The organism is Streptomyces himastatinicus ATCC 53653 (assembly GCF_000158915.1).
Classification (GTDB): domain Bacteria; phylum Actinomycetota; class Actinomycetes; order Streptomycetales; family Streptomycetaceae; genus Streptomyces; species Streptomyces himastatinicus.
On record NZ_GG657754.1, the window covers coordinates 6,883,391 to 6,931,610 of the forward strand.

Sequence of the window (48,220 nt, forward strand, 5' to 3'; positions counted from 1 at the left end):
GCCGCAGTTCGCCGTGCGCTCCGGGGCCGCGTACGCACCCCGCCTGGCCCGCGTGGCGGCCCTGGACGAGGCGGCTGTGCCCGGCCTCGACCCGGCGGGCACGGTGCTGGTCACCGGCGCGTCCGGCACCCTGGGCGGGCTGCTGGCCCGCCACCTGGTGACCGAGCGCGGCGCCGGGCGGCTGCTGCTGACCAGCCGCCGCGGCGCCGAGGCGGCGGGAGCCGCCGAGCTGGCGGCCGAACTCACCGAGCTCGGCGCCCAGGTCACCTGGGCGGCCTGCGACGCGGCCGACCGGGACGTGCTCGCCGCGACTCTGGCCGACATCCCCGCCGAACACCCGCTCACCGCCGTGATCCACGCGGCGGGCGTGCTCGACGACGGGACGATCGAATCCCTCACCCCCGAGCGCGTCGAGCGGGTGCTGCGGCCGAAGGTCGACGCGGCGTGGAACCTCCACGAGCTGACCCGCGGCCATGACCACCTCGCCGAGTTCGTGCTGTTCTCCTCGGCGGCCGGTGTCTTCGGCAACCCGGGGCAGGGCAACTACGCGGCGGCCAACACCTTCCTGGACGCCCTCGCCCAGCACCGGCGCAGCCAGGGTCTGCCCGCCGTCTCCCTCGCCTGGGGCCTGTGGGACGACGAGGACGGCATGGCGTCCACCCTCGCCACCGCCGACCGGCAGCGGATGAACCGCGGCAGCATGAACGCGCTCGGCAACGCCGAGGGCCTGGCGCTGTTCGACGTGGCCGGGCTCGCGGGACACGGGGTGCTGATCCCCGCCGCTCTGGACATCGCCGCACTGCGCGCCCAGTCGACGGCCGGGGTCGCGCCCCTGCTGCGCGGGCTGATCCGTACCCCGGTGCGGCGCGCCGCCGCGGCCGGTGGCGGCGGGGCGGACGACGCGACGAGCCTCGCCGACCGGCTCGCGGGCATGTCCGCGGCCGAACGGGACCGCTTCCTGCTCAACCTGGTGTGCGCCCAGGTGGCGACCGTGCTCGGGTACGGCAGCGCGGCGGCCATCGAACCGGCCGCGGCCTTCAAGGAGCTGGGCTTCGACTCGCTCACCGCCGTCGAACTCCGCAACCGGCTCGGTGCGGCCACCGGCCTCCGGCTCCCGGCCACGCTGATCTTCGACTACCCGACGCCCGACGCCCTCGCCGACCATCTGCGCGCGGAACTTCCGCACGGGGACGGCGGCGGCCCGTCGGTGTTCGGCGAACTCGACCGGCTGGAAGCCGCTCTGGCGGGAGCCGCCGACGACAGCGTCACCCGCTCCAGGATCACGATGCGCCTCCAGGCCCTGCTGGCGAAGTGGAACGACGCGCAGGACGCGGCGGCCGACGGCGACACCGACGACAACGACCTCGAATCAGCGACCGACGATGAGCTTTTCGACCTGCTCGACGACGAACTCGGCTCCTCCTGAAAGGGAGCGACTGGAACTCATGAGCACCACCTCCCCCTTCGCAAGGAGCCGACGCAATGGTGAATAACGAGGACAAGCTTCGCGACTACCTCAAGCGGGCCACCGCCGACCTGCGTCAGGCCCGCCGTCAGCTGCGCGAGGTCGAAGAGCGGCACCAGGAGCCCATCGCGATCGTCGCGATGAGCTGCCGCTACCCGGGCGGCGTCCGCACCCCCGAGGAGCTGTGGCGGCTCGTCGCGGGCGGCGAGGACGCCATCTCCGGCTTCCCCACCGACCGCGGCTGGGACATCGAGTCGCTGTACGACGCCGACCCCGACCAGGCGGGCTCCAGCTATGTGAGCGAGGGCGGATTCCTCTACGACGCGGGCGGCTTCGACCCCGCGCTCTTCGGCATCTCGCCGCGTGAGGCCATGGCGATGGACCCGCAGCAGCGGCTGCTGCTGGAGTCGTCGTGGGAGGCGTTCGAGCGCGCGGGCCTCGACCCGACCGGGCTGCGCGGCAGCCGGACCGGTGTGTTCGCGGGCGTCATGTACCACGACTACACCTCGCGGCTCGACTCCGTGCCCGAGGGCGTCGAAGGCTTCCTCGGCACCGGAAGCTCCGGCAGCATCGCCTCCGGCCGCGTGTCGTACACCTTCGGGCTGGAGGGCCCGGCGGTCACGGTCGACACGGCCTGTTCGTCGTCGCTGGTGACCCTGCACATGGCGGTGCAGGCGCTGCGCAACGGCGAATGCTCGCTGGCGCTCGCGGGCGGTGTGACCGTGATGGCCACGCCGTCGACGTTCACCGAGTTCAGCCGTCAGCGCGGGCTCGCCGCCGACGGCCGCTGCAAGCCGTTCGCCGCCGCCGCCGACGGCACCGGCTGGGGCGAGGGCGTCGGCATGCTGCTCGTGGAGCGGCTGTCGGACGCGCGGCGCAACGGCCACCCGGTGCTCGCCATCGTGCGCGGCTCGGCCGTCAACCAGGACGGCGCGTCCAACGGCCTCACCGCGCCCAACGGCCCGTCCCAGCAGCGCGTCATCCACCAGGCGCTCACCAACGGCCGCCTCGGCGCGGCCGACGTAGACGCCGTCGAGGCGCACGGCACCGGTACGACGCTGGGCGACCCGATCGAGGCGCAGGCGCTGCTCGCCACCTACGGCCAGGACCGGCCCGAGAACCAGCCGCTGCTGCTGGGCTCCATCAAGTCCAACATCGGCCACACCCAGGCCGCGGCCGGTGTCGCCGGAATCATCAAGATGGTCATGGCCATCCGCCATGGGGTCCTGCCCAAGACGCTGCACGTGGACGACCCCACCCCGCACGTCGACTGGTCGGCGGGCGCGGTGTCGCTGCTCACCGAGGCCACACCGTGGCCGCAGACCGACCGGCCGCGCCGCGCCGCGGTGTCCTCGTTCGGCTTCAGTGGCACCAACGCGCACACCATCATCGAGCAGGCCCCCGCCGAGGAGGACGCGGAGACGCCCGCCGAAGAACCCCCGTCGCGGCGGCTGGACGTGGTGCCGTGGGCGGTGTCCGGCAAGAGCGCGGCGGCGCTGCGCGCGCAGGCGGAGCGACTGCTGACCCAGTTGGAGTCCGACCCCGCGCTGAGCCCGGTCGACGTGGGCCTGTCGCTCGCCACGACGCGAGCACAGCTGGACCACCGTGCCGTGGTGCGGGGCCGTGACCGCGACGAACTGCTCGCCGGGCTCGGCGCGCTGGCCGGTGGCGGCATGGCGTCGAACGTGGCGCAAGGGTCCGCCGTCGGCGGCCGCACGGCGTTCGTGTTTCCGGGGCAGGGCTCGCAGTGGGCGGGCATGGCGGTGGGGTTGATGGACGCCTCGCCGGTGTTCGCCGCCCGCATCGAGGAGTGCGCGGCAGCACTGACGGAGTTCACCGACTGGTCGTTGGTGGAGGTGCTGCGGGGCGCCGAGGGCGCGCCGTCGCTGGAGCGCGTCGATGTGGTCCAGCCGGTGCTGTTCTCGGTGATGGTGTCGCTGGCCGAGCTGTGGCGCTCGTTCGGCGTCGCACCGGCCGCTGTCGTGGGCCACTCGCAGGGTGAGATCGCGGCGGCCTGTGTGGCGGGGATCCTGTCGCTGAAGGACGCGGCCCGTGTGGTGGCGTTGCGCAGTCAGGCGATCGGCCGGGTGCTGGCGGGCAAGGGCGGCATGGTGTCCGTGGCGCTGCCCGTAACCCAGGTACGGGAGCGGATCGCGGCGTGGGGTGAGGAGCGCATCTCGGTGGCGGCCGTCAACGGTCCGTCGGCCGTGGTCGTGTCCGGTGAGCCGACCGCGCTGGATGAGCTGCTGGCCTCGTGCGAGGCGGATGATGTGCGGGCGCGCCGGGTGCCGGTGGACTACGCCTCGCACTCCGCGCAGGTCGAGCTGCTGCGCGACGAGCTGCTGAAGCTGCTCGCTCCCGTACAGCCGCAGCCCGCCCAGGTGCCGTTCCTGTCGACGGTGACGGGGGAGTGGGTCGAGGGTCCGGAGCTGGACGCCGAGTACTGGTTCACCAACCTCCGTCGCACGGTCGAGCTGGAGAGTGCCGTCCGCCGTCTGCTGGACGAGGGCTTCGGCGTGTTCATCGAGTCCAGCGCCCATCCGGTGCTGGCGATGGGCGTGCAGGACACCGCCGAGGACGCGGGCATGGACGCGGCCGCGATCGGTTCGCTGCGCCGCGACGAGGGCGGTCTGGAGCGCTTCTGGGCGTCCCTCGGCGAGGCATGGACCCGTGGCGTCCAGGTCGACTGGGACGCGGTGTTCGACGGTACGGGCGCGACCCGCGTCGGGCTGCCCACGTACGCCTTCCAGCACCAGCACTACTGGCTCGAGTCGGGTACGACGCCCACCGCCGCCGACCCCGTCGAGGCCCGTTTCTGGGACGCCGTCGACCGCGAGGATTGGCAGGCGCTGGCCACCGAACTGGCCGTCGACGGCGATGAGCAGGTCAGCGCGCTGCTGCCCGCCCTCGCATCGTGGCGCAAACAGGCCCGCGAGCAGTCCACGGTGGACGGCTGGCGCTACCGCGTGACGTGGAAGCCCCTCGCCGATGCGCACCAGGCGCGGCTGTCCGGGGCGTGGCTGCTGGTGGTTCCGGAGACCGCCGCCGAGGGCGAGTGGGCGACCGGTGCGGCCCGTACGCTCGCCGAACGCGGCGCGGACGTACGGCAGATCGTGGTGGACCCCGCTACCGAAGGCCGTGAGCAGCTGACCGAGCGGTTGCGCGCCGCACTCACCGAGACCGACGGCATCCCGTTCGCCGGTGTGCTGTCGCTGCTGGCGCTGGAGGGCCGTCCGCATCCGCTGCACGGCTCCGTCCCGGCCGGGGTGGCGGCGCAGTTCGCGCTGGTGCAGGCGCTGGGCGACGCGGAGATCGGCGCGCCGCTGTGGTCCGCCACGCGCGGCGCGGTGTCCGTCGGCCGCGCCGATGCCCTGGACGCGCCCGAGCAGGCGCTGATCTGGGGCCTGGGCCGGGTGGCCGCGCTGGAGCACGGCGAGCGCTGGGGCGGTCTGGTCGACCTCCCCGGGACGGCCGATGAGCTGGCGCTGTCCCGGCTGGTCACGGCACTCGCGGGGGCGGAGGACGAGGATCAGCTTGCGATCCGCGCCACCGGGCTCCTCGTACGCCGCCTGGTGCGCGCCCCGCTGAGCGGCACCCCCGCCGTACGGTCCTGGAGCCCGTCCGGTACGACGCTGGTCACGGGCGGTACGGGGGCGCTGGGTGCCCATGTGGCGCGCTGGCTGGCGCGTAACGGTGCCTCGCACCTGGTGCTCACCAGCCGCCGCGGCCTGGAGGCGCCCGGTGCGGCCGAGCTGCGCGACGAACTGACCGCGCTCGGCGCCCAGGTCACCGTCGCCGCATGCGACGTGGCCGAACGCTCCCAGATCGAGGAGCTGCTCGCCGCCGTCCCCGCCGACCGTCCGCTGACCGCCGTCGTGCACACCGCCGCCGTGCTGGACGACGGAGTGATCGAGGGACTGACCCCGGAGCAGATCGACCGGGTGCTGAAGGTGAAGGTCGACGCCACCCGGCATCTGCACGAGCTGACCCGCGATCTGGATCTGTCCGCGTTCGTACTGTTCTCGTCCTTCGCGGCCACCTTCGGCGCGCCCGGCCAGGGCAACTACGCACCGGGCAACGCGTTCCTCGACGCGTTCGCCGAGTGGCGGCGCGCCCAGGGCCTGCCCGCCACCTCGCTGGCCTGGGGGCCGTGGGGCGAGGGCGGGATGGCCGAGGGCGGCGTGGGCGACCGGATGCGCCGCCACGGCGTCATCGAGATGGCGCCCGGCGCGGCCGTCACCGCGCTCCAGCACGCCCTGGACCGTGACGAGTCGGTGCTGACCGTCGTCGACATGGAGTGGAAGCGCTTCGTCCTCGCCTTCACCTCCGGCCGCTCCCGTCCGCTGCTGCACGATCTGCCCGAGGCGCGGGACGTCATCGCGGACATGAGCGGCGACGCCGAGGCGGAGGGCGCCGAGGGCGCCGCGCTGGTGCGGCAGCTCGCCGGGGCGTCGGAGGCCGAGCAGGAGCGGCTGGTGCTGGAGCTGGTACGGACCGCCGTGGCGGCCGTATTGGGCTACGCGGGCGCCGACGACGTCGAGCCGGGCCGGGCGTTCAAGGACCTCGGCTTCGACTCGCTGACCGCCGTCGAACTCCGCAACCGCCTCGGCGCCGCCAGCGGGCTCAAGCTGCCGCCGACCCTCATCTTCGACTACCCGACCCCGACGGTGCTCGCGCGCCAGCTGCGCACCGAACTGTCCGGCGGGCAGCAGGTGGCCGTGGCCACGCGGCCGGTCGCGGCGGCGTCCGCCGATGACGAGCCGATCGCCATCGTCGCCATGAGCTGCCGCTTCCCGGGCGGCGTACGCACCCCCGAGGAGTTGTGGCAGCTGCTGGACACCGGTGGCGACGCGCTGTCGGAGTTCCCCGGCGACCGCGGCTGGGACATCGACTCCCTCTACAACCCGGACCCGGACGCGCAGGGCACCAGCTACACCCGCGAGGGCGGATTCCTCACAGGGGCCGCCGAGTTCGACCCGGCGTTCTTCGGGATCTCGCCGCGCGAGGCCATGGCGATGGACCCGCAGCAGCGGCTGCTGCTGGAGACCTCCTGGGAGGCGTTCGAGCGCGCGGGCATCGACCCGGCCACGCTGCACGGCAGCCAGTCCGGTGTCTTCGTCGGCACCAACGGCTCCGACTACTCGATCCTCATGCGCAACACCACCGAGGGCTACGAGGGCCACCTCGCCACCGGCAGCGCCGCGAGCGTTGTCTCCGGCCGGCTCTCGTACACCTTCGGGCTGGAGGGCCCGGCGGTCACCGTCGACACCGCGTGCTCGGCATCACTGGTGGCGCTGCACCTGGCCGTGCAGGCGCTGCGCAACGGCGAATGCTCGCTGGCGCTCGCGGGCGGTGTGACCGTCATGGCGACGCCCGGCACGTTCATCGAGTTCAGCCGCCAGCGCGGACTGTCCTCCGACGGCCGCAGCAAGGTGTTCTCGTCGGACGCCGACGGCTTCAGCCCGGCCGAGGGCGTGGGCATGCTGCTGGTGGAGCGGCTGTCGGACGCCCGCGAGAAGGGCCACCCGGTCCTCGCGGTCGTACGCGGCTCCGCCATCAACCAGGACGGTGCGAGCAACGGCCTCACCGCCCCCAACGGCCCGTCGCAGCAGCGCGTCATCCGGCAGGCCCTCGCCAACGCCCGCCTGGCCACCGGCGAGGTCGACGTGGTCGAGGCGCACGGTACGGGGACGACGCTGGGCGACCCGATCGAGGCGCAGGCGCTGCTCGCCACGTACGGCCAGGACCGGCCCGAGGGGCAGCCGCTGCTGCTGGGCTCCATCAAGTCCAACATCGGCCACGCCCAGGCGGCCGCCGGTGTCGCGGGCGTGATGAAGACGGTCCTCGCCATGCGCTACGGCGTCGTCCCCGAGTCGCTGCACATCGCCGAACCGACCCCGCACGTGGACTGGTCGGCGGGCGACATCGAGCTGCTGATCGAGGCCCGGCCCTGGCCGGAGACCGGCCACCCGCGCCGCGCCGCCGTGTCGTCGTTCGGCTTCAGCGGCACCAACGCCCACGCCATCCTCGAACAGGCCCCCGTCGAGGAGCGGGAGCCGCAGCCGGAGAACGGACAGAACGGTGTGCTGCCGTGGGTGCTGTCCGGTAAGAGCGAGGCCGCGCTGCGCGCCCAGGCCGCCAAGCTGCTGGCCCACCTCGACACCGCCCCCGCGCTCCGCCCGGCCGACGTCGGCCACTCGCTGGCCACCACCCGCGCCGCCTTCGACCGGCGAGCGGTGCTCGTGGGCTCGGACCGGGATGACTTTGCTCGCGGTTTGGACGCCCTCGCTAGGGGGCAGGTCCTGCCCAACCTGGTGCAGGGGGCCTCAATCGGGGGCAAGGCCGCATTCGTGTTCCCCGGACAGGGGTCACAATGGGTAGGCATGGCTGTGGGGCTGTTGGATGCTTCACCGGTGTTCTCTGCCCGTATTGATGAGTGTGCCGACGCGCTCGCTGAATTCACCGACTGGTCGTTGGTGGATGTGCTGCGAGGTGCGGAGGACGCGCCGTCACTGGAGCGGGTGGACGTCGTTCAGCCGGTGCTGTTCTCGGTGATGGTGTCCCTGGCCGAGCTGTGGCGTTCGCTGGGCGTGCGGCCATCTGCCGTGGTCGGCCACTCGCAGGGCGAGATTGCCGCCGCGTGCGTGGCGGGGATTCTGAGCCTTCAGGACGCGGCCCGTGTGGTGGCGTTGCGCAGCCAGGCGATCGGCCGGGTGCTGGCGGGCAAGGGCGGCATGGTGTCCGTGGCGCTGCCGGTGTCGGACGTACGGGAGCGGATCGCGGCGTGGGGTGAGGAGCGCATCTCGGTGGCGGCCGTCAACGGCCCGTCGGCCGTGGTGGTCTCCGGAGAACCGACCGCGCTGGACGAGCTGGTGGCGTCCTGCGAGGCGGACGAGGTCCGGGCCCGCCGCGTCCCGGTGGATTACGCCTCGCACTCCGCGCAGGTGGAGTTGCTGCGCGATGAGCTGCTGAAGCTCCTCGCCCCCGTCCAGCCGCAGACCACTCAGGTGCCGTTCCTCTCCACCGTGACGGGGGAGTGGGTCGAGGGTTCCGAGCTGGATGCCGAGTACTGGTTCACCAACCTGCGCCACACTGTCGAGCTGGAGAGCGCCATCCGCCGCCTGCTCGACGAGGGCATGAGCGTGTTCATCGAGTCCAGCGCCCATCCGGTGCTGGCCATGGGTGTGCAGGAGACGGCCGAGGACGCGGGCCGCGAGGCAGCCGCCATCGGTTCGCTGCGCCGCGACGAAGGCGGTCTCGACCGCTTCTGGGCATCCCTCGGCGAGGCATGGACCCGCGGCGTCGACGTCGACTGGGACGCGGTGTTCGACGGTACGGGTGCCTCGCGCGTCGAGCTGCCCACGTACGCCTTCCAGCACCAGCACCTCTGGCCGCAGGCCGCCGAAGCCGCCGCCGACGCCCCGGCGTCGCAGTCCGACGCCGTCGACGCCCGCTTCTGGGAGGCCGTCGAGCGCGAGGACCTGGAGTCGCTCGCCGACACGCTCGCGTGTGACGACGACACCGAGCGGTCCTCGCTCGGCGCCGTGCTGCCCGCTCTCGCGTCGTGGCGCAAGCAGGCCCGCGAGCAGTCCACCGTGGACGGCTGGCGCTACCGCGTGACCTGGACGTCCAGGACCGAGGCGCAGGCGCCGCGGCTGTCCGGGACGTGGCTGCTGGCCGTGCCCGAGTCCGCCGTCACCGACGACTGGACGCTCGGTGTGGTCCGTACGCTCGCCGAACGCGGCGCGGACGTACGGCAGATCACCCCGTCCGCCGTGGAGGCCGACCGCGCGACGCTGACCCGCCTGGTGCGCGAGGAACTGGCCGACGCCGGAACCGTCTCCGGTGTGCTGTCGCTGCTCGCCTTCGACGAGCGCACCGCGCCCGGCACGGACGGCGTCGGCGCCGGGCTGACCGGCACCGTCGCGCTGATCCAGGCGCTGGGCGACGCCGGGGTGGAGGCGCCGCTGTGGTGCGCCACCCGTGGCGCGGTGTCCGTGAGCGCCACGGACCGGCCGGAGGCGCCCGAGCAGGCCCTCGTCTGGGGGCTCGGCCGGACCGCCGCGCTGGAGTACCCGGAGCGCTGGGGCGGTCTGGTCGACCTCCCGGGCGCGGCCGACGAGCGGGCGCTGTCCCGGCTCGCCGGGGTGCTCGCCGGGGCCGACGGCGAAGACCAGCTCGCGGTGCGCACAGCGGGTGTGTTCGCCCGCAGGCTCGCCCGCTCCCCGCTGGCCGGGGCGCCCGCCATGCGGTCCTGGAGCCCGTCCGGTACGACGCTGGTCACGGGCGGTACGGGGGCGCTGGGTGCCCATGTGGCGCGCTGGCTGGCGCGTAACGGCGCCTCGCACCTGGTGCTCACCAGCCGTCGTGGCCTGGAGGCGCCCGGCGCGGCCGAGCTGCGCGACGAACTGACCGCGCTCGGCGCCCAGGTGACCGTCGCCGCGTGCGACGTGGCCGACCGTAAGGCCGTCGAGGCGCTGCTCGCCGCGATCCCGGCCGACCAGCCGCTCACCGCCGTCATGCACGCCGCGGGCGTCCTCGACGACGGTGTGCTGGACGCGCTCACGCCTGAGCGGTTCGCGACCGTCCTCGGCCCGAAGGCCGACGCGGCGCGCCATCTGCACGAGCTGACCCGGGACCTGGAGCTGTCAGCGTTCGTGCTGTTCTCCGGCATCGCGGGCACCCTCGGCGACGCCGGGCAGGGCAACTACGCGGCGGCCAACGCCTACCTCGACGCGCTGGCTGAGCAGCGCCGCGCCGACGGGCTGCCCGCCACCTCCGTGGCCTGGGGCCGCTGGGGCGAGACGGGGCTCGCCGCGGGCGGTGCCATCGGCGAGCGGCTGGACCGCGGCGGTGTCCCGGCCATGGACCCGCACGCGGCGATCATGGCGCTCCAGCAGGCGCTGGACCACGCCGACACGGTGCTGGCCGTCGCCGACATCCAGTGGGAACGCTTCGCCCAGGGCTACACGGCGGTCCGCCCCAGCCCGCTCATCGGCGATCTGCCGGAGGTGCGGCGGCTGCGGGAGACCGGCGTCCCGGGCGGCGACCCGTCCGCGACCGCTGACGGCTCCCCGGCCGACGCGCTGCGGCAGCGGCTGGCCGGGATCTCCCGTGCCGAACAGTCCCTGGTGGTCCTGGAAGTCGTACGCACCAACGCGGCCGCGGCGCTCGGCCACCCGACGACCGACGAGGTCGGCGCGGGGCGGGCGTTCAAGGAGCTGGGCTTCGACTCGCTGATCGCGCTCGAGCTGCGCAACCGGCTGGGCGTCGCCACCGGGCAGAAGCTGCCCGCCACGCTGGTCTTCGACTATCCGACCCCGTCGGCGCTGGCCGAGTTCCTGTGCGGCGAGCTCGTCGGCAACGGCGGCGCGGCGGCCGCGCCCGGACTCGCGGAGCTGGACGCACTGGAGTCCGCGCTGTCCGTCCTCGACCCGCAGAGCGAGGCGCGGGACGACATCGCGGCCCGGCTGCGGGACCTCGCGGCGAAGTGGGCGGAGCCCCGTACGGCCGGTACCGAGACGGCCGACGGCGGTGCCGACACCGTGACGGAGAAGCTGCAACAGGCGACGCAGGATGAGGTCTTCGACTTCATCGAGAAAGAACTCGGAATCTAAGGATCGATGGGTCCGCGGGCGCAAGGTTTGTGACGAGAAGCATGGGTGAGACTCCAATGGCGGATCAGGACAAGATCCTCGACTACCTCAAGCGGGTAACTGCCGATCTGCACCAGACGCGGCAGCGTCTTCGCGAGGTCGAGTCGCAGGAGCCTGAGCCGATCGCGATCGTCGGCATGAGCTGCCGCTTCCCCGGAGGCGTCACGTCTCCGGAGGAGCTGTGGCAGCTCGTGGCCGGTGGCGGCGACGCCATCACGGACTTCCCCACGGACCGCGGCTGGGACGTGTCGTCGCTCTTCGACGCCGACCCCGACCAGCAGGGCACCAGCTACACCGACAAGGGCGGATTCCTGGAGGGCGCCGGCGAGTTCGACGCCGGGTTCTTCGGGATCAGCCCGCGCGAAACCCTCGGCATGGACCCCCAGCAGCGGCTGCTGCTGGAGACCTCCTGGGAGGCGTTCGAGCGGGCCGGGATCGACCCGGCCACGCTGCGCGGCAGCAAGGCCGGTGTCTTCATCGGCACCAACGGCCAGGACTACCCGGAGCTGATGCACCGGCTGCCGCAGGGCGTCGAGCAGTATCTGCTGACCGGCAACGCGGCGAGCGTCATCTCCGGCCGCATCTCCTACACCTTCGGTCTGGAGGGCCCGGCGCTCACCGTCGACACGGCGTGCTCGGCGTCGCTGGTGGCGCTGCACCTGGCCGTGCAGGCGCTGCGCAACGGCGAATGCTCGCTGGCGCTGACCGGTGGTGTCACGGTCATGAACAGCCCGCGCGCGTTCATCAACTTCAGCCGTCAGCGCGGCCTCGCCCCCGACGGCCGCTGCAAGGCATTCGCGGACGGTGCGGACGGCACCGGCTGGGGCGAGGGCGTCGGCATGCTGCTCGTCGAGCGGCTGTCGGACGCCCGCAAGAACGGCCACCAGGTGCTGGCCATCGTCCGCGGTTCCGCCATCAACCAGGACGGTGCGTCCAACGGTCTGACGGCGCCCAACGGCCCGTCCCAGCAGCGCGTCATCCGGCAGGCGCTCACCGATGGCCGCCTCACCCCGGCCCAGGTCGACGCCGTGGAGGCGCACGGCACCGGTACGTCGCTCGGCGACCCCATCGAGGCGCAGGCGCTGCTCGCCACGTACGGGCAGCACCGGGCCGAGGGCCGCCCGCTGTGGCTCGGCTCCGTCAAGTCCAACTTCGGGCACACCCAGGCCGCGGCCGGTGTCGCCGGAATCATCAAGATGGTCAAGGCCATCGAGCACGGGGTGCTGCCCAGGACGCTGCACGTCGACGCGCCCTCCGGCGATGTCGACTGGTCGGCGGGCGCGGTGTCCCTGCTCACCGAGAACACGCCGTGGCCGGAGACCGGCCAGCCGCGCCGCGCGGGCATCTCCTCGTTCGGTGTCAGCGGTACGAACGCCCACACCGTCATCGAGCAGGCGCCCGCCGAGGACCGTGAGGCGGAGGCGGCCAGCGGTGAGTGGTCCGGGCTCGGCGGGCAGCTGCCGCTGCTGGTGTCCGGGCAGAGCGCTCAGGCGCTGCGCGCCCAGGCCGCCCGGCTCGCCGCCCACGTACGGGACGAACCGGGCCTCGGCCTGGCCGACCTCGCCCACTCCCTGGCCACCACCCGCGCCGCGCTGGACCACCGGGCCGTGGTCATCGCGGGCGACGGCGGCCGGGACGATCTGCTGCGCGGACTGGCCGCGCTCGCCGAGGACGGCCCCGCGGGCGGGGTCGTCCAGGGCGAGGTCGGTGAGGGCAAGGTCGCGTTCCTGTTCACCGGGCAGGGCAGCCAGCGCACCGGCATGGGTCGCGAGCTGTACGCGGCCGTCCCGGCCTTCGCGAAGGCGCTGGACGAGGTGTGCGCCGAACTCGACGGCCACCTCGAACTGCCGCTGCGCGATGTGATGTTCGGTGACGACGCCTCGGTGCTGGATCAGACGGCGTACACCCAGCCCGCCCTGTTCGCCCTCGAAGTGGCGCTTTTCCGGCTGCTGGAAACGTGGGGCGTGAAGCCCGACTTCCTCGTCGGCCACTCCATCGGCGAACTGGCCGCCGCCCATGTGGCGGGCGTGCTGTCGCTCGCCGACGCCTCCCGACTGGTCGCCGCGCGCGGCCGACTGATGCAGGAACTGCCGGGCGGCGGCGCGATGATCGCCGTCCAGGCGTCCGAGGACGAGGTGGCGCCGCTGCTCACCGAGCGCGTCTCCATCGCCGCCCTCAACGGACCGACCTCCGTGGTCATCGCGGGCGACGAGGACGCCGCTCGCGAGATCGCCGCGTCGTTCGAGGCGCAGGGCCGTAAGACCAAGCGGCTCACCGTCAGCCACGCCTTCCACTCGCCGCACATGGACGGGATGCTGGAGGCGTTCTGCGAGGTCGCGCAGGGCGTCACCTACGCGCCGCCGGTCATCCCCGTCATCTCCAACCTCACCGGCGCGTCCGTCTCCGCCGATGAGATCTGCTCGCCCGACTACTGGGTCCGGCACGTCCGCGAGGCCGTCCGCTTCACCGACGGTGTGCGGCGGCTCGAAGAGTACGGCGTCGGCACCTTCGTGGAGCTGGGCCCCGACGGTGTGCTCACCGCCATGGCGCAGGACTGCGTCACCGCCGGCGGCGCCGCCTTCGTCCCCGTCCTGCGCGGCGACCGCCCCGAGGCCACCGCCCTGACCGACGCGCTCGCCCGCGCCCATGTGCACGGCGTGGCCGTCGACTGGGCCGCGGTCTTCGCGGGCTCCGGCGCCCGACGCGTCGAACTGCCCACGTACGCCTTCCAGCGCGAGCTGTACTGGCCCGAGCCCGCCGGACCCTGGACCGGCGATGTCACCGCCGCCGGGCTCGGCTCGGCGGACCACCCGCTGCTCGGTGCCGCCGTCTCGCTCGCCGACGCCGCCGGATTCCTGTTCACCGGCAGGCTCTCCCTCCAGACCCACCCATGGCTCGCCGACCACGCCGTCATGGACACCGTGCTGCTGCCCGGCACCGCCTTCGTCGAGCTGGCGATCCGCGCCGGTGACCACGTCGGCGCCGATGTGCTGGAGGAGCTGACCCTCGAAGCGCCGCTCGTCCTGCCCCCGCAGGGCGGGGTGCAGGTGCAGGTGTCCGTGGGCGCGCCGGACGACACCGGCCGCCGCTCGCTGACCCTGCACTCGCGGCTCGAAGAGGCCGCGGACGGCACCTGGGGCGAGGGCGAGTGGACCCGCCACGCCACCGGTGTGCTCGCCACCGGCGCCACCACGCCCGATGACACGCTCACCACCTGGCCGCCGGCCGATGCCACCGAGGTTCCCGTCGACGGCCTGTACGAGTGGCTCACCGAGAGCGGCTTCGCGTACGGCCCGGTGTTCCAGGGCCTCAAGGCCGCCTGGCAGCACGGCGACCACGTGTACGCCGAGGTACGCCTGCCCGACAGCGCCCGCGCCGAGGCCGACCTGTTCGGGCTGCACCCGGCGCTGCTGGACGCCGCCCTGCACGCCGTCGGCATCGGCTCCCTGCTGGAGGACACCGAACACGGCCGCCTCCCGTTCTCCTGGAGCGGCGTCCGGCTGCACGCCGTCGGCGCCTCCGCGCTGCGCGTCCGGCTCTCGCCCGCGGGCCAGGACACCGTGGCCGTGCTGGTGACCGACGAGAGCGGCGCGCCCGTCGCCTCGGTCGACGCCCTGCTGCTGCGCCCGGTCTCGCCCGAGCAGGTGCACTCCGCGCGCGGCGCCTTCTACGACGCGCTGTTCCGCGTCGAGTGGACCCCCGCCCCGGTGCCCTCCGCCACCACCGTCGTGGCCGGGCAGTGGGCGCTGCTGGGCGACGACACCCCCGCCTTGGCCGCCGCGCTGCCCACCGCCGCCGGATACGCCGACCTGGCCGCGCTCGGCGAGGCCGTGACCGGCGGCGCCCCGGTGCCGCAGGCCGTCGTGGCGCCGTTCTTCCCGGCCGATACGGACCTTCCTGTCGAGGCCGCCGTACGCGACGCCCTGCACCGCGCGCTGGACCTGGCCCAACGCTGGCTCGCCGACGACCGCTTCGAGGGCTCCCGGCTGGTCATCGCCACCCGCGGCGCCGTCGCCACCGCCGCGGACGCCGACACCGAGGACCTGGCGCACGCCCCGCTGTGGGGCCTGCTGCGCTCCGCGCAGTCCGAGAACCCGGACCGCTTCACCCTCGTCGACATCGACGGCGACGACGCCTCGTACCGCGCCCTCGCCCCCGCCCTCGCCACCGGCGAAGCGCAGCTCGCGGTCCGCGCCGGGACGGTCGTCGTACCGCGCCTGGCGAAGGTCGCCTCCGACGCCGCGCACACCGTGCCCGCCCTCGACCCCGAGGGCACCGCCCTGGTCACCGGCGCCACCGGCACCCTGGGCGGCCTTGTCGCCCGCCACCTGGTCACCGAGCACGGCGTACGCCACCTGCTGCTGCTCAGCAGGCGCGGCGCCGACGCGCACGGCGCCGCCGAGCTCGTCGCCGAACTGCGCGCGTCCGGCGCCGAGGTCACCCTCGCCGCCTGCGACGTGGCCGACCGCGCCGCGCTGGCCGAGGTGCTGGCCGCCGTCCCGGCCGCCCACCCGCTGACCGCCGTGGTGCACACGGCCGGTGTGCTGGACGACGGTGTCATCGGGTCGCTCACCGCCGAGCGCGTCGACCGCGTCCTGCCGCCCAAGGTGGACGCGGCGCTGAACCTGCACGAGCTGACCCGCGACCTGGACCTGTCCGCGTTCGTCCTGTTCTCCGCCGCCGCCGGAACGCTCGGCGGCCCCGGCCAGGCCAACTACGCGGCCGCCAACGCCTTCCTGGACGCCCTCGCCCAGCGCCGCCGCGCCCAGGGACTCCCCGCGACCGCCCTCGCCTGGGGCCTGTGGGCCGAACGCAGCGGCATGACCGGCGACCTGGACGACACCGACATCCAGCGCATCACCCGCGCCGGAGTCGCCGCCCTCTCCTCCGACGAGGGCCTCGCCCTGCTGGACACCGCGCTCGCCGTCGGCGACCCCGCGTTCGTCCCCATGCACCTGGACCTGGCGCCGCTGCGCCACGCCGACGCCACCATGGTTCCTGCGCTGCTGCGCGGCCTGGTGCGGGGCGGTACGGCCCGCCGCACCGCCGAGTCGGGCGCCGCAGCGTCCGGCGGGCTCACCGAACGGCTCCTCGGGCTGTCCGTCCCCGAACGCGACCGGCTGCTGCTGGAGGTCGTCTGCGGCCAGGTCGCCGCCGTCCTCGGCTACGCGGGCCCGGAGGCGGTCGGCTCGGGTCGTGCCTTCAAGGAGCTGGGCTTCGACTCGCTCACCGCCGTCGAGCTGCGCAACCGCCTCGGCGCCGTCACGGGCGTACGGCTCCCCGCCACCCTCGTCTTCGACTACCCCACGCCCACCGCGCTCGCCGGGTTCCTGCGCACCGAAATCCTCGGCGACCAGGCCGACGAGGGCGCCGCGGCCCCGGTGGCGACCACCGCCGTCGCCGACGACGAGCCGATCGCCATCGTCGGCATGAGCTGCCGCTACCCGGGCGGCGTCAGCAGCCCCGAGGAGCTGTGGCAGCTCGTCATGGGCGCCACCGACGCCATCTCCGGCTTCCCCACCGACCGCGGCTGGCAGCTGGACGGCATCCTGGGCGACGACCAGGGGCAGGCGGGCACCAGCGCCACCATCGAGGGCGGATTCCTCTACGAGGCGGGCGAGTTCGACCCGGACTTCTTCGGTATCAACCCGCGCGAAGCCCTCGCCATGGACCCCCACCAGCGGCTGCTGCTGGAGTCCTCCTGGGAGGCGTTCGAGCGCGCGGGCATCGACCCGGCGGCCGTACGCGGCAGCAAGACCGGTGTCTTCACCGGCGTCATGTACCACGACTACCTCTCCCGGCTGACCGCCCTCCCGGAGGGCCTCGAGGGCTACCTCGGCACCGGTACGGCGGGCAGTGTCGCCTCGGGCCGCGTCGCGTACACCTTCGGTCTCGAAGGCCCGGCCGTCACCATCGACACGGCGTGCTCGTCGTCGCTGGTGGCGCTGCACTTCGCGGCGCAGGCGCTGCGCAGCGGCGAGTGCACCATGGCGCTCGCGGGCGGTGTCACCGTCATGTCCACCCCGGACACCTTCATCGACTTCAGCCGCCAGGGCGGCCTGTCCGCCAGCGGCCGCTGCAAGTCCTTCGCCTCCGGCGCGGACGGCACGGGCTGGGCCGAGGGCGTCGGAATGCTGCTGGTGGAGCGGCTGTCGGATGCCCGTAAGAACGGCCACCAGGTGCTGGCCGTGGTGCGGGGCACGGCGGTCAACCAGGACGGTGCGAGCAACGGCCTGACGGCGCCGAACGGCCCGTCGCAGCAGCGCGTCATCCGCGCGGCCCTGGCCGGTGCGGGCCTCTCCGCCGCCGAGGTGGACGCCGTGGAGGCGCACGGTACGGGGACCACGCTGGGCGACCCGATCGAGGCGCAGGCGCTGCTGGCCACGTACGGCAAGGAGAAGACCGCAGAACAGCCGCTGTACCTCGGCTCCATCAAGTCGAACATCGGCCACACGCAGGCGGCCGCGGGTGTGGCGGGCATCATCAAGATGGTGCTGGCGATGCGGCACGGTGTGCTTCCGCAGTCGCTGCACATCGACGAGCCGTCGCCGCACGTGGACTGGGAGGCGGGCGCGGTGTCGCTGCTCGCCGAAGCGCGGGAGTGGCCGGAGACGGACCGTCCGCGCCGCGCGGGCATCTCCTCCTTCGGCGTCAGCGGCACCAACGCCCACGCCATCATCGAGCAGGCGCCCGAGCCGGAGCCCCAGCCCGCGACGGATGCCGCGCCCCGTGCGGCCGGGGTGCTGCCCTGGGCGCTGTCCGGCAAGTCCGCCGACGCGCTGCGCGACCAGGCCGGGCGCCTGCTCGCCCACCTGGAGGAGCGGCCCGGGCTGCCGCTGACCGACCTCGGCTACTCGCTCGCCACCACGCGCGCCGCGCTGGACCACCGTGCGGTGGTGGTCGGCGACGACCGCGCCGCGCTGGTCGCGGGCCTGGAGGCACTGGCGCGCGGCGAGTCCGCTGCGGGGCTGGTCGAGGGCTCGGTGGGCGAGGGCAAGGTGGCGTTCCTGTTCACGGGGCAGGGGAGCCAGCGGCTGGGGATGGGTCGTGAGCTGTATGCGGCGTACCCGGTGTTCGCGGAGGTGCTGGATGAGGTGTGCGACGCGCTGGATGCGCACCTCGAACGGCCACTGAAGACGGTCCTGTTCGGGGACGACGCGGCGGTACTGGATCAGACCGGTTACACCCAGCCCGCGCTGTTCGCGGTCGAGGTGGCGCTGTTCCGGCTGGTCGAAGCCTGGGGTCTGCGTGCGGACTTCCTCTCCGGCCACTCCATCGGCGAGCTGGCCGCTGCCCATGTGGCGGGTGCGCTCTCCCTCGCGGATGCCGCCAAGCTGGTGGCCGCGCGTGGGCGTCTGATGCAGGAGCTGCCTGCCGGTGGCGCGATGATCGCCATCCAGGCGTCCGAGGACGAGGTGGCGCCGCTCCTCACCGAGCGCGTGAGCATTGCCGCCCTCAACGGCCCGATGTCCGTGGTGATCGCGGGTGACGAGGATGCCGCACAGGAAATCGCTGCCTCCTTCGACGCGCAGGGTCGTAAGACCAAGCGGCTCACCGTGAGCCATGCCTTCCACTCGCCCCGTATGGACGGGATGCTGGAGGCGTTCCGCGAGGTCGCGCAGGGGCTTTCGTACGAGGCGCCGCGCATCCCGATCGTCTCCAACCTCACCGGTCAGCTGGTCTCCGCCGAGGAGATCACGACGCCGGACTTCTGGGTGCGTCACGTCCGCGAGGCGGTCCGCTTCCTCGACGGCATCCGCACCCTCGAAGCGCAGGGCGTCACGACGTACCTCGAACTGGGCCCGGACGGTGTGCTGTCCGCCATGGGGCAGGACTGCCTGACCGAGAGCGATGCCGCCTTCGCGCCCGTCCTCCGCAAGGACCGCTCCGAGGCCGCCACCCTCACCGCCGCCCTCGCCCGGCTGCACGTCCGTGGCGTGACGCCGGACTGGGCGGCGTACTTCGCGGGGACCGGTGCGTCCCGCGTCGACCTGCCCACGTACGCCTTCCAGCACCGCCGCTTCTGGCTGACGTCCCCGGCGGGCTTCGTGGGCGACGTGGAGTCGGCGGGGCTGGGCCGGGCGGACCATCCGCTGCTGGGCGCGGCGGTGCCGCTGGCCGACTCCGATGGCTTCCTGCTCACGGGCAGGCTCTCCCTCGAAAGCCACCCGTGGCTGGCCGACCACGCCGTGATGGGCACGGTCCTGCTGCCCGGCACCGCCTTCGTCGAGCTGGCGATCCGCGCCGGTGACCAGGTGGGCTGCGACCGGCTGGACGAGCTGACCATCGAGGCGCCGCTGATCCTCCCCGAGCGTGGCGCGGTGCAGCTCCAGATCATGGTCGGGGCCCCGCAGGCCGCCGGACACCGCACGCTGGAGCTGTACTCGCGGGCCCAGGACGCGCCCGCCGAGGTGCCCTGGATCCGGCACGCCAGCGGTGTGCTGGTGGCGGGCGCCCCGCAGCCGTCGTTCGATCTGACGGCATGGCCGCCGCCGGGCGCCGAGCCCGCCGAGATCGACGGGCTCTACGAGCACCTGGCGCAAGGCGGTTTCGCGTACGGCCCGGTGTTCCAGGGGCTTGAGGCGGCGTGGCTGCGTGGCGACGAGGTGTTCGCCGAGGTCCGGCTGCCCGAGGACGCGGAGGCCGACGCCAAGGCGTTCGGGCTGCACCCGGCGCTGCTGGACGCCGCGCTGCACAGCACGTTCGCCCGTCCCGACGGCGATGAGCAGGGCAGGCTGCCGTTCTCTTGGGGCGGGGTGTCGCTGCACGCGGTGGGCGCCGGTGCGCTCCGGGTGCGGCTGACCCCGGCCGGAGCGGACGCGGTGTCGCTGGAGCTTGCCGACGGGACCGGTGCCCCGGTGGCCTCGGTGGAGCAGCTGGCGCTGCGCCCAATCGCGGCCGGGCAGCTCGCGGGCGCCCGCCCAGCCGCGTACCACGAGTCGCTGTACCGGCTGGACTGGGCCACCGTGCCCGTGGCCGCAGAAGGCACCGCGAGGTGAGCGGTCCTCGGCGGCGGCGCGCCCGCCGCGCTGACTTCCGGTGCGGCCGTCCACGCCGATCTGCCCGCGCTGGGCGAGGCCGGGACCGCGCCCGAGTACGTTCTCGCGTACCTCGACCCGAGTGGCGCCGACGGCGATGTGACGGGCGCGGTGCACACCGCCACCCAGGACGCGCTGGCCCTCGTACGGGAGTGGCTGGCCGACGAGCGGTTCGCGGCCTCGCAGCTGGTCCTGGTGACCTGCGGCGCGGTGGCCACCGCCGGTGACGCGGGGACGCACGATCTGGCGCACGCCCCGGTGTGGGGTCTGGTGCGCTCCGCGCAGTCGGAGAACCCCGACCGGCTGGTGCTGGTCGACCTCGACGGCACCGACGCGTCGTACGAGGCGCTGGGTGCCGCGCTGGCCTCCGGCGAGCCGCAGTTCGTACTGCGCCGCGGCGCCGTCCACGCGCCTCGGCTGGCGCGCATCGCCGCCGACGGGCCCATGGTGCCGCCCGCCGGAGAGCAGGCGTGGCGGCTGGACATCCAGGACAAGGGCACGCTGGAGAACCTGACGCTGCTGCCGACCCCGGAGGCCGCCGCGCCGCTGGAGGCCGGTCAGGTGCGGGTCGCGGTCCGGGCCGCCGGTGTGAACTTCCGCGATGTGCTGAACGCGCTGGGCATGTACCCCGGCGACGCGGGCCTGATGGGCAGCGAGGGTGCCGGTGTCGTCCTCGAAACCGGCCCCGGTGTCACCGATCTGGCGCCCGGCGACCGGGTGATGGGCATGCTGCCCGGCGGGTTCGGGCCGCTGGTGGTCGTGGACCGCCGCATGGTCGTGCCGATGCCCCAGGGCTGGTCGTACGCGCAGGCCGCGTCCGTGCCGATCGTCTTCATGACGGCCTACTACGCGCTGCGCGACCTCGCGGACCTGCGGGGCGGGGAAGCGCTGCTCGTCCACGCCGCCGCCGGTGGTGTCGGCATGGCGGCCGTGCAACTGGCCCGCCACTGGGGGGTGGACGTCTACGCCACCGCCAGCCCGGGCAAGTGGGACACGCTGCGCGGCCTCGGGCTCGCCGACGACCACATCGCGTCCTCCCGCGACCTGGCCTTCGAGGACACGTTCCGCGAGGTCAGCGGCGGACGTGGCGTGGATGTCGTCCTGGACTCGCTGGCCCGGGAGTTCGTGGACGCGTCGCTGCGACTGCTGCCGCGCGGCGGCCGGTTCGTCGAGATGGGCAAGACGGATGTCCGGCGCCCCGAGGACGTCGCGGACGCCTACCCGGGCGTCTCCTACCAGGCGTTCGACCTGACCGAGGCGGGCCTCGACCGCATCCAGGAGATGCTGGGCGAACTGCTGGAGCTGTTCGAGCAGGGCGCGCTGCATGCGCTGCCGATCACCGCATGGGATCTGCGGCAGGCACCCGACGCGTTCCGCTACCTCAGCCAGGCCCGCCACATCGGCAAGGTCGTCCTCACCGTGCCCGCCGCGTGGAACCCGGACGGCACGGTGCTGATCACCGGCGGCACCGGCACCCTCGGCGGGCTGGTCGCCCGGCACGTGGTGACCGAGCGCGGCGCCCGCCATCTGCTGCTGACCAGCCGGCGTGGCGAGCAGGCCACGGGCGCGGCCGAACTCGCCGCCGAGCTGCGCGAGCTGGGCGCGGAGGTCACCATCGCCGCCTGCGACGCGGCCGACCGGGACCAGCTCGCCGCCGTCCTGGCCGCCGTCCCCGCCGCCCATCCGCTGACCGCCGTGGTGCACACGGCCGGTGTGCTGGACGACGGGGTGATCGGCTCGTTGACGGCCGAGCGGCTGGAGAAGGTGCTGCGGCCCAAGGTGGACGCGGCGGTGAACCTGCACGAGCTGACCCGGGACCTGGACCTGTCCGCGTTCGTGCTGTTCTCCTCGGCGGCCGGTACGTTCGGCGGCCCCGGCCAAGGCCAACTACGCGGCGGCCAAATTCCTTCCTGGGACGCCCTCGCCCCGCCACCGCCAGGCCCCAGGGCCTACCCGCCACCTCGCTAGCGTGGGGCCTGTGGGACCGAGGCCAGCAGCATGACCGGCGAGCTGGAGGCCACCGACAAGTCCCGGATGAGCCGCTCGGGCGTGCTGTGTGCCTGTCCTCGGACGAGGGCCTGGCGCTGTTCGACGCCGCGCAGGAGGTCGGCGACGCGTTCCTGGTGCCCATGCAGCTGGACCTTGCGCCGCTCACGGGCGCGCCCGTCTCGATGGTGCCGCCGCTGCTGCGCGGCCTGGTGCGCGGCGGTACGACCCGTCGCACCGCCGAGTCGGGTGCCGCGGTCGACGGCGCGTCGTTGGTGGAGCGGCTGGTCCGGCTGGACGCGGCCGAGCGCGATCAGATGCTGCTCGACCTGGTGCGCGGCCAGGTGGCCGTGGTGCTCGGCCATGACTCGCCGGACGCGGTCGAGGCGTCCCGGGCGTTCCGGGACCTCGGCTTCGACTCGCTGACCGGGGTCGAGTTCCGCAACCGCCTCGGCGCCGCCGCCGGGCTGCGGCTGCCCGCCACGCTCGTCTTCGACTACCCGACGCCGACGGCGCTCGCCGCGTACCTGCGCGACGAACTCCTCGGCTCCGAGGCGGCGGCGGCCGTCCCGGCGCAGGCCCGGGCGCGGGCCACGGCACAGGACGCCGACGAGGACGACCCGATCGCCATCGTCGCTATGAGCTGCCGCTTTCCCGGCGACGTCCGCACCCCCGAGGACCTGTGGGAGCTGCTGGCCGAGGGCCGCGACGGCATCTCCCGGCTGCCGGACGACCGGGGCTGGGACATCGAGGCGTTCTACGACCCGGACCCGGACCGGCCCGGCACCTCGTACGCCCGCGAGGGCGGGTTCACGTACGACGCCGCCGACTTCGACCCGGAGTTCTTCGGCATCAACCCGCGCGAGGCCATGGCGATGGACCCGCAGCAGCGGTTGCTGCTGGAGACGTCGTGGGAGTCCTTCGAGCGGGCGGGCATCGATCCGCAGACGCTGCGCGGCAAGGAGGTCGGCGTCTTCGTCGGCCAGATGCACAACGACTATGTGTCGCGGCTGAGCACCGTCCCCGAGGGCGTCGAGGGCTATCTCGGCACCGGCGGCTCCAGCAGCATCGCCTCCGGCCGGGTGTCGTACACCTTCGGCTTCGAGGGCCCGGCCGTCACCGTCGACACGGCGTGCTCGTCGTCGCTGGTGGCGCTGCACCTCGCGGCGCAGGCGCTGCGCAACGGCGAATGCACGCTGGCGCTCGCGGGCGGTGTCACCATCATCACCACGCCCGCGGTGTTCACCGAGTTCAGCCGCCAGCGCGGCCTGGCCACCGACGGCCGCTGCAAGCCGTTCGCGGCGGCGGCCGACGGTACGGCCTGGGGCGAGGGCGTCGGCATGGTGCTCGTGGAGCGGCTGTCGGACGCGCGTCGCAATGGCCACCAGGTGCTGGCCGTGGTGCGGGGCACGGCGGTCAACCAGGACGGTGCGAGCAATGGTCTGACGGCGCCGAACGGCCCGTCCCAGCAGCGCGTCATCCGCCAGGCCCTCGCCAACGCCGGTCTGTCGGCCGCCGAGGTGGACGCGGTGGAGGCGCACGGTACGGGGACCACGCTGGGCGACCCGATCGAGGCGCAGGCGCTGCTGGCCACGTACGGCCGGGAGCGGCCGGAGGGGCAGCCGCTGTGGCTGGGCTCCATCAAGTCCAACTTCGGCCACACGCAGGCGGCCGCGGGTGTCGCGGGCATCATCAAGATGGTGCTGGCGATGCGGCACGGTGTGCTTCCGCAGTCGCTGCACATCGACGAGCCGTCGCCGCACGTGGACTGGGAGGCGGGCGCGGTGTCGCTGCTCGCCGAGGCGCGCGAATGGCCGGAGACGGACCGTCCGCGCCGCGCGGGCATCTCCTCCTTCGGTATGAGCGGCACCAATGCCCACGCCATCATCGAGCAGGCCCCAGAGCCGGAGCCCCGCCCGGAGCCTCGGTTCGAGGGCGACACGGCGGCGCTGCCGTGGGTGCTCTCCGCCAAGTCCCCGGAGGCGCTGCGCGCCCAGGGCGCCCGGCTCCGTAGCCATGTGGCGGACCACCCCGACGTGGCCCTCGCCGACCTCGGCTACTCCCTGGCCACCGGCCGCGCCACCTTCGACCACCGGGCGGCGCTCGTCGCCCGCGACCGGGACGCGCTCCTGGCCGGTCTGGACGCCCTCGCCGAGGGCCGCACCGCGCCCGGGCTGGTGACGGACGCGGTGGCGGACGGCAAGGTGGCGTTCCTGTTCACGGGTCAGGGCAGCCAGCGGCTCGGGATGGGGCGTGAGCTGTACGCGACGTACCCGGTGTTCGCGGAGGCGCTGGACGCCGTATGCGACGCGCTGGACCCGTACCTCGAACAGCCGCTGAAGACGGTCCTGTTCGGGGATGACGCCGCGGTGCTGGACCAGACGGGCTACACCCAGCCCGCGCTGTTCGCCATCGAGGTGGCGCTGTTCCGCCTGGTCGAGGCGTGGGGCGTGAAGCCCGATGTCCTCTCCGGCCACTCCATCGGCGAACTGGCCGCCGCACACGTGGCCGGTGTGCTCTCCCTCGCCGACGCGAGCCGTTTGGTCGCCGCACGCGGCACGCTGATGCAGCGACTGCCCGCCGGTGGCGCGATGATCGCCGTCCAGGCGTCCGAGGACGAGGTGACGCCGCACCTGAACAAGCGGGTGAGCCTCGCGGCCATCAACGGCCCGACCGCGGTCGTGGTCGCCGGTGACGAGGACGCCGCCGTCGAGATCGCGACGGCCTTCGAGGCGCAGGGCCGCAAGTCCAAGCGGCTCACCGTGAGCCACGCGTTCCACTCGCCGCACATGGACGGGATGCTGGACGCGTTCCGCCAGGTCGCGGAGGAGCTGACGTACGAGGCCCCGCGCATCCCGATCGTGTCCAACCTGACCGGTGCCGTGGTGTCGTCCGAGGAGATCACCACCCCGGACTTCTGGGTACGCCACGTCCGCGAGGCAGTCCGCTTCCTCGACGGCGTGCGCACCCTCGAAGCCCAGGGCGTCACCACCTACCTCGAACTGGGCCCCGACGGTGTCCTCACCGCCATGGCGCAGGACTGCGTCACGGACGAGCGCCACGCCTTCGCCGCAGCTCTGCGCGGCGGCCGCCCGGAGCCCGAGACGCTGCTGACCGCCCTCGGCCGGGGCCATGTCCGGGGCGCCGCCGTGGACTTCGAGGCGCTGTACGCCCCGTACGGCGCGCACCGGGTGGAGCTGCCGACGTACGCGTTCCAGCGCCGCCGGTTCTGGCTGGACGCCGGGCCCTCCGGCGGCGATGCCACCGCGATCGGCCTGCACGCGGCGGGCCATCCGCTGCTCGGCGCCGCCGTGGAGCTGCCCGACGCGGACGGTTTCGCCTTCACCGGACGGCTGTCCCTCCAGGCCCAGCCGTGGCTGGCCGACCACGCCGTGATGGGCACGGTGCTGCTGCCCGGCACCGCCTTCGTGGAGCTGGCGCTGCGCGCCGGGGAGCACGCGGGCTGCGACCGGCTGGACGAACTCACCCTGGAAGCACCGCTGATCGTGCCCGAACGGGGTGCCGTCCAGCTCCGCCTGTCGCTCGCGGCCCCCGACGACACCGGCCGTCGCGCCCTGACGATGCACTCCCGCGCCGAGGACGCCCCGGCCGACGAGCCGTGGCTGCGCCACGCGACGGGCACCCTGGCGGCCGACGCGGAGGCGGGTACGTTCGACCTGGCCGCATGGCCCCCCACCGACGCCGACGAGATCGCCGTCGAGGGCCTGTACGAGGGCCTGGCCGCTTCAGGCTTCGCGTACGGCCCGGTCTTCCAGGGCCTCGAAGCGGCCTGGCGGCGCGACGACGAGGTGTTCGCCGAGATCCGGCTCCCGGAGGGAGCCGAGGCCGACGCGAAGACCTTCGGCCTGCACCCGGCGCTGCTGGACGCGGCGCTGCACGCCCTCGGTCTGGCCGCTGCCGAAGAGGGCGGCGGCGAGGGCCGCTTGCCGTTCGCATGGACCGGCGTCTCCCTGCACGCCGTAGGCGCCTCCGCCCTGCGGGTACGCCTGGCGGGCACCACGACGGGCACGGTGTCGCTCCAGCTCGCGGACGTGACGGGCGCCCCGGTGGCGAGCGTGGAGGGCCTGGCCCTGCGCACGGTGTCCCCGGACCAACTGAACACCGCCCGCCCGAGCCCCACGTCGGATGCCCTGTTCAGCCTGACCTGGACCCCGCTCCCGGCATCCGCCCCGGCCCCCACCGGGGGCTGGGCGACCCTGGGCACGAACACCCTGGGCCTGCCCACGTACCCGAACCTGACCGCACTGGCCGAAGCGGTAGCTTCCGGAACACCACTGCCGGACCACGTAGTGGTGTCCCTGGCCAATCAGGCCGGTCCGGGGCTGCACTCCGACGGCGCGGCACCCCACGCCCCGAACGGTGCGGCACCTGAAGGCCCGGGTGCGGCAAATCAAGCCCGTCCGGCGATTGAGGACACGCCCGAAGGGCGTCCGGGCCGTTCCTCGGACGGCGCGGCACTCGAAGGCCCGGGTGCGGCATCTCCAGCCCGTCCGGCGCTTGAGGACCGGGGCCTTGGGGCGGAGCCCCGAGTTTCGGGAAGGGGCGGGGTGGGGGAAAGCCCCTCGCCCGCCACCGCCGCGCATCAGGCCACCACCCAGGCGCTGAGCCTGCTACAGCAGTGGCTGGCCGACGACCGCTTCGCGGACTCCCGCCTGGTCGTCCTCACCTCCGCCACCAACCTGGCGCACGCCGCCGTCCGCGGCCTGGTCCGCTCCGCGCAGGCGGAGAACCCGGACCGCCTGGTCCTGGTCGACACCGACGCCGAGGACACCTCGCTGAAGACGCTGGCGACGGCCGTCGCAACCGGCGAACCCCAGGTGGCCGTCCGCAACGGCGAGATCCTGGCCCCCCGCCTGGCCCGCACCGCAACAACGGCGGAAGCCAATGCGTGGAACCCGGACGGCACGGTCCTGCTGACCGGCGCGTCCGGCACCCTGGGCGCCCTGTTCGCCCGTCACCTGGTGGCGGAGCGCGGCGTACGCCATCTCCTCCTGGTCAGCCGCCGAGGCGACCAGGCCCCCGGCGCAGCCGACCTGACCACGGAACTGACCGACCTGGGCGCCACCGTCCACTGGTCGGCCTGCGACGTGGCAGACCGCACCGCCCTGGCCGAAACCCTGGCGACAGTCCCTACCGCCCGCCCCCTCACGGCCGTGGTCCACACGGCAGGCGTGCTGGACGATGGCGTGATCGGATCGCTCACCCCGGACCGGCTGTCTACCGTCCTGCGCCCGAAGGCGGACGCGGCCTGGAACCTCCACGACCTCACCCAGCACGCTGATCTGAAGGCGTTCATCGTCTTCTCCTCCGCCGCCGGAGTCTTCGGCGGTGCCGGACAGGGCAACTACGCGGCGGCGAACGCCTTCCTCGACGCCCTCGCCCAGCACCGCGCAGCCAACGGCCTCCCCGCCACCTCCCTCGCCTGGGGCCTGTGGGCGGTCGCCGGAGGCATGGGCGGTGAGCTGGACGAGACGGAGATCGCCCGTATCCGCCGCGGCGGCATCGGCGTCCTCACGGCCGACACCGGCCTGGAGCTGTTCGACGCCGCGACGAACACCACCAGCGCAAGCGAACCGCTCCTCGTCCCGATGCCCCTCGACATGGCGGCCCTCCGCGCCCAGGCGGGCGTAGGCATGCTGCCGCCGCTCTTCCGCGGCCTGGTGCGGGCGGCCCCCGCCCGCCGGGCAGCGGAGTCGGCGGCCACCGCAGGAGCCGGTGGGGCCGACGAGCTGCGGGCCCGCCTCGCCGGGCTGTCCGAGCCGGAGCGGGACGAGGCGGTGCTGGAGCTGGTCTGCACCCAGGTGGCAGCCGTGCTCGGCTACCCGGGCCCGGAGACGGTCGACCCGGCCCGCTCGTTCAGCGAGGTCGGCTTCGACTCGCTCACCGCCGTGGAGCTGCGCAACCGTCTGAACGCGACCACCGGAGTCCGGCTCCCGGCGACGCTGGTCTTCGACTACCCCACACCGAACGCACTGGTCCAGTACCTGCGGGGCGAGATCCTCCCCGACGACGCGACGGGGGTCACCTCGCTGCTCGCCGAACTCGACGGGCTCGAAAAGTCCCTGGCCGGGGCCGCCGAGGCCGCCCCGGACGACGAGGACCGGGGCAGGATCACCGCGCGCCTCCAGGCACTGCTCGCGCAATGGAATGACGACCGAGGACCGGAAGACGGCGCCGGTGTCGCCGACGAGATCGAGTCCGCCACGGACGACGACCTCTTCGACTTCATCGGCAAGGAATTCGGGATCTCCTGAAGTGACCGCGGCCGACGCGAAGTGACCCGACCTTCCGGATTCCTCGAGAGGGAACGCACGTATGAATGAGGAAAAGCTCCGTTACTTTCTCAAGCGGGTCACCGCCGACCTGCACGAGACCCGACGCCGCCTCCAGGAGGTGGAGTCGGAGGACCAGGAGCCCATCGCGATCGTCGGGATGAGCTGCCGCTACCCGGGCGGCGTCGAGTCGCCCGAGGATCTGTGGCGGCTGGTGTCCGGGGGCGGGGACGGCATTTCCGAGTTCCCCACGGACCGCGGCTGGGACATGGGGCGGCTCTTCGACGACGACCCGGACGGCGCGGGCACGAGCTATGTCCGGGAGGGCGGTTTCCTCCACGACGCCAACTACTTCGACCCGGCGTTCTTCGGCATCAGCCCGCGCGAGGCCCTCGCGATGGACCCGCAGCAGCGGCTGCTGCTGGAGACCACCTGGGAGGCGTTCGAGCGCGCGGGCATCGACGCCACCTCCGTACGCGGCACCCGCACGGGCGTCTTCGCGGGCGTCATGTACCACGACTACGCCTCGCGGCTGCGCGCCGTGCCGCCCGGTGTCGAGGGCTATCTCGGCACCGGCGGCTCCAGCAGCATCGCCTCGGGCCGGGTGGCGTACACCTTCGGCCTGGAGGGCCCGGCGCTCACCGTCGACACGGCGTGCTCGTCGTCGCTGGTGACCCTGCACCTGGCCATGCAGGCGCTGCGCAACGGCGAATGCTCTCTCGCACTCGCGGGCGGCGTCACCGTGATGTCGACGCCCGGCACCTTCACCGAGTTCAGCCGCCAGCGCGGACTGTCCTTCGACGGCCGCTGCAAGTCGTTCGCGTCGGCTGCCGACGGCACCGGATGGTCCGAGGGCGCGGGCATGCTGCTCGTGGAGAAGCTGTCGGACGCCCGGAAGAACGGTCACCGGGTGCTGGCCGTCGTACGCGGCTCCGCCATCAACCAGGACGGCGCGTCCAACGGCCTCACCGCGCCCAACGGCCCGTCCCAGCAGCGCGTCATCCGCCAGGCGCTGGCCAGCGCCCGGCTGACGGCCGACCAGATCGACGTGGTCGAGGCACACGGCACCGGTACGACGCTGGGCGACCCCATCGAGGCGCAGGCGCTGCTCGCCACGTACGGCAAGGAGAAGCCCGCCGAACGGCCACTGCTGCTCGGCTCCATCAAGTCCAACGTCGGCCACACCCAGGCCGCCGCCGGTGTCGCCGGGATCATCAAGATGGTCAAGGCCATCGAGCACGGCTACGTGCCCAAGACCCTGCACGTGGACGAGCCGTCGCCGCACATCGACTGGTCGGCCGGGGCCGTCTCGCTGCTCACCGAGGGCCGCCCGTGGCCGGAGACCGGCCGCCCGCGCCGCGCCGCCGTGTCGTCGTTCGGCATCAGCGGCACCAACGCCCACCTGATCATCGAGCAGCCCCCGGCACCGGACGAGGCCACCGACGAGGACACCGAACCGGTTGCCACCGCGACCCCGCACGACCTCCCCCTCCTCCCATGGCTGCTGTCCGGCAAGGGCGAGGACGCGCTGCGCGCCCAGGCCGCCCGGCTGCACACGTACGTCACCGAACGCCCCGACCTGGACCCGCTGTCCGTCGGCTACGCCCTCGCCACCACCCGCGCCGCCCTCCAGGACCGCGCGGCCGTGGTCGCCGGGGACCGCGAGACGTTCCTCGACCGGCTCGCCGCGCTCGCGGCGGGCGACCCCGCCGCCGGGCTGGTGCAGGGCGCGGAGACCCGGGGCAAGCTGGCGTTCCTCTTCACCGGTCAGGGCAGCCAGCGGCTCGGCATGGGCCGCGAGCTGTACGCGACGTACCCGGCCTTCGCCGAGGCGTTCGACGCCGTATGCGCCGCGCTCGACCCGCGCCTCGAACGTCCCCTGAAGGACGTCCTCTTCGGGGACGACGCCACGGCCCTGGACCGCACCGGCTTCACCCAGCCCGCGCTGTTCGCCATCGAGGTGGCCCTGTTCCGTCTGGTCGAATCGTGGGGCCTGAAGCCGGACTTCGTCTCCGGCCACTCCATCGGCGAGATCGCCGCCGCACACGTCGCGGGCGTGCTGTCGCTCGCCGACGCCGCGCTGCTGGTGGCCGCGCGCGGCCGACTGATGCAGCGGCTTCCGGGCGGCGGCGCGATGATCGCCATCCAGGCGTCCGAGAACGAGGTGGCGCCGCTGCTCACCGAGCGCGTGAGCATAGCCGCCCTCAACGGCCCGACGTCGGTGGTCATCGCGGGCGACGAGGACGCGGCCGTCACGATCGCGGCATCCTTCGAGGCCCAGGGCCGCAAGACCAAGCGCCTCACCGTCAGCCACGCCTTCCACTCGCCGCTGATGGACCCGATGCTGGAGGCGTTCCGCAAGGTCGCCGAGAGCCTGACGTACGAGACCCCGAAGATCCCGGTGGTCTCCCACCTCACCGGCGGCATCGCCCCCGCCGCGGAGATCGCCACCGCCGACTTCTGGGTGCGCCACGTCCGCGAGGCGGTCCGCTTCCTCGACGGCATCCGCGCCCTGGAGGCCCAGGGCGTCACCACGTACCTCGAACTCGGCCCGGACGGTGTGCTCACCGCCATGGCGCAGGAGTGCGTCACCGGTGACGATGCGGCGTTCATCCCCGCGCTGCGCTCCGGCCGCCCCGAGGCCGAGACCCTGACCACGGCCCTGGCCACCCTCCACACCCGGGGCACCGCCCCCGACTGGGAGGCGTACTACGCGGGCACGGGTGCCGAGCGCGTCGAGCTGCCCACGTACGCCTTCCAGCGCGAGCACTACTGGCTGGACGCGGGCACCGCCTACGGCGACGTCTCCTCGGTCGGCCTCGGCACCGCCGACCACCCGCTGCTCGGCACGGCCGTCTCGCTGGCCGACGCGGAGGGCTTCCTGTTCACCGGGCGGCTCGCGCTGGACACCCACCCGTGGCTGGCCGACCACGCCGTGATGGGCACGGTGCTGCTGCCCGGCACCGCGTTCGTCGAGCTGGCCGTACGCGCCGGTGAGCAGGCCGGATGCGACCTGGTGGAAGAACTCACCCTGGAAGCCCCGCTGATCCTGCCCGAGCAGGGCGGGGTCCGGCTCCAGATCGCCGTGGGCGCCCAGGACGACACCGGCCGCCGCACCCTCGCCCTCCACTCCCGCCCCGACGCGGCCACCGACGACGAGCCGTGGGTACGCCACGCCACGGGCCTGCTCGCCCACAGCGCCCCGACGGCGCCGTTCGACCTGGCCGCCTGGCCGCCCGCGGGCGCCGAGCAGATCGCCGTCGACGGCCTGTACGAGACCCTGTCCGAGGCGGGCTTCGCCTACGGCCCGGCCTTCCAGGGCCTGCGCGCCGCCTGGCGCGCCGACGGCGAGGTCTACGCCGAGGTCGCGCTCCCCGAGGGCACCGAACCGGCCGCCGCGCTCTTCGGCGTACACCCGGCGCTGCTGGACGCCGTGCTGCACACCATCGGCCTCAGCGACCTGACCGAAAACCCGGGCCAGGGCGGCCTGCCGTTCTCCTGGTCCGGCGTCCGCGTCCACTCGGTGGGCGCGGACACCGTACGGGTCCGCCTGTCGTCGGCCGGAAACGGCACGGTGTCGCTCCAACTGGCGGACGTAACGGGCGCCCCGGTGGCCTCGGTGGACCGCCTGGCCCTGCGCACGGTGTCCCCGGACCAGCTGAACACCCGCCCCGGCTCCGCGCCGGACGCCCTGTTCCGAGTGGACTGGACCCAGATCCCGGCCCCTGCCGAGCCGGTGTCCATGGCCCGTTGGGCGGTCGTGGGCTCCGAGGTTCCTGGCCTCGGAGCGGCTGGCGGTGAGGTCGCGGCGTACGCGGATCTGGGCGCGCTCGCCGAGGCCGTGGCTTCCGGGACGGCGCTGCCGGAGCACGTCGTGGTTTCCCTTACCTCGGACGGCGCGGCACCCCATGCCCCGAACAATGCGGCACCTGAAGGCCCGGGTGCGGCAAATCAAGCCCGTCCGGCGCTTGAGGACACGCCCGAAGGGCGTCCTGGCCGGTCCACGGACGGCGCGGCACTCCACACCCCGAACGGTGCGGCACCTGAAGGCCCGGGTGCGGCATCTCCAGCCCGTCCGGCGCTTGAGGACCGGGGTCTTGGGGCGGAGCCCCGAGTTTCGGGAAGGGGCGGGGTGGGGGAAAGCCCCTCGCCCGCCACCGCGGCGCATCAGGCCACCACCCAGGTGCTGGGGCTGCTACAGCAGTGGCTGGCCGACAACCGCTTCGCGGACTCCCGCCTCGTCATCCTCACCTCCGCCGCCGACCTGGCCCACGCCGCCGTCCACGGCCTCGTCCGCTCCGCCCAGTCGGAGAACCCGGACCGCATCGTGCTCGTGGACATCGACAGCCACGCGGATTCCCTCGCCGCGCTCCCCACGGCACTGGCATCCGGCGAGCAGGAAGTCGCCGTACGCGAAGGCACGCTCAAGGCCCCCCGCCTGGCCCGCGCCACAACAACGGCGGAAGCCAACGCGTGGGACCCGGATGGCACGGTCCTGCTGACCGGCGCGTCCGGCACCCTGGGCGCCCTGTTCGCCCGTCACCTGGTGGCTGAGCGCGGCGTACGCCATCTCCTCCTGGTCAGCCGCCGAGGCGACCAGGCCCCCGGCGCAGCCGACCTGACCACGGAACTGACCGACCTGGGCGCCACCGTCCACTGGTCGGCCTGCGACGTGGCAGACCGCACCGCCCTGGCCGAAACCCTGGCAACAATCCCTACCGCCCACCCCCTCACGGCCGTGGTCCACACGGCAGGCGTGCTGGACGATGGCGTGATCGGATCGCTCACCCCGGACCGGCTGTCCACCGTCCTGCGCCCGAAGGCGGACGCGGCCTGGAACCTCCACCACCTCACCCAGACCGCGGACCTGAAGGCGTTCATCGTCTTCTCCTCCGCCGCCGGAGTCTTCGGCGGTGCCGGACAGGGCAACTACGCGGCGGCGAACGCCTTCCTCGACGCCCTCGCCCAGCACCGCGCAGCCAACGGCCTGCCCGCCACCTCCCTCGCCTGGGGCCTGTGGGCCGAGCCCGGCGGCATGGCCGGAGACCTGGACGAGGCGGAACTCGCCCGCCTCCAGCGCGGCGGTATCGCCGCCATCACCGCAGCCCAAGGCCGCGAACTCTTCGACGCCGCGACGAACACCACGAGCGAGGCACTCCTCGTCCCGATGCCGCTCGACATGGCGGCTCTCCGCGCCCAGGCGGGCGTCGGCATGCTGCCGCCCCTGTTCCGCGGCCTGGTACGAGCCCCCGCCCGCCGCGCCGCCCCATCAGCCGCCACCGCGCAGTCCGGCGCACTCGCACAGCAGCTCGCCGGAAAAGCCGACACCGAGGCCGAGGCGATCGTCCTCGCGCTGGTCCGTACGCAGGTGGCGGCCGTACTCGGCTACGCCGGACCCGAAGCGGTGGAACCGCAGCGCGCGTTCAGCGAGGTCGGCTTCGACTCGCTCACCGCGGTCGAGCTGCGCAACCGCCTCACCGCCGTCACAGGCGTAAGGCTCCCGGCCACGCTGATCTTCGACTACCCGACCCCCGCCGCCCTCGCCACGTACCTCCGCGCCGAAGCGCAGGGCAGCAGCGAGGCCGACACAGCAACAACCACCCCCACCACCACCCCCCACGACGACGACCCCATCGCCATCGTCGCGATGAGCTGCCGCTTCCCCGGCGGGGTGACCTCGCCCGACGACCTGTGGAAGCTGGTCACCGAAGGCACGGACGCCATCACCGACATGCCCACCGACCGGGGCTGGGACATCGAGGCGCTGTACGACGACGACCCCGACCAGCAGGGCACCAGCTACGCCCGCAACGGCGGCTTCCTCCACGACGCCCACCACTTCGACCCGGTGTTCTTCGGGATTTCGCCGCGCGAGGCCCTCGCCATGGACCCGCAGCAGCGGCTGCTGCTGGAGACCACCTGGGAGGCGTTCGAACGCGCGGGCATCGACCCGGCGACCGTGCGTGGCAGCCGGACCGGCGTCTACACCGGCGTGATGTACAACGACTACGGCACGCTGCTGCACCGCGCGCCCGACGGCCTCGAGGGCTATATGGGCACCGCCAGCTCCGGCAGCGTCGCCTCGGGCCGGGTTTCCTACACCTTCGGCCTCGAAGGCCCGGCCGTCACCGTCGACACGGCCTGCTCGTCGTCGCTGGTGACCCTGCACATGGCGGTACAGGCGCTGCGCAGCGGCGAATGCTCGCTGGCGCTCGCGGGCGGTGTGACCGTCATGGCGACCCCCGGCACCTTCGTGGCGTTCAGCAAGCAGCGCGGCCTCGCGACCGACGGCCGCTGCAAGCCGTTCGCGGATGCCGCCGACGGCACGGCCTGGGGCGAGGGCGTCGGCATGCTGCTCGTGGAGCGGCTGTCGGACGCCCGTAAGAACGGCCATCCGGTCCTCGCGGTTGTACGCGGCTCCGCCATCAACCAGGACGGCGCGTCCAACGGCCTCACCGCGCCCAACGGCCCGTCCCAGCAGCGCGTCATCCGCCAGGCCCTGGCCGGGGCCCGGCTGTCGGCCGCCGAGGTCGACGTGGTCGAGGCGCACGGCACCGGTACGACGCTGGGCGACCCGATCGAGGCGCAGGCGCTGCTCGCCACGTACGGCCAGGAGCACACCGAGGACGAGCCGCTGTGGCTGGGCTCGGTGAAGTCCAACTTCGGCCACACGCAGGCCGCCGCAGGCGTGGCGGGCATCATCAAGATGGTCAAGGCCATCGAGCACGGTGTCCTGCCGAAGACCCTGCACGTGGACGAGCCGTCCGCGCACGTGGACTGGACGGCGGGCGCGGTGTCGCTGCTGACCGACCAGCAGACATGGCCGGACACCGGCCGCCCGCGCCGCGCCGCCATCTCCTCGTTCGGCATCAGCGGCACCAACGCGCACACCATCATCGAGCAGGCGCCCACCGAGGACCCGTCGAAGCCCGCGACAACACAGCGGCCGGGCCCGGTGCCGTGGGTGGTGTCGGCGAAGAGCGAGACGGCGCTGCGCGCCCAGGCCGAGCGGCTGCTGACCCTCCTCACCACCGACGACGGGCCACGCCCCGCCGACATCGGCTACTCCTTGGCCACCACCCGCGCACCCCTGGACCAGCGCGCCGTGCTGGTCGGCACGGACCGCGACGACTTCACCGCCACTCTCACCGCGCTGGCCCGGGGCGAGGCGGCTCCCCACCTCATCCAGGGCACCGGGACGGCAGACAAGACGGCGTTCGTGTTCCCGGGGCAGGGCTCGCAGTGGGCGGGCATGGCGGTGGGGTTGATGGACGCCTCGCCGGTGTTCGCCGCCCGCATCCACGAATGCGCCGCCGCACTCGCCGAGTTCACCGGCTGGTCGCTCGTGGAGGTGCTGCGAGGTGCGGAGGACGCGCCGTCGCTGGAGCGCGTCGATGTGGTCCAGCCGGTGCTGTTCTCGGTGATGGTGTCTCTCGCCGAGCTGTGGCGTTCGCTGGGCGTGCGGCCGTCCGCCGTGGTCGGCCACTCGCAGGGCGAGATCGCCGCCGCGTGCGTGGCCGGGATTCTGACCCTCCAGGACGCCGCGCGCGTGGTGGCACTGCGCAGCCAGGCGATCGGCCGGGTGCTGGCGGGCAAGGGCGGCATGGTGTCCGTGGCGCTGCCGGTGTCGGACGTACGGGAGCGGATCGCGGCGTGGGGTGAGAAGCGCATCTCGGTGGCGGCCGTCAACGGCCCGTCGGCCGTGGTGGTCTCCGGAGAGCCGACCGCGCTGGACGAACTGCTGGCCTCCTGCGAGGCGGACGAGGTCCGGGCCCGCCGCGTCCCGGTGGACTACGCCTCCCACTCCGCCCAGGTCGAGCTGCTGCGCGACGAACTCCTCACACTCCTCGCCCCGGTGCGGCCACAGCCCACCCAGGTGCCGTTCCTCTCCACCGTGACGGGGGAGTGGGTCCAGGGCCCGGAGCTGGACGCCGAGTACTGGTTCACCAACCTCCGTCGCACCGTCGAACTCGAAGACGCCATCCGACGCCTCCTCGACGAGGGCTTCGGGGCCTTCATCGAGTCCAGCGCCCACCCGGTGCTGGCGATGGGCGTCCAGGACACCGCCGAGGACGCGGGCCGCACCGCGGCCGCCATCGGCTCGCTGCGCCGCGACGAAGGCGGTCTCGACCGCTTCTGGGCATCCCTCGGCGAGGCATGGACCCGCGGTGTCCAGGTCGACTGGGACGCGGTGTACGAGGGCACCGGCGCGACCCGCGTCGCGCTGCCCACGTACGCCTTCCAGCACGAGCGCTACTGGATCGAGGTGCCCCTCTCGGTGGGCGACGTCGCCTCCGCGGGGCTCGGCGCCGCCGGGCATCCGCTGCTGGGCGCGGCCGTCGAACTTCCGGACTCGGACGGCTTCCTGCTCACCGGACGGCTCTCCCTCCAGACCCACCCCTGGCTCGCCGACCATGCCGTGTCCGGCACGGTGCTGCTGCCGGGGACGGCCTTCGTGGAGCTGGCGATCCGGGCCGGTGACCAGGTCGGCTGTGGTGCGCTGGAGGAACTGACCCTTGAGGCGCCGCTGATCCTGCCCGAGCGCGGCGGGGTCCAGCTGCGGCTGACCGTCGGCGCTCCCGACGCGGAGGGCCGCCGGACGCTGGAGGTCTACTCCCGCCCGGAGCCGGCCGCCGACCAGGGCGACGCCTCGGAGCCCTGGATCCGCAACGCGAGCGGTGTGCTGGCGGCCGAAAGGCCGGGCGAGACCGAGGGCCTGTCCGTCTGGCCGCCCGCCGATGCCGTGGCGCTCGACGTGGACGACCTGTACGAGCGGTTCGCGGCGGGCGGCTTCGGCTACGGCCCGGCGTTCCAGGGGCTGACGGCCGCCTGGCGGCGCGGCGAGGAGGTCTTCGCCGAACTCCGCCTGCCGGGCAAGCAGCACGCGGACGCCGCGCTGTTCGGGCTCCACCCGGCGCTGCTGGACTCCGCGCTGCACGGCGTGGCGCTCGGCGACTTCCTGGGCGCCGAGGCCGCGGGCGTACGGCTGCCGTTCTCCTGGAGCGGTGTCACCCTCCACGCGGCGGGCGCCACGGCGCTGCGCGTACGGATCGCACCGGCCGGGTCGGACGCGGTGGCCCTGACCGTCGCGGACGAGAACGGCGGCGCGGTCGCGTCGGTGGACTCCCTGGTGCTGCGGCACATCGCGCCGGAGCAGCTGCGGGCGGCCCAGGTGACGTACCACGACTCGCTGTTCCGGCTGGAGTGGGCGCCGGTGCCGGCCCCCTCGGCGGCTCCCGCGGCCGTCCGCTGGGCCCTGGTCGGCCAGGGCGCCGTGGCCAACGGCACGGACTCCTTCGGGCTGGTCACCGCGCTGGAGGCCGCCGGTGCCGAATGCGCCGTCTTCCCCGATCTGGCCGAGCTGGCGGCCGTGGTGGCCTCCGGCAGCCCCCGGCCGGATGTCGTCCTCCTCCCGCTGACCGGCCCCGCCGGGGCCGGCGGGGCCCATCTGGCGGAGGGCGCCCGGCTGGCCACGCACGCCGCGCTGGAGAGCGCGCAGTCGTGGCTCGCGGAGGAGGCTTTCGCCGGGGCGCGGCTGGCGTTCGTCACCCGGCGGGCGGTCGCCACGTCCCCGGACGCCGAGGTGCCCGACCTGCTGCACGCGCCCGTATGGGGGCTGATCCGCACCGCCCAGACCGAGAACCCGGACCGGTTCCTGCTGCTCGACCTGGACCATGAGGAGACCACCGCCGACGCGCTCATGGCGGCCGTGGCCGGGGGCGAGCCGCAGCTCGCCGTCCGCGAGGGCGCGCTGCACGCGCCCCGCCTGGCCAAGGTCGCCACCGGCCCGGCGCCGGAGGAGACGGCGCTGCCGGAGTTCGACCCGGACGGCACGGTCCTGATCACCGGCGCCACCGGTGTCCTCGGCGGGCAGCTCGCCCGCCATCTGGTGGCCGAGCGCGGCGTACGGCATCTGCTGCTCAACAGCCGTCGCGGGCAGCGGGCCCCAGGGCTGCCGGAGCTGGTGGACGAACTGACCGTGCTGGGCGCGCAGGTGTGCGTCGCGGCGTGCGATGTGGCCGACCGCGAGGCGCTGTCGCAGCTGCTGGCCGAGGTGGACCCGGCGCATCCGCTGACCGCCGTCGTGCACACCGCCGGTGTGCTGGACGACGGGCTGCTGTCCGTGCTCACCCCGGACCGGATCGACACGGTGTCCCGGCCGAAGATGGACGCGGCGCTCCATCTGCACGAGCTGACCCGCGATCTCGGCCTCGGGGCGTTCGTGCTGTTCTCCTCCGCCGCCGGTACCTTCGGCGCGCCGGGGCAGGCCAACTACGCCGCCGCCAACGCCTTCCTGGACGCCCTCGCCGCGCACCGCCGCGCCACCGGGCGGCCCGCGCTCTCGCTCGCCTGGGGCCTGTGGGAGCAGCGCAGCGCGATGACCGGCGACATGGCGGACGCGGATGTGCGGCGCATGGCCCGCTCCGGGATGGCGCCGCTGTCCTCGCGGGACGGCCTGGAGCTGTTCGACACGGCGTGCGCGGTCGGCGGTGAGGCGGTGCTCGTACCGCTCCACCTGGAACTCGCGCCGCTGCGCGAGCAGGCCGCCGAAGGCGCGCTGCCCGCCGTGTTCCGTGGACTGGTCCGGGCCCCGGCCCGGCGGCGTACGGCCTCCGGCGCACCGGCCGACGCCGGTGGTCCGTCGCTGGCGCGGCGGCTGGCCGGGCTGGACGCGGCGGAGCGGGAGAACGTCCTGCTGGAGGTGGTCCGTACGCAGGCCGCCGCCGTCCTCGGCTTCGCGGACGCGGACGCCGTGGGCGCCACCCGTGGCTTCCTGGAGCTGGGCTTCGACTCGCTCACCGCGGTCGAGCTGCGCAACCGGATCAACGCTGCCAGCGGGCTGCGGCTGCCGCCGACGCTGCTGTTCGACCACCCGACGCCCGCGCAGGTCGCCGGGCAGCTGTTGGAGGCGCTGGCGCCCGAGGTGGCTGCCGAGGGCGGCACCCCGGGCGAGCCCGTGGCGAGCGCCGAGCCGTCGGACGTGTTCGGCGCGATGATGCGGGAGGCCGGACAGCTGGGCAGGCAGGAGGAGTTCACCCGGCTGCTGATGGACGTCTCCCGGTTCCGGCCCTCGTTCGGCAGTGCCGCGGAGCTGCGCAAGGCGCCCGCGCTGGTGCGGCTGTCGCGCGGTGAGACACGGCCCGCCGTGGTGTGCTTCTCCTCGATCCTGTCGATCGGCGGCCCGCACCAGTACGCGCGGTTCGCCGCCGGTTTCCGCGGTGAGCAGGACGTCTGGGCGCTGGGCAACCCCGGTTTCGTCGCCGGGGAGCAGCTTCCGGCGCACCCGGAGGCGGTCATCGAGGCGCAGGCCGAGGCGGTGCTGCGGGGGACCGACGGGGCTCCGTTCGTACTGCTGGGGCACTCCTCGGGCGGTGTGCTGGCACACGAGGTGGCCGCGCGGCTGGAGAGCGGCGGGATCTTCCCGGAGGCGGTCGTCCTGCTGGACATCTACTCGCACGACCGGGACGCGGCCGTGGGCCTCCAGCCGGGGCTGAGCGCCGGGGTGGACGAGCGGAGCGCGAGCCATGTGCCGGTGGACGACACCCGGCTGCTGGCCATGGGCGCGTACTTCCGGCTGTTCGGCGAGTGGCGGCCGACCGAGGTCAAGACGCCGACGCTGCTGGTCCGGGCCGGGGAGCGGCTCTTCGACTGGTCCCGCGGCGGCGACTGGCGGTCGTACTGGGAGCTGCCGCACACCGCGGTCGACGTGCCGGGCAACCACTTCACGATGATGGAGGAGCACGCCGGTACGACGGCGCGGGCCGTCCGGGACTGGCTGTCCGGCTGACGGGCGCGTACGACAACGGGCCGGGTCTTCTCCTGAAGGGGTAGCGGACCCGGCCCGTGAAGACTCTCGTGGTGTCAGCGCTTGCGGGGCGGGCGCTGCCGCTTGCCCGGGCCCACCGTCACGACCTCGAAGTTGGACTTGGTGCGGTCCAGCCGGTGGAAGAGGTTGTCCGGGCCGGTGATGTACATCGTGGACACCCCGGCGGCCTTCAGCGCGTCCACCACCTTGGGCCAGTGGATCGGCAGGTCGAAGGTGTCCAGCAGCATCGTGCGCAGGGCGTCGGCCGTCGTCACGAGCGAACCGTCCTGGTCGGTGACCACGGGCAGCTTCGGGTCGAGGATCTCGTACCGGGGCAGGATCTCCTCCGCGGCCCGGCGCCGCAGCTCCGCGAACGCGGGCGCGTGCACCGCCGGGACCATGGTGTACATGGAGTACCCGCCGGCCTTGCTGATGCTCTGCTTGAAGCCGTCCAGCTCCTTCTCGCGCAGCGACACCATGAAGAAGCCGTCGTCGAGGTAGCCGGAATAGTCGAACCACTCGCCGCGCCCGCCGAGTTCGTCGAGGATCTCGGTCAGCTTCTCCTGCGGGGTGCGGACGAAGGTGTGGGTGACCGCGTCCTGGTACTCCTCCTCGAAGTACGCGTGCTCACAGCGCGCCAGCTCCGCGGTGAGCCGCACCACCTCGGGGAACGGCAGCGAACCGACGTACGCGGCGGCCGCCTTCTGCCCGAAGCTGGGGCCCACGCACAGGTCAGGGACGAGCCCGTGCTCCTCCTCGGCCCGGTCCGCCGATGCCATCGAGTTGACCAGGAAGGCTATCTGGGTCGCCTCGGAGTAGTCGTCCTCCGAGTCGCGGAGCTGGTCGAAGACCGAGTAGCCGAGGGCCTCGTCGGCCTCCGCCAGCCGCTTCCGGGCGAACGGGTCGAGGGTGAGGAACCTGCCCACCTCGGCGAAGCTGGAGGGTCCCATGCCCGGGAAGACGATGGCCTTCTTGGCCTGCTCGGATGGCTCGGGTGCCGTCATGGTGTGTGGTGCCTTCGTTCTCGGTACGGTCGGCGCTCAGTCCTGCGCCCGCTTGTTGAAGCCGCGGATGCCGATGAACCCGTAGATCAGGATGGCCGCCCCGATGGCGGAGAAGCAGATCCACAGCGGGATCGACTCCGGTGTCTTGGGCCCGGGGGTCAGCAGCAGCCCGCGCATCGCCTCGGTGATGTAGGTCAGCGGGTTGAACGTGCACAGGATCTGGAACCAGCGGACGCCGTCCAGGCTCCGCCACGGGAACTGCGTGGCCCCGGTGAACATGATCGGGGTCAGCGTCATGGCGAAGACGATGGAGATGTGACGCGCGGGCGCCAGGGTGCCCAGGGTGAGGCCGACGCAGCCGCCGACCAGCCCGCCGAGGCTGAGGATGCCCAGCGTCTCCGGCATCTTGGACATCGGCCAGGAGACGTCGTCCAGCAGCGCCAGACCGATCGGAATCATGACCAGGGAGCCGATCAGACCGCGCATCGCGCCGAAGACTGCCTTCTCCACCGCGACCAGGGAGACCGGGATGGGCGCGAGCAGCCGGTCCTCGATCTCCTTGGTCCAGGAGAAGTCGATGGCCAGCGGCAGCGCGGTGTTCTGAAGGGCGACCAGGAAGCTGTTGAGCGCCACCACACCGGGCAGCAGCACCTGCTGGAACCCGGGCTGGGTGAAGCCGATCTCGCCGAGCACCTTGCCGAAGACGAACAGCATGAAGAACGGCTCGACGATGACCTGACCCAGGAACGGACCCATCTCGCGGCCGGTGACGAAGATGTCCCGCCACAGGATGAAGAAGAACGTCCGCCACCGGTTGGCGCGGCGCCGGTGACGCCCGCCCGACCCCTTCGCGGACCGTGCGGGAACGATCTCCGTGGACGGTCCGTCGGCCGGTTCGTGGACGGCGACGGCGGTCGCGGCGGCGCCCGCGGGAGCCGGGGCGGCGGCGGGCTCGCGTACGGCGACGGCCCCGCCCGGAGCGGGGGCCGCGGCCCGGGCGGGGGCCGGTGCGTGCGAAGCGGCGGCGGGGCCGGTGGGACCCGCGGTGGCCTGCGGGACCGGTGGCACCCGGGAGACCCGCGGGCCGCCCGCCCCGCTCGCCCCGCTTGCCGGACGCCTGGGTGCCCGGCTTGGGCGGCGTCACGGCCAGGGTCAGGGTGTCACCGATGTCGCTCTTCCCGTCCCCGCTCTTGGAGGAGTCGGAGACCACCGTGCCGCCGATCACCGTGCCCGCACCGGGGCGGCGGTCGGCGGCACGCGGCTGCTCGCCGTCCTGGCGGCCGGTGGACGGGTCTCCCGCGGCCTTGCCGCCGGAGTTCGCCTCTCCGTCGGGCGTGGGTCGTGTGGAGGTGGTCATCGCAGCTCTTTCCCTGTCAGCTCGACGAAGACGTCTTCCAGGCTGGCCTGGTTGACGCTCAGGTCCTTGATCTCGCAGCCGGCGTCGGTCAGGGCCTTGAGGCCGGCGGGAAGGAGTACCGAGGACGGGGCATCGCTGTAGATCTTCAGCCGGGCGCTGCCGTCGCTGTCGTCCGCGGCCCCACCGTCGAGGATGGTTTCGACGAGGTCCTTGTCGTCCTGCTGGAGCACCTCGACCCGCTCGACCACACCGAGGTTGCGCACCGCGGCCAGCACCCCGTCCAGCCCGCCGAACGGCGGCTGCACGGTGACGGACAGCGCGGTGTTGTTGAGCCTGCTCGTCAGGTTCTCCGGGGTGTCCAGGGCGAGCAGCCTGCCGTGGTCGACGATGCCGATCCGGTCACAGAGCTTGGCCGCCTCGTCCATGTCATGCGTGGTGATGACCACGGTGACGCCGCGCAGCTTGAGTTCGGCGATCCGGTCGCGCACGAACACCTGCGACTGCGGGTCGAGGCCGGTGGCCGGCTCGTCCAGGAACAGCACCCGGGGGCGGTGCATCAGCGCCCGCGCGATCATCACGCGCTGGGCCTGGCCGCCGGAAACCTGGTCGGCCCGGGCCTTGGCGTGGTCGGCCAGGCCCACCCACTCCAGGCACTCGTCCGCGAGCCGGTTCCGCTCGCCGCGGGACAGGCCGTGGTAACCGGCGTGGAAGGTGAGGTTCTGACGAATGGTCAGGGACCGGTCGAGGTTGTTGCGCTGCGGGACGATGGCGAAGGACTGCCGCGCCACCGCGGGCTTCGCCACCACGTCGACGCCCTGTACGAACGCACGTCCGCCACTGGGTGCGACCCGGGTGGTCAGGATCCCGATCGTGGTGGTCTTGCCCGCCCCGTTGGGGCCGAGGAATCCGAAGACCTCGCCATGGTTGACGGTGAAGCTGAGATCGTCCACCGCCGGGGCGGGACGGCCTGGGTACTGCTTGACCAAGCCGTCGACAACGACGGCGAAATCAATAGGACGTGTTGTGTTCATCGCTGTCGTCGCACCGATTTAATTGGCTTATGGAGAACATGCTTTCGCCATGTCTAACACGGCTGCTTGACTCCAGGTCAGAGACCGCCCGTACGGTAGGGGGTAGGGGGAGAAGTCAGGGGACATTAGGGGGTCCCCAGTTGTGCCCCGCGCCACCTATGGATGCCGTGGTACCCCGCATATAACGCGTACACCGGATAGCGGTTACTAGGGGTTGTGACCGCCACAGCGGGGCCATAACCTCACGGAGTCAGCGCCTCGATCGAACATGGTCGACACGCCCCATCCGTGCACTCGTGCCCGGCCCCCTCAGTGCAATCGCGGGGATGTACTCCTTGAGCCAGGTCAAGCCCGATGATGTGGGCCTTATTCGGATATTGCAAACGGAAACTCCCAGCAGTTTCCGGCTGATCTGCTTCCCGGAGTCCGCCCACTCCACCGCGTACTACCTCTCCCTGTCCGAACTCCTGCTGCCCACCGTGGAGGTGCTAGCGATCCAGTACCCCCTCCACACCGGCTTCGGGGACGGCACGGACGGTGAGGACGGCGAGCGGCTGACCGACTCCCCGGAGCTGGTCGACCGGATCTTCGGCGCGCTGGGCGAGTGGACGGACCGCCCGATCGCCTTCTTCGGGCACCGGGTCGGGGCCGACCTCGCGTACCGCGTGGCCGAGCGCCTGGAGCGGGAGACCGGGACGCCCCTGCTGACCCTGTTCGTCTCCGGCCGGACCGCCCACTGGGGCATGGCCCTGGGCCCGCCGGCCCTCGGCTGCCGGATCGTCGCCCTCGCCGGCGAGGGCGACCCCAAGACCCCGCTGCACGGCGTACGGGCCTGGCGGCGGCGTACCAGCGGACGTTTCGACCTCGAGGTGTTTCCCGGGTCCCGCGGCTACCTCGATTCGAGCCGGAGAGAGGTCGTGAACCTGGTGCACGACCAGCTGCTCTCGCACGTCCCCGTCGACGCCGAGTGGGAGACCGGCGCCGAAGACAAGGGAGCCTAGGCACGACACGGCCGCGGCTGCCCGTACTCCTCAGGCACTCCCCAGGGAAAAGGAAAGAGAAAGTTCGATGACCGCGAAGATCTACGCGCTCGACTCGGTGCAGACGCTGGCCGACTTCGAGCTGGACGCGATCCGCGTCGCCGATGTGATCCGCGAGCAGCACGGGGTGGCCCCGGGCGACCGCGTCATCCTCAAAGCGGGCAACTCCGCCGCCTACGTCAGTGTGCTGTTCGCGCTCATGCACGTCGGCGCGTCCATCGTCCTGATCGACCAGCAGGAGCACCCGGACGAGACCCGCCGGATAGCCGGGCGCACCGGCGCCGCCATCGCCTTCGTCGACGACGACTCCCCGATCCACGACGACGGCCGCGTGGTCAACCTCTACGAGGTGATCGCCCCGGCCGCCGGACGCCCGCTCAGCACCCGCGAGCTGTCCTTCGACGCCTGGGCCGACCGGCAGGACGGCCTCATCATGTGGACGTCCGGCTCCACCGGCGAGCCCAAGGGCGCGGTCAAGTCCGGCCGTAAGTTCCTGACCAACCTGGAGCGCAACGCCGCCCAGGTGGGGCACCGGGAGGACGACGTCCTGCTCCCGCTGCTGCCCTTCGCCCACCAGTACGGGCTGTCCATGGTGCTCATCGCCTGGCTCACCCGCTGCTCCCTGGTGATCGCCCCGTACAAGCGCCTCGACCGGGCCGTGCAGATGGCCGGGCGGACCGGCGCGACCGTGCTCGACGCCACCCCGTCCAGCTACCGCACCATGCTCAACCTGGTCGGCCGCAAGCCGTCGCTGCGGGCGCAGCTGGAGCAGGTCCGCATGTTCTGCTCCGGCGCGGCACCGCTCGACGGCGCGCTCTCCGACGGCTACGTCGCCGAGTTCGGGCTGCCGCTGCTGGACAGCTACGGCAGCACCGAGCTGGGCAACATCGCCTTCGCCACCCTGGAGAACCCGGTCTCCTGCGGCCGGGCCATGGACGGCATCAAGCTGCGCATCATCGACGAGTCCGGCGTCCCCGCCGTCCCCGGCCAGGCCGGTGAGATCGAGGTCGACACCCCGGACGCGCTGGAGGGCCACCTCGCCGAGGACGGCGGCCTCGACGCCATGCCGACGGGCTGGTTCCCCACCGGCGACCTCGGCTACCTGGACGAGGACGACAACCTGTTCGTCCTGGGCCGGAAGTTCGCGGTGCACCGCTACGGCTATCTGCTCTACCCCGAGCTGGTCGAGCGCAAGGCCGCCGTCGCCCACATCTCCACCCGCATCGTGCCGCTCCCCGACGAGCGCCGCCGTGGCGATGTGCAGCTGGTCTTCTTCGTGGAGGACGACGAGCTGCGGGACGCCAAGTACTGGCGCGAGCGGCTGTGCGACGTGCTGCCGGTCTACGAGCAGCCCAACCGGGTCGAGGTGCTGGACGCCTTCCCGCTCAACCGCAACGGCAAGCCGGACAAGAAGCGGCTCGAGGAGATCGCGCGCGGCTAGACACAGGTGAAGAAGAAGTGGGGGCCGGTGCCGGGCACCGGCCCCCTGCTCTTTCCAGGGAAACCCCTAGTCGTACGGAAGCTCCACGGGGGCGAAGTCGTGGAAGCGGTCGCCCGGGCCCGGGTTGTCCGGGTGGGTGGCGCCGCCCAGGTGGTCGAGCACCCCCCACACCGCGTTGAGCGCCGTGGTCACCGCGCCCTCCGCGAATCCGGCGGTCCAGGAGACGTCGTCCCCGCACAGGAAGAAGCCGCGCTGCTCGGCGGGCATGTCGTCCTGCATGAACTGGGTGAACAGCCGCCGCTGGTAGCGGTAGTGGCCGGGCAGGTTGGACTTGAACGCGCCCATGAAGCGCGGCTCGGTCTCCCAGGTGACGGTCAGCGGCCCGCCGACGATGTGCGAGCGGATGTCGACGTCCGGGTAGATCGCGCCCAGCTGGCTCAGCAGCCGCTCCAGCCGGTCCTCGGGCGTGAGGGTGGCGACCTTCAGCGAGTCGTCGTTCCAGGTGTACGACAGGCACATCACTCCGGGCCGGTCGGGCCCGTCGTCGAACAGATAGACCCCGCGCGGCATCCGGTCGGTGAGCGTCATGCTCATCACGTCCCGGCCGGTCGCCGGGTCGGGGTCCCGCCAGAACGGCCGGTCGACCAGGACGAACAGCTTGGAGGCGCCCATGTAGTGGGTGCGCTCGACCGCCGTCCACAGCGGGGTGGGCAGCAGCTCCGGGTCGCAGTCGATCCGGTTCAGCAGGGTCCAGACGTGCGGGCTGAAGACCACCGCGGGGAACTCGCGCTCCTCGCCGCTCTCGTCCCGTACCCGGATGCCGTCCCCGGCCCGGCGCAGCCGGGTGACCGCGGGGCGCGGACGGCCGCCGTCGTGCAGCGACGCCAGCGAGGTGCCCTCCGGCCAGTGCGCGGGCGCGGCCGGCCGGTGCTCCCACAGGCCGCGCGGCAGCTGCTGGGAGCCGCCGATGATGCCGACCTGATGGTCGTCGGCGTCGGTGACGACGACGCGCAGGATCTCCAGCACCGAGTTGGGGAAGTCGGTGTCCCAGCCGCCGGTGCCGAAGCCGACCTGGCCGAAGATCTCCCGGTGGCGGAACGACTGGAAGGTAGGGGAGGTGGCCAGGAACCCGTAGAAGGACTGGTCGTCGAACTCCCTGACCAGCCGGTCCCAGACGGCCTTCAGCGTGGCGGTGTCCCGCCGCTGGATGGCGTCCCGCACCGTGGACAGCTCGGCCCGCTCCTGGAGCGCCTTCTCCCAGGCGTCGGCGACCTCCTGGTAGACGGACGGGAGGTCGTCCGTGGTGCGGGCCTGGCGGCGCTCGCCGTTCAGGTCGATCAGGGTGCTCGGGGTGGACGGCGCGAGGGGGTTCGGAAAGGGGCGGGTGGCCAGTCCGAGGGTGCCGATGTAGTGGAACAGCGCGGTCGCGGAGACGGGGAAGCGCATGGCGCCCATTTCCGCCACATATTCCGGATTCCCGGGAAAGGGCGTGGAACGCATCCGGCCGCCCAATTGCTCCGCTTCGTAGACGACCGGACGAAGTCCCAGGCGCAGGAGTTCATACGCCGCCGTCATCCCGGACATTCCGCCGCCGATGACCGCGACTTCGGTGCCGTGCCGTTCACTCGGCACCGCGCCGAGACCGGCCGGATGGGTCAGCCAGCTGTCGTAGGAGAAAGGAAAGTCCGGTACCAGCATCGTCAGGGGAGACGCGGGCGCAGACGTCATGGAAACAACCTCTTGGGGCCGTGCGGAATCGCTGGGATATCAGGCGGTGTGGGCGACGTCGAAATCGAGGCTCGCGGGCAGATCGCGGCGCTGACTGATGTTGATCTTCCGGTAGACCCGGGTGAGGTGCTGCTCGACCGTGGAGATCGTGATGTAGAGCTTGGCGGCGATCTCCCGGTTGGTGTAGCCCGAGGCCGCCAGGGCGGCCACCCGGCTCTCGGCGTCGGAGAGTTCGGAGAACGTGGCGGTGTCCTCGCCGGTGCGGGCCGCCTCCGACAGGGCCGAACGGCCCGGGGTGCGCTGGAGCGAACGGGACAGTTCCTCGGCGCCGCATCCGTCGAGCGAGCCGCAGGGCGCGCCGGGTCATCAGCCTGC

At 73.1% G+C, this 48,220-nt stretch carries 13 protein-coding genes; 8 read left to right on the forward strand and 5 right to left on the reverse strand.

The window, feature by feature from the left end; translation table 11 throughout:
• The 6 genes from SSOG_RS29085 to SSOG_RS29110 all read left to right on the forward strand — a co-directional run.
• On the forward strand, nt 1–1,426 hold a 1,426-nt coding region (locus tag SSOG_RS29085), incomplete at its 5' end, for a type I polyketide synthase (protein ID WP_106516475.1).
• Between the two features lie 56 nt (nt 1,427–1,482).
• Nucleotides 1,483–11,082 (forward strand): type I polyketide synthase, encoded by a 9,600-nt coding sequence (locus tag SSOG_RS29090; protein WP_009717842.1) that lies wholly within the window; start codon nt 1,483–1,485, stop codon nt 11,080–11,082.
• 41 nt (nt 11,083–11,123) lie between these two features.
• The gene (locus SSOG_RS29095) at nt 11,124–20,120 is read left to right on the forward strand and encodes a type I polyketide synthase (protein ID WP_078510434.1); all 8,997 of its coding nucleotides are present in this window, start codon (nt 11,124–11,126) and stop codon (nt 20,118–20,120) included.
• Nucleotides 20,121–20,270: 150 nt separating this feature from the next.
• A complete protein-coding gene (locus SSOG_RS56470) occupies nt 20,271–22,127 on the forward strand; it encodes an SDR family NAD(P)-dependent oxidoreductase (protein WP_245606407.1) in 1,857 nt (618 codons plus the stop codon).
• A gap of 86 nt (nt 22,128–22,213) precedes the next feature.
• On the forward strand, nt 22,214–28,420 hold the full coding sequence (locus tag SSOG_RS29105; protein WP_009717844.1) for a type I polyketide synthase: 6,207 nt from the start codon (nt 22,214–22,216) through the stop codon (nt 28,418–28,420).
• 61 nt (nt 28,421–28,481) lie between these two features.
• Complete coding sequence (locus tag SSOG_RS29110) at nt 28,482–40,226, forward strand: type I polyketide synthase (RefSeq protein ID WP_009717845.1); 11,745 nt, start codon at nt 28,482–28,484, stop codon at nt 40,224–40,226.
• 74 nt (nt 40,227–40,300) lie between these two features.
• Here the strand turns inward: SSOG_RS29110 and SSOG_RS29115 are convergent, their stop codons facing one another.
• The 3 genes from SSOG_RS29115 to SSOG_RS29125 form a co-directional block, all read right to left on the reverse strand.
• Complete coding sequence (locus SSOG_RS29115) at nt 40,301–41,248, reverse strand: ACP S-malonyltransferase (RefSeq protein ID WP_009717846.1); 948 nt, start codon at nt 41,246–41,248, stop codon at nt 40,301–40,303.
• Between the two features lie 36 nt (nt 41,249–41,284).
• Nucleotides 41,285–42,316 carry an ABC transporter permease gene (locus tag SSOG_RS29120; protein ID WP_009717847.1) on the reverse strand — a complete coding sequence of 344 codons (1,032 nt, stop codon included), beginning with the start codon at nt 42,314–42,316 and terminating at the stop codon, nt 41,285–41,287.
• Between the two features lie 285 nt (nt 42,317–42,601).
• Nucleotides 42,602–43,636 carry an ABC transporter ATP-binding protein gene (locus SSOG_RS29125; RefSeq protein ID WP_009717848.1) on the reverse strand — a complete coding sequence of 345 codons (1,035 nt, stop codon included), beginning with the start codon at nt 43,634–43,636 and terminating at the stop codon, nt 42,602–42,604.
• A gap of 326 nt (nt 43,637–43,962) precedes the next feature.
• On the opposite strand from SSOG_RS29125, the gene SSOG_RS46985 reads away from it, so the two are divergent.
• Together SSOG_RS46985 and SSOG_RS29135 are read left to right on the forward strand one after the other, a co-directional pair.
• On the forward strand, nt 43,963–44,637 hold the full coding sequence (locus SSOG_RS46985; protein WP_050800001.1) for a thioesterase II family protein: 675 nt from the start codon (nt 43,963–43,965) through the stop codon (nt 44,635–44,637).
• Nucleotides 44,638–44,704: 67 nt separating this feature from the next.
• Nucleotides 44,705–46,117, forward strand: coding sequence for a class I adenylate-forming enzyme family protein (locus tag SSOG_RS29135; RefSeq protein ID WP_009717850.1), 1,413 nt, complete (start codon nt 44,705–44,707; stop codon nt 46,115–46,117).
• A gap of 66 nt (nt 46,118–46,183) precedes the next feature.
• On the opposite strand, the gene SSOG_RS29140 is transcribed toward SSOG_RS29135, so the two are convergent.
• Nucleotides 46,184–47,845, reverse strand: a complete 1,662-nt coding sequence (locus tag SSOG_RS29140) for a flavin monoamine oxidase family protein (protein ID WP_009717851.1) — start codon at nt 47,843–47,845, stop codon at nt 46,184–46,186.
• Between the two features lie 39 nt (nt 47,846–47,884).
• Nucleotides 47,885–48,163, reverse strand: a complete 279-nt coding sequence (locus SSOG_RS56475) for a LuxR C-terminal-related transcriptional regulator (protein WP_106516476.1) — start codon at nt 48,161–48,163, stop codon at nt 47,885–47,887.
• Between the last annotated feature and the right edge of the window lie 57 nt (nt 48,164–48,220).

Coding starts and splice junctions, on each gene's coding strand:
- SSOG_RS29140 (WP_009717851.1), bottom strand. CDS start 47,845: ATGACGTCTGCGCCCGCGTCTCCCCTGACGATGCTGGTACCGGACTTT.
- SSOG_RS46985 (WP_050800001.1), top strand. CDS start 43,963: ATGTACTCCTTGAGCCAGGTCAAGCCCGATGATGTGGGCCTTATTCGG.
- SSOG_RS29095 (WP_078510434.1), top strand. CDS start 11,124: ATGGGTGAGACTCCAATGGCGGATCAGGACAAGATCCTCGACTACCTC.
- SSOG_RS29135 (WP_009717850.1), top strand. CDS start 44,705: ATGACCGCGAAGATCTACGCGCTCGACTCGGTGCAGACGCTGGCCGAC.
- SSOG_RS29125 (WP_009717848.1), bottom strand. CDS start 43,636: ATGAACACAACACGTCCTATTGATTTCGCCGTCGTTGTCGACGGCTTG.
- SSOG_RS29090 (WP_009717842.1), top strand. CDS start 1,483: ATGGTGAATAACGAGGACAAGCTTCGCGACTACCTCAAGCGGGCCACC.
- SSOG_RS29110 (WP_009717845.1), top strand. CDS start 28,482: ATGAATGAGGAAAAGCTCCGTTACTTTCTCAAGCGGGTCACCGCCGAC.
- SSOG_RS29115 (WP_009717846.1), bottom strand. CDS start 41,248: ATGACGGCACCCGAGCCATCCGAGCAGGCCAAGAAGGCCATCGTCTTC.